The sequence below is a fragment of the Salinisphaera sp. S4-8 genome (genome assembly GCF_040361235.1).
In the GTDB taxonomy this organism is placed as follows: domain Bacteria; phylum Pseudomonadota; class Gammaproteobacteria; order Nevskiales; family Salinisphaeraceae; genus Salinisphaera.
The window spans coordinates 1-57,434 of the sequence record NZ_APNF01000008.1; the positions used below are offsets into that span (position 1 = coordinate 1).

At 63.6% G+C, this 57,434-nt stretch carries 52 protein-coding genes and 3 pseudogenes (1 of these 55 running past the window's edge); 39 read left to right on the plus strand and 16 right to left on the minus strand.

What is annotated here, in order from left to right; all coding sequences use genetic code 11:
* Positions 1-563: 563 nt before the first annotated feature.
* From S4A8_RS12875 to S4A8_RS12885, 3 genes are all read left to right on the plus strand, one after another.
* Positions 564-893, plus strand: a complete 330-nt coding sequence (locus S4A8_RS12875; protein ID WP_353220455.1) for a hypothetical protein — start codon at positions 564-566, stop codon at positions 891-893.
* Positions 894-1,102: 209 nt separating this feature from the next.
* Positions 1,103-1,519, plus strand: a complete 417-nt coding sequence (locus tag S4A8_RS12880; protein ID WP_353220456.1) for a hypothetical protein — start codon at positions 1,103-1,105, stop codon at positions 1,517-1,519.
* A 28-nt stretch (positions 1,520-1,547) separates the two neighbouring features.
* Entirely contained in the window at positions 1,548-1,973 is a 426-nt protein-coding gene (locus tag S4A8_RS12885) for a hypothetical protein (RefSeq protein WP_353220457.1), read from the plus strand.
* A 151-nt stretch (positions 1,974-2,124) separates the two neighbouring features.
* On the opposite strand, the pseudogene S4A8_RS12890 reads toward S4A8_RS12885, so the two are convergent.
* Positions 2,125-2,874 (minus strand): annotated as a pseudogene (locus S4A8_RS12890) (IS5 family transposase).
* A 490-nt stretch (positions 2,875-3,364) separates the two neighbouring features.
* Between S4A8_RS12890 and S4A8_RS12895 the strand changes: the two are divergent.
* From S4A8_RS12895 to S4A8_RS12915, 5 genes are all read left to right on the plus strand, one after another.
* Positions 3,365-3,880, plus strand: coding sequence for a GNAT family N-acetyltransferase (locus S4A8_RS12895; protein ID WP_353220458.1), 516 nt, complete (start codon positions 3,365-3,367; stop codon positions 3,878-3,880).
* Between the two features lie 66 nt (positions 3,881-3,946).
* Positions 3,947-4,264, plus strand: coding sequence for an isochorismate lyase (locus S4A8_RS12900; protein ID WP_353220459.1), 318 nt, complete (start codon positions 3,947-3,949; stop codon positions 4,262-4,264).
* 128 nt (positions 4,265-4,392) lie between these two features.
* On the plus strand, positions 4,393-4,791 hold the full coding sequence (locus S4A8_RS12905) for an NUDIX hydrolase (protein WP_353220460.1): 399 nt from the start codon (positions 4,393-4,395) through the stop codon (positions 4,789-4,791).
* A 119-nt stretch (positions 4,792-4,910) separates the two neighbouring features.
* Complete coding sequence (gene map, locus S4A8_RS12910) at positions 4,911-5,669, plus strand: type I methionyl aminopeptidase (RefSeq protein WP_353220461.1); 759 nt, start codon at positions 4,911-4,913, stop codon at positions 5,667-5,669.
* A 142-nt stretch (positions 5,670-5,811) separates the two neighbouring features.
* Positions 5,812-6,546, plus strand: a complete 735-nt coding sequence (locus S4A8_RS12915; RefSeq protein WP_353220462.1) for a hypothetical protein — start codon at positions 5,812-5,814, stop codon at positions 6,544-6,546.
* 29 nt (positions 6,547-6,575) lie between these two features.
* Here the strand turns inward: S4A8_RS12915 and S4A8_RS12920 are convergent, their stop codons facing one another.
* Both S4A8_RS12920 and S4A8_RS12925 read right to left on the minus strand, forming a co-directional pair.
* The gene (locus S4A8_RS12920) at positions 6,576-7,595 is read right to left on the minus strand and encodes a lipase secretion chaperone (protein ID WP_353220463.1); all 1,020 of its coding nucleotides are present in this window, start codon (positions 7,593-7,595) and stop codon (positions 6,576-6,578) included.
* Between the two features lie 38 nt (positions 7,596-7,633).
* A pseudogene (locus S4A8_RS12925) lies at positions 7,634-8,480 on the minus strand (esterase/lipase family protein); the annotation flags it as partial.
* 142 nt (positions 8,481-8,622) lie between these two features.
* Between S4A8_RS12925 and S4A8_RS12935 the strand changes: the two are divergent.
* The 3 genes and pseudogenes from S4A8_RS12935 to S4A8_RS12945 form a co-directional block, all read left to right on the plus strand.
* Positions 8,623-9,147, plus strand: a pseudogene (locus tag S4A8_RS12935) (Rossmann-fold NAD(P)-binding domain-containing protein); the annotation flags it as partial.
* Positions 9,148-9,248: 101 nt separating this feature from the next.
* Positions 9,249-10,178: a carbamate kinase gene (gene arcC, locus S4A8_RS12940; protein WP_353220465.1), complete on the plus strand. Its 930-nt coding sequence runs from the start codon at positions 9,249-9,251 to the stop codon at positions 10,176-10,178.
* Positions 10,179-10,182: 4 nt separating this feature from the next.
* Positions 10,183-10,620, plus strand: coding sequence for a F0F1 ATP synthase subunit epsilon (locus S4A8_RS12945; protein ID WP_353177692.1), 438 nt, complete (start codon positions 10,183-10,185; stop codon positions 10,618-10,620).
* Between the two features lie 94 nt (positions 10,621-10,714).
* Here S4A8_RS12945 and S4A8_RS12950 read toward each other — a convergent pair whose 3' ends face one another.
* Positions 10,715-11,428: a TVP38/TMEM64 family protein gene (locus tag S4A8_RS12950; protein WP_353220466.1), complete on the minus strand. Its 714-nt coding sequence runs from the start codon at positions 11,426-11,428 to the stop codon at positions 10,715-10,717.
* Positions 11,429-11,811: 383 nt separating this feature from the next.
* Here S4A8_RS12950 and S4A8_RS12955 point away from each other — a divergent pair, with 383 nt between their 5' ends.
* Both S4A8_RS12955 and S4A8_RS12960 read left to right on the plus strand, forming a co-directional pair.
* Positions 11,812-13,398 carry a methyl-accepting chemotaxis protein gene (locus S4A8_RS12955; RefSeq protein WP_353220467.1) on the plus strand — a complete coding sequence of 529 codons (1,587 nt, stop codon included), beginning with the start codon at positions 11,812-11,814 and terminating at the stop codon, positions 13,396-13,398.
* A 189-nt stretch (positions 13,399-13,587) separates the two neighbouring features.
* Positions 13,588-14,025 carry a hypothetical protein gene (locus S4A8_RS12960; RefSeq protein WP_353220468.1) on the plus strand — a complete coding sequence of 146 codons (438 nt, stop codon included), beginning with the start codon at positions 13,588-13,590 and terminating at the stop codon, positions 14,023-14,025.
* Positions 14,026-14,202: 177 nt separating this feature from the next.
* Here S4A8_RS12960 and ilvB read toward each other — a convergent pair whose 3' ends face one another.
* The gene (gene ilvB, locus S4A8_RS12965; protein WP_353220469.1) at positions 14,203-16,047 is read right to left on the minus strand and encodes a biosynthetic-type acetolactate synthase large subunit; all 1,845 of its coding nucleotides are present in this window, start codon (positions 16,045-16,047) and stop codon (positions 14,203-14,205) included.
* A 171-nt stretch (positions 16,048-16,218) separates the two neighbouring features.
* On the opposite strand from ilvB, the gene ilvN reads away from it, so the two are divergent.
* The 8 genes from ilvN (at position 16,219) to S4A8_RS13005 (ending at position 23,144) form a co-directional block, all read left to right on the plus strand.
* The gene (gene ilvN / locus S4A8_RS12970) at positions 16,219-16,743 is read left to right on the plus strand and encodes an acetolactate synthase small subunit (protein WP_353177700.1); all 525 of its coding nucleotides are present in this window, start codon (positions 16,219-16,221) and stop codon (positions 16,741-16,743) included.
* 66 nt (positions 16,744-16,809) lie between these two features.
* Positions 16,810-17,826: a ketol-acid reductoisomerase gene (gene ilvC, locus S4A8_RS12975; protein WP_353177969.1), complete on the plus strand. Its 1,017-nt coding sequence runs from the start codon at positions 16,810-16,812 to the stop codon at positions 17,824-17,826.
* A 47-nt stretch (positions 17,827-17,873) separates the two neighbouring features.
* A complete protein-coding gene (locus S4A8_RS12980; protein ID WP_353177702.1) occupies positions 17,874-18,530 on the plus strand; it encodes a phosphatidylserine decarboxylase in 657 nt (218 codons plus the stop codon).
* Between the two features lie 46 nt (positions 18,531-18,576).
* Positions 18,577-19,344, plus strand: a complete 768-nt coding sequence (locus tag S4A8_RS12985; protein WP_353177704.1) for a CDP-alcohol phosphatidyltransferase family protein — start codon at positions 18,577-18,579, stop codon at positions 19,342-19,344.
* A gap of 58 nt (positions 19,345-19,402) precedes the next feature.
* Entirely contained in the window at positions 19,403-20,284 is an 882-nt protein-coding gene (locus S4A8_RS12990; protein WP_353220470.1) for a uracil-DNA glycosylase family protein, read from the plus strand.
* Positions 20,281-20,748 (plus strand): ribosomal protein S18-alanine N-acetyltransferase, encoded by a 468-nt coding sequence (rimI, locus tag S4A8_RS12995; protein WP_353220471.1) that lies wholly within the window; start codon positions 20,281-20,283, stop codon positions 20,746-20,748. The genes S4A8_RS12990 and rimI overlap by 4 nt, the downstream gene beginning before the upstream one ends.
* Positions 20,749-20,758: 10 nt before the next feature.
* A complete protein-coding gene (locus S4A8_RS13000) occupies positions 20,759-22,024 on the plus strand; it encodes an MFS transporter (RefSeq protein ID WP_353220472.1) in 1,266 nt (421 codons plus the stop codon).
* A 226-nt stretch (positions 22,025-22,250) separates the two neighbouring features.
* Positions 22,251-23,144 carry a tetratricopeptide repeat protein gene (locus S4A8_RS13005; RefSeq protein WP_353220473.1) on the plus strand — a complete coding sequence of 298 codons (894 nt, stop codon included), beginning with the start codon at positions 22,251-22,253 and terminating at the stop codon, positions 23,142-23,144.
* A gap of 212 nt (positions 23,145-23,356) precedes the next feature.
* Here S4A8_RS13005 and S4A8_RS13010 read toward each other — a convergent pair whose 3' ends face one another.
* Positions 23,357-23,974, minus strand: a complete 618-nt coding sequence (locus tag S4A8_RS13010) for a TetR/AcrR family transcriptional regulator (protein WP_353177714.1) — start codon at positions 23,972-23,974, stop codon at positions 23,357-23,359.
* A gap of 211 nt (positions 23,975-24,185) precedes the next feature.
* Here S4A8_RS13010 and S4A8_RS13015 point away from each other — a divergent pair, with 211 nt between their 5' ends.
* The 5 genes from S4A8_RS13015 (at position 24,186) to S4A8_RS13035 (ending at position 31,353) form a co-directional block, all read left to right on the plus strand.
* Positions 24,186-25,475, plus strand: coding sequence for an efflux RND transporter periplasmic adaptor subunit (locus S4A8_RS13015; RefSeq protein ID WP_353220474.1), 1,290 nt, complete (start codon positions 24,186-24,188; stop codon positions 25,473-25,475).
* The gene (locus tag S4A8_RS13020) at positions 25,472-28,678 is read left to right on the plus strand and encodes an efflux RND transporter permease subunit (protein WP_353220475.1); all 3,207 of its coding nucleotides are present in this window, start codon (positions 25,472-25,474) and stop codon (positions 28,676-28,678) included. The genes S4A8_RS13015 and S4A8_RS13020 overlap by 4 nt, the downstream gene beginning before the upstream one ends.
* Positions 28,675-30,093 (plus strand): efflux transporter outer membrane subunit, encoded by a 1,419-nt coding sequence (locus tag S4A8_RS13025; RefSeq protein WP_353220476.1) that lies wholly within the window; start codon positions 28,675-28,677, stop codon positions 30,091-30,093. The genes S4A8_RS13020 and S4A8_RS13025 overlap by 4 nt, the downstream gene beginning before the upstream one ends.
* 48 nt (positions 30,094-30,141) lie before the next feature.
* A complete protein-coding gene (locus S4A8_RS13030; protein ID WP_353220477.1) occupies positions 30,142-30,822 on the plus strand; it encodes a ferritin family protein in 681 nt (226 codons plus the stop codon).
* A 138-nt stretch (positions 30,823-30,960) separates the two neighbouring features.
* Entirely contained in the window at positions 30,961-31,353 is a 393-nt protein-coding gene (locus S4A8_RS13035; protein ID WP_353220478.1) for a RidA family protein, read from the plus strand.
* A 64-nt stretch (positions 31,354-31,417) separates the two neighbouring features.
* On the opposite strand, the gene S4A8_RS13040 is transcribed toward S4A8_RS13035, so the two are convergent.
* The 8 genes from S4A8_RS13040 to S4A8_RS13075 form a co-directional block, all read right to left on the minus strand.
* Entirely contained in the window at positions 31,418-31,975 is a 558-nt protein-coding gene (locus tag S4A8_RS13040) for an NUDIX domain-containing protein (RefSeq protein ID WP_353220479.1), read from the minus strand.
* A complete protein-coding gene (locus S4A8_RS13045) occupies positions 31,972-33,999 on the minus strand; it encodes a transglutaminase TgpA family protein (protein ID WP_353220480.1) in 2,028 nt (675 codons plus the stop codon). The genes S4A8_RS13040 and S4A8_RS13045 overlap by 4 nt, the downstream gene beginning before the upstream one ends.
* On the minus strand, positions 33,996-34,952 hold the full coding sequence (locus S4A8_RS13050) for a DUF58 domain-containing protein (protein ID WP_353220481.1): 957 nt from the start codon (positions 34,950-34,952) through the stop codon (positions 33,996-33,998). Before S4A8_RS13050 ends, S4A8_RS13045 begins: the two co-directional genes overlap by 4 nt.
* Positions 34,953-35,005: 53 nt before the next feature.
* Entirely contained in the window at positions 35,006-35,905 is a 900-nt protein-coding gene (locus tag S4A8_RS13055) for an AAA family ATPase (RefSeq protein ID WP_353220554.1), read from the minus strand.
* Positions 35,906-36,408: 503 nt separating this feature from the next.
* On the minus strand, positions 36,409-36,912 hold the full coding sequence (locus tag S4A8_RS13060; protein WP_353220482.1) for an FxsA family protein: 504 nt from the start codon (positions 36,910-36,912) through the stop codon (positions 36,409-36,411).
* Between the two features lie 21 nt (positions 36,913-36,933).
* A complete protein-coding gene (locus tag S4A8_RS13065; protein ID WP_353220483.1) occupies positions 36,934-39,885 on the minus strand; it encodes a valine--tRNA ligase in 2,952 nt (983 codons plus the stop codon).
* A 56-nt stretch (positions 39,886-39,941) separates the two neighbouring features.
* Positions 39,942-40,376 (minus strand): DNA polymerase III subunit chi, encoded by a 435-nt coding sequence (locus tag S4A8_RS13070; protein ID WP_353220484.1) that lies wholly within the window; start codon positions 40,374-40,376, stop codon positions 39,942-39,944.
* A gap of 91 nt (positions 40,377-40,467) precedes the next feature.
* The gene (locus S4A8_RS13075; protein ID WP_353220485.1) at positions 40,468-41,979 is read right to left on the minus strand and encodes a leucyl aminopeptidase; all 1,512 of its coding nucleotides are present in this window, start codon (positions 41,977-41,979) and stop codon (positions 40,468-40,470) included.
* A 204-nt stretch (positions 41,980-42,183) separates the two neighbouring features.
* On the opposite strand from S4A8_RS13075, the gene lptF reads away from it, so the two are divergent.
* The gene (gene lptF / locus S4A8_RS13080; protein WP_353177736.1) at positions 42,184-43,287 is read left to right on the plus strand and encodes an LPS export ABC transporter permease LptF; all 1,104 of its coding nucleotides are present in this window, start codon (positions 42,184-42,186) and stop codon (positions 43,285-43,287) included.
* Positions 43,284-44,348, plus strand: a complete 1,065-nt coding sequence (gene lptG, locus S4A8_RS13085; protein WP_353220486.1) for an LPS export ABC transporter permease LptG — start codon at positions 43,284-43,286, stop codon at positions 44,346-44,348. Before lptF ends, lptG begins: the two co-directional genes overlap by 4 nt.
* A gap of 18 nt (positions 44,349-44,366) precedes the next feature.
* Here lptG and S4A8_RS13090 read toward each other — a convergent pair whose 3' ends face one another.
* Positions 44,367-44,792: an RDD family protein gene (locus S4A8_RS13090; RefSeq protein ID WP_353177739.1), complete on the minus strand. Its 426-nt coding sequence runs from the start codon at positions 44,790-44,792 to the stop codon at positions 44,367-44,369.
* Complete coding sequence (locus S4A8_RS13095; protein WP_353220487.1) at positions 44,792-46,285, minus strand: amidase; 1,494 nt, start codon at positions 46,283-46,285, stop codon at positions 44,792-44,794. The genes S4A8_RS13090 and S4A8_RS13095 overlap by 1 nt, the downstream gene beginning before the upstream one ends.
* 214 nt (positions 46,286-46,499) lie before the next feature.
* Here S4A8_RS13095 and pcnB point away from each other — a divergent pair, with 214 nt between their 5' ends.
* The 11 genes from pcnB to S4A8_RS13150 all read left to right on the plus strand — a co-directional run.
* Positions 46,500-47,759 (plus strand): polynucleotide adenylyltransferase PcnB, encoded by a 1,260-nt coding sequence (pcnB, locus tag S4A8_RS13100; protein WP_502950741.1) that lies wholly within the window; start codon positions 46,500-46,502, stop codon positions 47,757-47,759.
* A complete protein-coding gene (gene folK, locus S4A8_RS13105) occupies positions 47,746-48,270 on the plus strand; it encodes a 2-amino-4-hydroxy-6-hydroxymethyldihydropteridine diphosphokinase (protein WP_353177743.1) in 525 nt (174 codons plus the stop codon). Before pcnB ends, folK begins: the two co-directional genes overlap by 14 nt.
* Positions 48,267-48,908, plus strand: coding sequence for a deoxynucleoside kinase (locus S4A8_RS13110; RefSeq protein ID WP_353177744.1), 642 nt, complete (start codon positions 48,267-48,269; stop codon positions 48,906-48,908). Before folK ends, S4A8_RS13110 begins: the two co-directional genes overlap by 4 nt.
* Before the next feature lie 51 nt (positions 48,909-48,959).
* Positions 48,960-49,793, plus strand: coding sequence for a 3-methyl-2-oxobutanoate hydroxymethyltransferase (gene panB, locus S4A8_RS13115; protein ID WP_353177745.1), 834 nt, complete (start codon positions 48,960-48,962; stop codon positions 49,791-49,793).
* 17 nt (positions 49,794-49,810) lie between these two features.
* The gene (gene panC / locus S4A8_RS13120; protein ID WP_353177747.1) at positions 49,811-50,668 is read left to right on the plus strand and encodes a pantoate--beta-alanine ligase; all 858 of its coding nucleotides are present in this window, start codon (positions 49,811-49,813) and stop codon (positions 50,666-50,668) included.
* A gap of 81 nt (positions 50,669-50,749) precedes the next feature.
* Positions 50,750-51,130 carry an aspartate 1-decarboxylase gene (panD, locus tag S4A8_RS13125; protein ID WP_353177749.1) on the plus strand — a complete coding sequence of 127 codons (381 nt, stop codon included), beginning with the start codon at positions 50,750-50,752 and terminating at the stop codon, positions 51,128-51,130.
* Positions 51,131-51,166: 36 nt separating this feature from the next.
* Positions 51,167-52,795 carry a glucose-6-phosphate isomerase gene (gene pgi, locus S4A8_RS13130; protein WP_353220488.1) on the plus strand — a complete coding sequence of 543 codons (1,629 nt, stop codon included), beginning with the start codon at positions 51,167-51,169 and terminating at the stop codon, positions 52,793-52,795.
* 51 nt (positions 52,796-52,846) lie between these two features.
* Positions 52,847-54,352 carry an NAD(P)H-hydrate dehydratase gene (locus S4A8_RS13135; protein WP_353220489.1) on the plus strand — a complete coding sequence of 502 codons (1,506 nt, stop codon included), beginning with the start codon at positions 52,847-52,849 and terminating at the stop codon, positions 54,350-54,352.
* On the plus strand, positions 54,349-54,813 hold the full coding sequence (gene tsaE / locus S4A8_RS13140) for a tRNA (adenosine(37)-N6)-threonylcarbamoyltransferase complex ATPase subunit type 1 TsaE (protein ID WP_353220490.1): 465 nt from the start codon (positions 54,349-54,351) through the stop codon (positions 54,811-54,813). Before S4A8_RS13135 ends, tsaE begins: the two co-directional genes overlap by 4 nt.
* Positions 54,814-54,963: 150 nt before the next feature.
* Entirely contained in the window at positions 54,964-56,415 is a 1,452-nt protein-coding gene (locus S4A8_RS13145) for an N-acetylmuramoyl-L-alanine amidase (RefSeq protein WP_353220491.1), read from the plus strand.
* A 229-nt stretch (positions 56,416-56,644) separates the two neighbouring features.
* A protein-coding gene (locus tag S4A8_RS13150) for a TSUP family transporter (RefSeq protein ID WP_353177758.1) crosses the window boundary here: on the plus strand, positions 56,645-57,434 show its 5' portion. It continues 35 nt past the right edge of the window; 790 of the gene's 825 nt are visible here — the first part of the coding sequence; its start codon is at positions 56,645-56,647; its stop codon lies off the right edge, out of view.

The window sequence follows — 57,434 nt, forward strand, 5'->3', positions numbered from 1 at the left end:
TAATTTCAGCAGGTGGGTGCCGCCTCCTTCAATCGCTCATACACCAGAAATGAGCGTAGCTCCATTTATCGGCTACAAACCGCAGGCTTTGTTCAGTCGGCTTACTTGTCTTCGCTCACCAAACGGCGGTAGTTTTCGCGCGATGCAGTCACCCAACAAGTCGCTGCAGTTGACCGCCCAAATCGCTGGCGCGCTTTGGGTTCCCTCCACGCTTCGCGCTCCGGCGTCAACTGAGCTTAGGCGTTAAGCAACACTCGAGTTAAGGGTTGCATCGACGAATTTAGGGTAGAAGAAGCCGCAAAAGCATGATAACTACGAAGTGACAGCGAGCTGGCGCATAACGAAGTTCATGCGACATCACGCAGCCACTTCGGTTGCCTGACTTTCGAGGCTTTGTCTGCTTGTTTCGACGATAGCGACTTAGGAGTCGTTCAGTATCGTCTAACAGCCCGTTGAAGCGGACGTTACTTACTTCATGGACTTTTTTATGTGCGGCGACACTCAGGTAGTACCTGCCATTTGCGAGTCTGTGCCTGACGCCGCTTAACTGGGTGGCGTTAGGCATGAAAATCAATCAGCTTACGCGTGGCTTCGAGCGACGGGTCATGTACATCGAGAACAAAGATGGTTTGGTCGAAGGCGCTCAGGCTCGCATTGGGTGGGTGTCATTTTCCAAGTCAGGGCGCACTATTTATTACAAGGGCCGCGCACTGTCCTCCATTGGCGGGAGAGGCGTTCGGGGCAATTTCATGGATGCAGAGTCAGGCGAGGAGTTCTGGGTTTCAGGCATCAAGAAGAGCGGTTCTAATGCGCATCCTGCTGTCCCAACAGACGTGGTAGTCGACGATGACGCCCGGGAGGAATACTCCCGCCTCCGCGGAGGTTCGGCCTAACAGTTGCTTGTAGCCGTCCTCTCACTTGGTGGCGCTCGCAAGCGGCGGCTGAAGTAGGCGTTATGCTTTCATTTGATCAGCTTCGAGGCTTTGGGGTACTCCTTCTGAGCGTTCTACTGTTCGGGGGATGCGCAAACCCATTAAACAGGGTTACGAGTGAACGGTATGGTGATACCTGCGCAAGGGCGGAGTCCGCCGGGAACCTTGAGGTGGCGGAAGAAGCCTGCTACCGAGCGGTAGAGAATGTGCGATGGGGAAATCTAGGCCGCGAATTAGAGTCTCAACGGCTTTACAATCTCGGAAGAATAAAGAGGAAATTAGGTAAATTTCAAGAGTCTGAAGCAATACTGAAACGATCACTGCAGCTCGAAAGCTCCTTGTCCTCCGAGCTGAACAAGGAGATCGGCCGCAGATTGGTAGAACTCTCGATGGCATTAGGCGAACAGGGGAAGTGGATAGAAGGTGCCAGATATTTATCTCGCTCCTTGCCGGTAGCAGAACAGTACGACAGCGCAGAGAAACAAACGGTAATAGCAGTCTATTTAATCTTCTCGAAAGAAATCGAGACGCAAAACGCAGCGTTGGCGAAGACGCTCAGAGATAAAGTGAGGCTGCTAAAAAAATGAAACATAACAATGCTGTGGAGAGTAGAAAATGCTCCGCAGCTCGCGGCTGCTACATGTTTGCACCTCACGGCTAGCGTTGTACATCATGAGAAACTTAATCATCGCTCTCACCTGCCTCATGATGGTAGCTGGTTGCGTCACGCATAGAATCACCCTCACTCCAGAGGCCCGTGCATATGAGGGCACTCCGGACATCGAGGTGGAGCAGCAACTGGAACAAGTGCCGCATTGCGGTGCTCAGATGCTTACGGTAATCACCATGGGCGTATTCCCAAGTTGGTGTGAGCGGACATTCGTTATTTCCGGCAAAGACTCATGGACATCGCCAGCGGAAGCTCACGTCACGTTCGTGCAGGGGTGGGTTTCGCTAGTGCTAGCCCCGCTTCCAGCGTGGTCGTTTGAAGGCGCTGGCGTCGAAAACCAAATCAAGCAATCGATTCTGGAAGAAGATTAGTGTTATATAACAAATGCATGGAGTGTGAAGTTTTTCCGTTACGCGCTTCGCGCTCTACTCCAAAAACGCAGCTTATGCGCGTGTGGTCCGGGGGCAGTATATTAATTTGAGGCGCGGACTGACGAGCTTCGTGCTAGGGCGTGTTGCCGTTTCACATGGGTAGCCATAGGAGCACGCAGGCGATGGCGACCACGCCTTCGTAGTGTTTTTTCAGTTTATCGAAGCGGCAAGCCAGCGCTCGGTATTGTTTTAATCGAGCAAACGCGTTTTCGACGAGATGCCGATCACGATACGCGCCTCGGTCCAAATAATCGTTGCCCTGAACCGAGTTGCACTTTCTCGGAATCACGCATTGACTGTCTTGGGCCTCGATCTGCTCTCGGATGCGCAAGCTGTCCTATCCCTTATCTCCGACGAGCGCCTGTGCATCCGTCAATTGGGCAATCAGTACCGGCGCCACGACGCTGTCATGGACCTGACCGCCGGTGATTCTGAACTCGACCGGTAAGCCATAGGCATCGACCGCCAGATGCAGCTTGGGCGTCAGACCCGCTCGGCTTTTGCCAATGGCTTGCGGGTCCGGACCGATCGCCCCCGCGCTGTGTTGATGGGCTTTGGCATAGGGGCCGTCGATAAATGCCCATTCCAGACCAGGGTCGGTGATCAGCGCGTTGGCCATCCGCCACCACTTCCCGCTCTGCGACCAGGCGCGGAAGCGTTGGTAGACCGCGTTCCAAGCGCCAAAGCCCTCGGGCAGGTCGCGCCAAGGGCACCCTGTACGCATTCGGTAGAGCAGGCCGTCAACCGTCAGACGTAAATCCGATTTGTCGTAGATCGATTCGGCAAGCAAAATACGGTTGAGCTTGGACCAATGCTCAGCTGTGAGTATTTGTCGGGCCATCGCAGGCTCGTCGTTGTGTTGCTGGTAACACCACAATACGAGCCTGCCTTTCCTACAATCAATAACTTAGCGCGAAACGGCAACACGCCCTAGTCGCGTGTACATATACGGGTTTATATATTGTCCCCGGATCGCCGTGTTTTGCGGTGAATCGCTAAAAAACTATTGGTTATTCCTATTATTTATCCGATTACATTGCTTTTCGGAGGGGGCGGTTTCACGTGTCCATCGTTATTTGATCCGGTGACAGTATATTTAATTAGGGGCGGCACTCGGCAGGCGGGTTTAGAGCCTGTCTTTCCCTCGCGTCCCTTTATCGGGCTGTAGGAACGATTACGTAGCGCCCATATTGGCGATGCGTTGCGACGCCAGCGACAATTACCGCGATCCCTGTGCCTTTCGACCTGCCGCTCGTGGTCTCCTTGGTGGCTGTTGGTTACGGTGGGGGCCAGCGGAAGTTTATGGTCGATCCAATCTCGTGAGACGGGCTTTGAAAGAGATAAAAATAAGACACTCGGAAGCGGACGATATACCCAAGATCAAAGCGGTCTATGAAGACCGCCAACTGTTTGCAGAAACCTTGCAGTTGCCGTTTCCGTCTGTCGAAGTGTGGCGCGCGCGGCTTATCGGTCTGCCTCGCGGTACGCATAGCCTCGTTGCGTGTGTGGATGATGAGCTTGTTGGACACCTGCTGTTCGAAGCCAACCAGAGTTCGCGACGAAAACACGTGGGTTCGCTGGCCATGGGCGTGAAAGCGTCGCATCAGGGTCAGGGCGTTGGCAGCGAATTGCTTCGGGCCGCGATCGATCTCGCGCAGAATTGGCTCAACATACGGCGCATCGAATTGACGGTTTATGCGGAGAACGAGCCGGCGGTCGCGCTGTACAAGAAGCACGGCTTCGAGGTCGAAGGGCAAGCGCTGTTATATGCATTCCGTGACGGGCATTATGTGAGTGCTTTGTATATGGCGCGAGTCACCGATTACGTGCCGGGGTATGCGCGTTGAACGTGCCGGTTGCTGTGGCGCTTGGGTTGCGAACCGCGCTCTTACGACGCGTTGAGATAGAGACGTATGGATACAGAAAAGCCCAGACAGCCCGAGGAATGCAGCGATATGTCCGAGATACGGGCAGAGATCGATGCCCTCGACAAGCAGGTCGTGGCGCTGCTTGGTCGGCGTTACGAGTACGTCCAGGCGGCGGCCCGGTTCAAGAAAGACGAGGAAGCGGTGCGTGCGCCCGAGCGATTTAGACAAGTGCTCGAACAACGGCGCCAATGGGCGACGGAGGTCGGCTTGAATGCCGACGCGATCGAGAAGCTATATCGCGATCTGGTGCTGCATTTCATCGAGGAAGAGAAGCGAGCGTGGCACAGTGCGCGTGGCGCTTGATCATGCGCTTCGGGTCGCTATCCGATAAGCGGGGCGATTTTGCATGACGCAGGCTGGCGCAACTGACGACGACGGTCTTGCCGTGGGCGTACGTCGATCTTCAATATACGCATTGGGTTTGAGCGCGTATGAAACCGTTGCGGTGTGCCTGCTTGGTGGCAGAGCAGGATGGAAAGCTACTCCTGGTACGCGTTCGCCAGAACGCGCACTGGTATTTGCCGGGTGGCAAGATCGAAGACGATGAATCCCCGGAAGCGGCGCTTCACCGTGAGTTGCATGAGGAACTGGGGATAACGCTTACACTGGGCTCGCTGCGTTATCTCTACAGTGTTACCGGCCCGGCGTATGGGCAGGCTGGCGAGGTCGAGCTGATTTGTTTCGCGGCCGCCTTTCGTGACGCCCCGCGGTCTTGCAGTGAAATTAGCGCCGTCGATTGGCTGCCGGTCAGTAACTTCGACGAATTCGCGCCCGCGGTGCGGATTTTGTGCGAATCATTCCTCGGCGCCGCGGGGCGGTCTGTCGAATAGCGCTGGCGACGGGCCAGCGTGGCGTCGCATCTCAGGATTGAACGCAAACTCGTAAGTGAAGGGGCCGCGCCGCCATTCCCTAGGTATCATGCGCGTTTACCCAGCGCTCCAGGACGCCCATGACCATCGAAAACCAACGCGACCTCGACGGTATTCTCGCGATCGGCCGGATCGTGGCCGAGATTCGCGACGCCATGCTGGCGGCAGTGGAGCCGGGGATGACCACGGCGGAGCTGGATGCACTCGGCGGGCAGATGTTGTCGCGCTTGGGAGCGACCTCGGCGCCGATGAAGTGCTACGACTTTCCCGGCTTTACCTGCATCAGCGTGAATGAAGAGGCCGCCCACGGGGTGCCGGGCGCGCGGGTGATCGGTGAGGGCGATATCGTGAATGTGGATGTGTCCGCGGAGCGCGACGGTTATTTCGCGGATACCGGCGGCACGATGGTGGTGGCGCCGGTGGCCGATGGCAAGGCCACGCTATGCAAGGCCACGGAGTTGGCGCTGGCGCGTGCACTGGCCGAGGTCCGTACGGGGGCGGCGATCAACCAGGTCGGCAAGGCGATCGAGGGCGTAGCGAAAACGCACCGTCTGAAAATTATCAGGAATCTGGCCGGGCATGGGCTGGGCCGGTCGTTGCACGAGGAGCCCGAGGGCATTCTCGGCTTTTATGATCGTGGGGATCGGCGTTGTTTCGAATACGGCCAGGTGGTTGCCATCGAGCCGTTTCTGTCGACCCGCAGTAGCTATGTCTCGGAAACGGACGATGGCTGGACACTGGTAGGCGATCCGGCTAGCCGGTCGGCCCAGTTCGAGCATACGGTGATCGTGACCGATGGCGCGCCGATCGTGGCGACGCGTTCGCAGACAGCCGCCTGATCTTTCTCGCCAGCGGCGCACATCGGTTCGCATGGCTGCGGTGCGCCTCGTGCATCAAAATAGATGCTGCATACAGATAAGTCCCGCGGTATAGTTCGCGCCTTTCATTTTCTTGAGGCGAGCGCTCGTAACAATGACAGATATGCGTGACAGTCATGTGTCGGCCTGGTTCTGGGTCGGCGTGCCGGTGGTGGTGTATTTCGGCCATTACCTGTTGCGCGTGCTGGCACCAGACGCGTTTTTCGACCATTACATCCTCCACGAATCGGGCGCCACGGAGCAGGGCACCATACTCGTGCTCGCATTGGCGTTGATCATGGGGCTTGTGGTGTTGCGCGAAGTTTCGTCGCTGGGCGACAAGCGCTTGTGGCTGTTCTTTGGCCTGTTCTGTCTCGGCTGCCTGTATTTTGGCGGCGAGGAAGCCAGTTGGGGGCAGCACTGGATGGGCTGGAATGCGCCGGACCAGTGGGCATCGCTCAACAACCAGAACGAAACCAACCTGCACAACTCGAACGGGCTGGCCGGTTCCCTGCTCGATCAGCTGCCGCGTAATCTGCTGTCGCTCGCTGCGCTCATTGGTGGCGCGATCGTGCCGCTGGTGTGCCGTGCACGCGGCAGAACCTATACGCCGGACAGTTTTGCCTACTGGATCATGCCCGGCATCGCCTGCGTGCCGGCGGGTCTGATTGCTGCGCTGGCGTCGATTCCGCAAAAAATCTGTAAATCCATCGCCGGCGATGTGGTCTGGCCAATGGATATCAACGCCGGCGAGGTCAAGGAACTGATGATCGCGGTGTTCCTGTTCGTCTATATCGTGACCATCTGGTTGCGGCTTCGCCATCGCAACGATGAGATCCGGCGCTTGATCCCGAAATAGCGATCGGTGCGGGGCGCGGCCCGCATGAATTATCGCTGGGCGGGCTCGGCCTGGATATGTTCCAGCGATTGGATACGGCGTCTTTCCGCGTCGTTGAAGTGGGCTTGCCGAAGGGCTTCGATGGCGCGTTCGCGATCGTCAGGGGCCAGGCCGTCGTTGGCCAGAATACGCGCGCGCTCGGCACTGTAATCGGCCACGCGTTGCTGCCACTGCGCGCGTTGTGCGTCGATTTGTTCCAGTCGCTGGGCGGCCTGCGGGCCGAGTAGCGCCTCTCGTCGTTCACGAATTTCGGCGTCGCTGGCGCCTTGTTCACGCATCTGTGCGATTTCGGCATGGGCGCGTGCGGGTAGATTCGTGCGTTCGCGCGCGGTTTGAATATCGGCCGGCAGTGTTTGCTCCAGCATGGCGAGGCCCTGTTCGCGTTGGTTCTCGGTCAGGTTCGGGTTTTGTTCCAGCGCGCGCTTTTGCACCAGATAACGCGCCATGACGTCGTCGTCGGCAAAAAAGGCATCGGCAACTTCAAGGCCCAGGATTTCCTTTCGCAAGGCTTCGCGGCGGGCGAGCGTATCCGCTAACGCCTGCGCGTCGGCCTGGGGCGTCCGGCCCATGTCTGCCACGCGCTGGCGATAGGTCATGTAACGGTCGTAGACCGCGAGCACCTGTGCTTGTGCGGGAGCGGGCAGTCCGAGTACGACCAGATGGCCTGCCAGTCGGGTACGAATTTCGGGTAGGGATGCACGCCCGATGCCGGTCAGAAAATAATCGAATAGCCGACGCAGATCGCGGGTAACGACCAGATCGCCTTCGTTGTCGAGCGTTACGCCGCCATCGACTGTGGTGCCCACATGGGAAGGCAATACGTCGTCGACAGCTGCCGAAGCCGGGGTCGCCAGGGCCGCGCTGGCGGGCGTGGTCCGGGGATGGGTTACGGCGTTCCGGGTGGCCGCTGGCGGCTGGCTCGCCGCTAGTGCGGCTGCATCCCGCGGTGGGTGCGTCTGCGTGTCAGCGGACCACTGGGCGATTGCCCAGCAGCCCGCCAGCGTTGCCACTACGGCCAGGCCGATAGCGCGTAACGCACGCGCATTATTTACAGGCCGGCGTTTTTCAGCCGATTAGCCTGTTGCCGGTAGAGTGCCGGCACATCCTGGCCGATGCCTACCAGGCCCGCGACCTGATTGACCTCGTCCAGATGATTCTGGAAATAGTCGTCACGGATCACATCGCCCAGCTTGGACGAACACTGACCCACCAGCCCATCGTTGAGCTTGCCCTTGAACGCTACCGAGGTGCCGGCCAGCAGCGAATCGCTCGGATCCACCACGGTGGTGATTGGATAAATGCCGGTCCAGGAATAGTAGCGAATGCCATCGACCACCGGTTCGCCTTCACCGCAGTCCCGGGGCACGGCGGCCGGGAAGCGGCGATTGAAATCGGCCGAACCCTCGGTGCTCAACGAGTACAGCGCGGCACGCGAATCCTGCGGATAGCCGCCGTCCGATAGCAGGTCGATAAGCCGGGGCAGGGCATCGGCGGTCTGAGCGGCCACCGTGCCGGCAACGGGTTGATTACTTATCGGAACGATGAGATCGGCGACCGGGCTACCGCGGTTGACGCCGGCAATGCTGGTGACCGATGCGACAAGCTCCGGCGCCACGCCCGCGACGTAGCGTATGGTCGGCCCGCCGTGGCTATGACCGATCAGATACCTTTTCGGCCCCGCTGACGGCGAGGATTTCCTGAACCTGGGCGAGCAGCTGTTCGCCGCGCACTTCGGTGTAATTCGCCGCCGATACCTGCGCTACATAGACCTCGGCGCCACCTTCGCGCAGCGCTTCGGGGATGCCGGAGAAATAATCGACAGGACCGATGCTGTCGAAACCGAACAAGCCATGAACCAGCACGATGGGATACCGGGTTTCGGTATAGCCGCGTGCGTCGGCCCCCGTGTCATGGCCGAAGAACTACCGCCAGCCACTATGGGCCGGTGCGGCCAACGCAAAACGCAACAGAAGGCAGAGTACCAGTTGGCCCCGACCGAACAGAGAACGTTTCATTTAGCCCCTCCGTGGGCGCGCCGGCGATGCCCGCTACAACATGGGCAAGTCGCTGTTGATGATCGGCGCCAAGCTGGGCATGGACGTGCGTATCGCCGCGCCGAAAGCACTCTGGCCTGAGCAGGAACATGTCGACGCCTGCCAGAAATTCGCGGCCGAGTCCGGCGCGCGTATCACGCTGACTGAAGACGCTGGCGAAGCTGCGGCCGACGTGGACTTCATCCATACCGACGTCTGGGTATCCATGGGTGAGCCGATCGAGGCCTGGGCCGAGCGTATCGACATGCTCATGCCGTATCAGGTCAATCAGGCATTGATGGACAAGGCCAACAACCCGCGGGTGAAGTTCATGCATTGCCTGCCGGCGTTCCACAACGCCGATACCAAGCTGGGCAAGCAGATCATCGAGCAGTATCCGCAGCTGGCCCAGGGCATCGAGGTCACCGAAGAGGTGTTCGAGTCGCCGGCCTGTATTGCCTTTGATCAGGCCGAAAACCGTATGCACACCATCAAGGCGGTACTGGTATCCACACTGGGTGATATCTAGCCGGCACGCTTAACGTTTTTTCTTAAGCCTGCGGCCTGGCGTATGCCAGGCCGTTTGCGTTGTAGCCACCGGCCCTGTCGGCCGGCAAAAGGAGTTTAATCATGCGTATCGTCACCGCGCTCGGCGGCAACGCGCTGCTACGTCGCGGTCAGCCGTTGACCGCCGAAAATCAGCGCGCGAATGTGCGCGTGGCCTGTCAGCAGCTGGCCCGAATCATGCCCGACCACGAAGTCGTCATCGCCCACGGCAACGGTCCGCAGGTGGGCCTGCTGGCGCTGCAAAGCGCGTCCTATCAGGACGTCGAGCCGTATCCGCTGGATGTGCTCGGGGCCCAGACCGAGGGCATGATCGGCTACGTCATCGAACAGGAGCTGGGTAATCTGCTGCCGGCCGAAGCCGCGTTCGCGACCATCCTTACGCAGGTGGAAGTCGATGCCCATGATCCGGCGTTTGCAAAGCCGAGCAAGCCGATTGGCCCGGTGTATACGCGCGAGCAGGCCGAACGCATGGCCCAGGAGAAGGGCTGGGCGATCGCGCCCGACGGCAACATGTTCCGGCGCGTGGTGGCCAGCCCGCGTCCGCAGCGCGTCTTCGAGATACGGCCGATCAAATGGCTGCTGGAAAAAGGCAGCGTCGTCATCTGTGCCGGTGGCGGCGGTATTCCCACCGTGTACGACGACAACGGCCAACTGCGCGGCGTGGAGGCGGTGATCGACAAGGATTACTGTGCTGCGCTACTGGCCGAGCAGGTCGAGGCCGATTTGTTGGTCATCGCCACCGATGTGGACGGCGTGTACGTGAACTGGGGGCAACCCGACCAGAAGGTCGTCGCCGAGGCGGCGCCCGACGCGCTCGATGCGGACGCGTTCGCGGCCGGTTCGATGGGGCCGAAGGTGGGGGCGGCCTGTCGTTACGCTTCCCGTACCGGCGGTACCGCCGTCATCGGCTCGCTGGCGGATATCGAGGCCATCGTGGCCGGTCATGCGGGCACGCGGGTGAGCACGCAATACGACGGCGTGAGGTATCGCTAAAGTCATGGCGGCGTCCGAGTCCCAAAAACAGATTCAGATCGACATCGTCTGTCCGGTGCAGGGCCCGATCTTTTCGGGCACGGCCGATATGGTGGTCGTGCCCGCGGAGTGGGGCGATGTCGGCATCGCCCCTGGCCATGCGCCCCTGCTCGCGCGCATCGAGCCGGGCGTGGTGCGCCTGCTCAGTGCTGGCGAAGACACCCGGACCTATTTCGTATCCGGGGGATTTCTGGAAGTCCAGCCGCACGTTGCGACCATTCTTGCGGATACCATCGAACGCGCGGCCGACATCGATGAAGCCGCGGCCGAGAAAGCACGGGAAAGCGCGCGGGCAAGTCTGCGTGAGGCGCACGACCGGATCGATCGCGAACATGCGGAATACGAATTGGCCTTGGCGGCCGCGCGTATCAAGGCCCTCGAAACCGCGCGAAAAGGTTACTGATACAACCTGGCGCGGCGGGCAGGGTGCTCGGCTGAGCCGCGCCCGCGCCGATTCGCGTGCTGCGCGTGGCGTGCGCTGACCAGGCGTCACGGGTCTAGTCGTCGTGCTGTTGCTCGGCTTCGCGCAGCACACGGCGGCTGGTACGGGCCACGGTCCAGCCGATGAGTACGACAACGAGAACCGTCGCCACCAGGCCGCCACCATACAGCAGCCATTCGTTGCTGCCCCACTTGGCCGGGTTGGCTGCGCCCAGTAGCTGCTGACCGCTGGCGCCGAGCCAGATCAGGAAAAGCTTGATCGGCAGCATGCCCAGTACGGTTGCGACCATGAACGTCGTCCAGCGCAGCGTGCTGGCACCGAGTACATAGCTGGTGAGGTTGAAGGGCACCGCCGGTGACAGGCGAATGAGTACGGTGATCCAGAAGCCGCGGTGTTCGACGGCGGCCTCGATCTGCTGGGCAAGGCGGCTTGCCTCGACCTTGCGCGATACCCAGTCCCGCGCCAGCCAGCGCCCGCAGACGAAGCCGACGTTGGCGGCTACGAGGGCGCCGGCAACGACCGCCGCGCTGCCGATCCAGAAACCGAAGATGGCGCCGGCGATCAGTTCCACCAGGCCGGTGGGCGCAGCCAGCGCGCCGAGCGCCCCGTAAATGAGCGCGAAGAGCACCGGCCCGGCCCAGCCGAGCGATTCGAACTGACTACGCATATCGCGAAACAGCGCCCCGAGGTCGAACACCGTCGACGCGAGCACGAAAACGACGACCGCAACAGCGAGCAACGCGACGCGGAGTTTGGTGTTGTTCGACAAGATGAATCCCTGGGGGCCGGTTGGCGGGGCGGGCATGATCGCACGCGCATCCGTACGGCGGGGATAAAAGCTCGGTTTGGATGGCCCGCCCGTCAGTAGCGTTTTACGGCGCCTGCCATCCGAGGCGCATACGGCGACACGGCCTCGCGATGGCGGGCGCTCACGCATTACACGACGTTAATAGCGTGGCGGCTGCGTAACCGAACGGCAACAGTCGCTGAATGAAGCGAACAGATCATCAAAGGTGGCTAAAGAATGGCCGGGCGCCGCCGTTATAACAGCACAATTTATATTGCGCACAATTTAAACGCGCAAAATGGAATTCTATGGATACCGTCGCTTCTGTTCCTGCCCACGCGTCGCCTTCGACGGATAGGCCCCATGTGGCGGCGGCTAATCCCGCCGAAACCGAGCGCAAAACCCAACGGGAAATGCCGCTCAAGCACAAGATAGCCTGGGTCGCGGTGGCGTTGGCCGTCGTATTGTCCGGTGTGGTGGCCGGCGTCGGATGGGATCTACGCGGCCAGCTGTATGAATCGCGCCAGCAGGGGCTACGCGATACCGTGGATACAGCCTTTCATATCGTGCAGGGGCTCAAACGCGCGGCCGATGAGGGCCAGATGAGCATGGCCGAAGCGAAAAGCCGCGCCGCGGCGACATTGTCGCGTATGCACTTCGGCACGGACGGCAACAACTACGTCTTTGCAATGAACGCACAGGCCCAAGCGGTCGCGCACCCGCGGCTGGCCGCTGGTGAAGATCTGTCCGATATCAAGGACGAGAACGGCGTGTTCATGTATCGCCGCATGATCGAAACCGGCCGCGAGCAAGGCACGGGGTTTGTCTATTACGCAACGCAGCGGGTCGCGGGTGGGCCCGAACTGCCCAAGATGAGCTTCGTGGAGCAGTTCGAACCCTGGGACTGGACGATCGCGGCCGGCGTCTATGTGGACGATATCAACGCGGCCTTTGTTCGCGAGCTGCTCAAATACGGCCTGTTGCTCGGCGGCTTCGGCGTAGTGATCGTGCTCATGCTTGTCTATCTTGCCCGGGCGATCTATCGCGATCTCGGCGGCGAAACCTATGAGGCCCGCGCGCAGATCCAGAATGTTGCCCGTGGCGAGCTGGTCCCGGCCGCCACCCTTTCCGCGGCACGCGAACACAGCCTCATGGGTAATGTCGAAACCATGCGCCGGGATCTGGCGGCGTTGATCGCGGGTATCAGTTACGGCAGTGAGTCGATCGAAGGCGCGGCTCGCGAGATTGCGCAGGCGAATGCCGATCTGTCGGCACGGACCCAGCAGCAGGCCGCCTCGCTCGAGCAGAGCGCGGCCAGTCTCGAGCAGCTCACGGCGACCGTCGCCAACAACGCCGAAACCACGCGCCATGCCAGTGCGATCGCCACCGAAAGCGGTACCGCACTGGATAACAGCCGGCAGCTGGTCAGCGATGTGGTCGATGCGATGGATCATATCCGTCGCGATGCCGACGAAATCGCTCAGATCACCACGGTGATCGACGGTATTGCGTTTCAGACCAATCTGCTCGCGCTCAATGCATCGGTGGAAGCCGCGCGTGCCGGTGAGCATGGGCGTGGCTTTGCGGTGGTGGCCGAGGAGGTGCGCAAACTCGCGGCGCGTTCGGCCGAGGCCGCCAAGAACATCACCGGTCTGATCGAGCGCTCGGTCAAGCAGGCACGCGAAGGCGCGGAACGTGTCGAGCAGGCCCGCGCCTCCATGGCAACCCTGGGCGAGCATGTCGAGCGAACCCAGGGCTTGATGACCGATATTTCCAATGCCACCGGTGAACAGTCCGAGGGCATCGGCCAGGTCAATCAGGCGGTCGCCCAGATGGACGAAATGACCCAGCAGAACGCGGCCATGGTCGAACAGGCCGCCGCTGCCGCGCAGTCGCTGCGTGAGCAGGCCGAAGCGCTACGCCAGCGTACGCTGCGCTTTCGTCTCACTTGAGCGTCCGCGCCCTCGGCCCGGCATGCGTATTCCGCGCGTGCCGGGGGCGAGCCTCGGCCGGCCGCGGGCGGCCGAAAATTGCGTCGGTGGTGGCGCTCATGTGACGCGCGGCGGGCCCTGACTGTGTACCCTGCATGTCGGGCGCCCCAACCCGGGCGGCCCGACACGCCAAGCAACCATCGGCCCGCTATGTCCAACCTGTCCAAACTCGCCGCTGTCGTCGGCGGCCTCGTGCTCCTGTTCGCCCTGGGGCTGATCGGCTATGTCGTGGCCCCGTATTTTGTGGATGAATCGGCCGCGGATCGCAGCGCCTTTCTCGACAAGGTATCCGAGCAGATCAACGTCGATCTGCCCAGCCAGGTGGATAAAAGCACGCGCCTGGAAAGCACCAGCGTCGATGGCGATACGCTGGCGTTCAATTTCACTCTGATGCCGCCGCTTTCCGACAATGTCGATGCGGATAACTTCATCGCGCGCTACGGCGACGGTATCGAGCAGGTCATCTGCGACAAGGGCCGCCTGTACCGCATCCTGCAGCAGGGTTACGGCGTCGCCTATCGTTATAGTCAGGAAGACGGCACGAAGCTGGGCGATGTCCAGGTCGAGCGCGCGGATTGCGGGGTTTGACCCGCCAGCCGGGCGTTGCTGGGGCAGGGCGCGTACCGCAGCGCGCCACCCCGTGTGATCGCGCGTCCGACGCGTGTCCCTTGATTGCTCGCCGACCCTTTGGCCGGCATTGCGCATAAAAAAGGCGGGCCCTGGTGAGCCCGCCTTTTATCGTTGCGCGTTGGGCAAAGCCCGGCGCTAGAACATCTCCGAGGCGCCGATTTCGCGCTCACCGCCGGAGGGGTCGTAGCGGTTGTTGATGTGATCGCCGGTGATCATTTCCTTGTAGCTCTTGCCGGGGCCGACCATCGGATACACGCCGGCATCGGGGTCTACCACGACTTCCAGGAAGGCCGGGCCCTGGAATTCCAGGAACTCCTTGACCACGCGTTCCATGTCGGCCGGGTCGCTCAGGCGTACGGCGTATTCGTAGCCGTCGGCTTCGGCGGCCTTGATGAAGTCCTTCTTGTGCAGCGATTTGTCGGAAGCCGACAGGCGGCCCTTGAAGAACAGCTTCTGCCACTGTTTGACCATGCCATCGCCGTTGTTGTTGAGCACGACGACCTTCACCGGCAGGTTGTAGGTGGTCACCGTCTCCATCTCGCCGATGTTCATGCGAATGGAGGCATCGCCGTCGATATCGATGACCAGCTTGTCGCGCCGTGCGAAGGCGGCACCGATGGCCGCCGGCAGGCCAAAGCCCATCGTGCCCATCGAGCCCGAGGTCAGCCACAGCCGCGGCTCGCGGAAGTCGAAATACTGGGCGGCCCACATCTGATGCTGGCCCACGCCGGTGGCGATGACCGCGCGGCCGTCGGTGTTGCGGTTGATTTCCTCGATCACCGCGTACGGCTGAATCAACGCGGTATCGCGATCGTAATTCATGGCGAAATCGCGCTTGAGCGCGGCGACTTCTTCATGCCAGGTCGAATAATCGGCCGAAAAACCGTGTTCACGGCCATAGGCGAGCACCCGCGACAAGCTCGGCGCGAACAGGCCTACGTGATGCCAGTCCACGGCCTTGACCTTGTTGATCTCGGAGGCGTCGGCATCGAAATGCACCAGCGACTTGGCATTCGGCGCGAACTTGTCCGGCACGCCGGCCACGCGATCGTCAAAGCGTGCGCCCACGGCGATGAGCATGTCGCAGTCTTCGACCGCATAGTTGGCAAAGGCCGTGCCGTGCATGCCCAGCATATGTAGCGACAGGGCATCGGTGGTATCGAAGGCGCCGATACCCATGAGCGTGGTCACCACCGGAATACCGAATGCCTGGGCGAAGGCCGACAGCTCGCTGGCGGCATCGGCGTTGATCACGCCACCGCCGGCATAGATGAGCGGACGCTCGGCTTCGCTCAGCAGCTCGAAGAGCTTGGCGCATTTGTCGTCGGTGAGCTGGCTTTCGCGCAGCGCGCGCATGCGCTGACGATAGCCGGGTACGGCCAACAGCCCGCGCCCGCGGTAGGCGCCTTCCCAATTCTGTACGTCCTTGGGCACGTCGATGACCACCGGGCCGGGGCGTCCCGACCGTGCGATCTCGAAGGCCGTGCGCACGGTGGCTTCCAGCTTGTCCGGGTCGGTGACCATGAACACATGCTTGGCCGCACTGGAAAAGATGTTGGAGACCGGCGCTTCCTGGAAGGCATCGGTGCCGACGGCGGCACGGGCGACCTGGCCACAGATGAGCACGATCGGCACCGAATCGGCCATGCAGTCACGCACCGGCGTGACACAGTTGGTCGCGCCCGGCCCGGAGGTGACCATGGCCACGCCCACCTTGCCGGAGGCGCGCGCATAGCCGGCGGCCATGAAACCTGCGCCCTGTTCGTTGGCGGGCACGATCAGCGGCATGCGGTCGTGGTTTTCGGCGTTGTAGCGAAAGATGGCGTCATAGGTGGGCAGAATCGCGCCACCGGAATAGCCAAAAATCGTATCCACGCCTTCGTCGGCCAGTACCTGTACGATCATCTCCGCCCCGGAGAGCTGGGCTCCCGACAGCGGATGAGAATCGGTCGGCGTGGCGGCAGACTGGGCGTTGCGCATGAGTGCACCCTATGACGGCGTGGAAAACAGCCGATTATAGCGCACAAAAACGGCGCATCGGCGGGCGCTTTGCACAATCGGTGCGGGGCGCGGTTGCTTCGCTCGGGTATTGGGCGTATTTTGCGCCGTTTGCACGCGCGCGAAGACGCCTGAGCACAAGGCTGAGAAGGGATGAGACACGTCATATCGGTTCTGATGGCCAACGAAGCCGGCGCGCTGGTGCGCGTGGCGGGCATGTTCTCGCAGCGTGGCTATAACATCGAAAGCCTCAATGTTGCGCCGACCGAAGACAGCACCGTATCGCGCCTGACGCTGGCTACCTCCGGTACCGAGGACGTGGTCGAGCAGATCAACCGTCAGCTACTCAAGCTGGTCGATGTCATCGACGTGCTCGATATGACCGGCGATGCCCATCTCGAACTCGAGCTGGCGCTGATCAAGGTTCGTATCAAGGACAGCGGCACGTCGATCGAGGCGTTGGCCGATCCGTATGACGTGGCCGAGATCAGCCGCGACGGCGATCTGGCGACATTGCGTTATCTCGGCGACGGTGCCGGGCTGAACACCTTCGTGGCCACGCTCGAGCAGGCCGATGTGCTCGTCGAGCTCGCGCGCAGTGGCGCGGTCACCATGACGCCCGGTGCCGAAGGGCTGCACTATCAGGTGCCCACGTCGGAATCGGCCGAATATTTCTAACCCATTCAGAATATTGCGGCGCGTAGTTCGCTGTATTGTTTAAAAAGCAGGAGAAAGACCTTGAGCATGAATGCGTATTACGACAAGGACGGCGATCTGTCCCTGATTCAGAGCAAGAAAGTCGCCATTATTGGCTACGGCTCCCAGGGCCATGCCCATGCCAACAACCTCAAGGACTCCGGCGTCGATGTCGTAGTCGGCCTGCGCGAAGGCTCGTCCTCGGCCAAGAAGGCCGAGAATGCCGGCCTGAAGGTCGCCAGCATCGAAGACGCGACCGCGAGTGCGGACGTGGTCATGATCCTGACCCCGGACGAGCACCAGGTCGCGCTCTATAACGAGCAGATCGAGCCCAACATCAAGCAGGGCGCAGCCCTGGGTTTTGCCCACGGCTTCAACGTGCACTTCGAACTCATCGAGCCGCGCGCCGACCTGGACGTGATCATGATCGCGCCCAAGGGCCCCGGCCATCTCGTGCGTGCGACCTATGAAAAGGGCGGCGGCGTGCCGAGCCTGATCGCGGTGGCCCAGGATGCCTCCGGCCAGGCCAAGGACGTGGCCCTGGCCTATGCCGTGGCCAACGGCGGTGGCCGTGCCGGCGTGATCGAAACCAGTTTCCGCGCAGAAACCGAAACCGATCTGTTCGGCGAACAGGCCGTGCTGTGTGGCGGCACCATCGCCCTGATCCAGGCCGGTTTCGAAACGCTGGTCGAAGCGGGCTACGAGCCGGAAATGGCTTATTTCGAGTGCCTGCATGAAGTCAAGCTGATCGTGGATCTGATCTACGAGGGCGGTATCGCCAACATGCGTTACTCGATCTCCAACACCGCCGAGTACGGCGACATCACGCGCGGCCCGCGTCTGATCACCGAAGAAACCAAGGCCGAAATGCGCAAGATCCTGTCGGAAATCCAGACCGGCAAGTTCGCGCGCGAGTTCATCGGCGAGCATCAGGCCGGCAATCCGACCCTCAAGGCCAGCCGTCGCCTGGCCGCCGAGCACGAAATCGAACGCGTGGGCGATAAGCTGCGCGGCATGATGCCGTGGATCGCCAAGGACAAGATCGTCGACAAGTCGCGTAACTGATACCGACGATCTTTCTGATTCGGCCACACTGAAACGGGGTCCGGCGCATGCGGCGCAAGACGCTCTTTCATCTCGTGCCGGAAGGTTGGGCCGTTTTGGTCGGTCTGGCCACGGCGTTCTTCGTATTGAACGCCGTGGCCGGCTTCTGGGCGGCCTGTCCGATCCTGCTGCTGCTGGTGCTGGCCGGGCTGTACTTTCGCGATTCGCCGCGCAATGTACCGGCCGAGCCGCTGTCGATCGTTGCCCCGGTCGACGGCACGGTGATCCACCGCCGTGAATGCTACGACCCCTTTCTCGACCGCGAGGCCATCAAGCTTTCGTTGCGGGTCGGCCTGTTGGCCAATTACCTCATCCGCTCGCCGGTCGAGGGCACCGTCTTCGAACTTTCGGGCGAATCGGTCGAAAACCTCGACGGCTGTGCCTCGCATATCCGGACCGACGAGGGGGACGATGTCATCATCGTCATTCGCGAAGGGCGACTGTTCGGCCTGCGCCCCTGTCGCAGCAATTACGGCGAACGCGTCGGCCAGGGCCGCTGTTGCGGCATGCGCCGGTTTGCTCGGCGGGTCGATTTGTATCTGCCGGTGAATTCGCGCGTGGAAGTCGAACTGGGCGACAGTGTGCGTGGCGGGGCCTGCGTGCTTGCCAAGCTCGTGCACAAATCCAGCACGCGTCGCGATAACGGTGAACAAACGACCGACTGACGCGGTGCCTATAGGTCTATGCCACGCGGTGCTTTAGACTTGTCCCATGAGTGATACCGAATCCGGGCGGGAAATCCGCCGCAAGCGGGGCATCTATCTGCTGCCCAATCTGTTTACCACCGGCACGCTGTTCGCCGGTTTCTACTCGATCATCGCGGCCACCCAGGGCCGGTTCGTGGTGGCGGCCGTGGCCATTTTCGTGGCCATGCTCACCGATATGCTCGATGGGCGCGTGGCACGACTGACCCATACCGAGAGCGATTTCGGTATTCAGTACGACAGCCTGGCCGATCTGGTGTCCTTCGGGCTGGCGTCGGGTTTTCTGGCCTATGTCTACAGCTTGGAAAGTCTGGCCTATTACAGCGATGTGGCCGGCAAGCTGGGCTGGCTGGCGGCGTTCTTCTATACCGCAGCCGCTGCGTTGCGCCTGGCACGTTTCAATATCACCCGTGGCGGGGCGACCGAGAAGAAGATATTCCTGGGCCTGCCGAGTCCGGCTGCTGCCGGTCTGCTGGTTGGCTTCATCTGGGCCGGCGCGGATTTCGGCTTCGATGGCAGCCATCTGGTGCTGGTGGTGTTCGCGCTGACGCTCGCCGCCGGCGCGTTGATGGTGTCGAACGTGCGCTATGCCAGTTTCAAGGATCTAGATTTCGGCGAGCGCGTGCCGTTTCGCTATATTCTGATCATGCTGGTGGTGTTCGTGGCGATCGTGATCGATCCGGCACGTATCCTGTTTCTCGGTTTTCTGATCTATGCATTGTCCGGGCCGGTGCAGGCACTACGCCGACGCCGGCGTCGTCACACGCCGGGCTGAATACCGGCGCCTGTGCTCGCGGGCCCGAATACGGTAACGCTCATGGCGGCAGCGGATCATGACTCCCGACGCTCGTAAACGTCTGCTCGACGGCCTCGGTCTGGTCGATTGGCGTATGCGCCCCGATCGCCTGGCGGCTGCGCCCACCGCGCCGGCGGATCATGCCCCGGCCCTGCGCGAACCGGCGCCGCCTGCGACTGATCCGCAGCCTGATGTGGCGCCCGCGGCCTCGGCCGTCGGCGAACCCGCGGCGGCGACGGCCGCGCCAGACCACGATACGCAGACGGTTGCACCCAATCCGTCGGTCGACGCGCCGGCACCCGCAGCCGCGCAAGCGCCAGCCGAGCCAGCGCAGGGGGCGGCCGCGCCAGCGCAGGGGTCGGACGTATCGCGCATGGACTGGGACGAACTCGAAGCCTGGCTTGCCACCCGCGATCATCGCGGTGCGAGCCGACCGGTATTCGGCATCGGTGCGCGCGATGCGGATGTGCTGATTGTGGGCGAAGCGCCGGGCGCGAACGAGGATGCCCAGGGCGTGCCGTTTGTCGGGCGTGCCGGCAAGCTGCTCGATCGCATGCTGTTCGCAATCGGCTGCTCGCGCGATACCAATGTCTATATCACCAATATCTGCAAGTTCCGCCCACCCAACAACCGCGACCCCAACGCCGACGAAGTGGCCGCGGATTGGCCGGTGCTCGAACGCCAGATCGAGCTGATGGATCCGAAGCTGGTGGTCGCGGTCGGGCGCGTGGCGGCGCAGACGTTGCTCGACAGCACGCAAAGTCTTGGCAAGCTGCGGGGCACGCTGCATCGCTACCCGCGCCGCGAGCTGGATGTACTGGTGACTTATCACCCGGCGTTCTTGTTGCGCAGTCCGGGCCAGAAGGCCAAGGCCTGGGCCGATCTCAAGCAGATCGCACGGCGGATCGCCAGCGCATGAGCGTCGAGCCGCGCCAGCTCATCGAAGTGCGGGGCATGCGTGCCCGCGATGTGCCGGCGGTGCTGGAAATCGAACGGCTTTCCTACGGTTACCCCTGGAGCGAGCGCATCTTTCACGACTGCCTGCGGGTGGGTTATCGCGGCTGGGTGGCGACCGATCTGGATGCCCGTGTGCTTGGTTATACGTTTTTGTCGGTGGCGGTCGATGAGGCGCATGTGCTCAATCTGTGTGTCGCGCCCGAGGCGCGTGGCCATGGCGTGGCCGATCGCCTGCTCGATGCATTGATCACCCAGGCGCGGCACCACAATGCCGAGCGTGTGCTGCTGGAAGTACGCCCATCCAACAAGGCTGCTCGCCGTCTGTACAAACGGCGCGGTTTTCAACGCATTGCCACCCGGCCGGGCTATTATCCGGCGCCGGACGGGCGTGAAGACGCCTTGCTGCTCGAACTCACGCTGGTCTGACGGGAAAAATATGAGCCAATCGCACGATCGGCGTGCCCAGTTCGGCTGGGCTGTCTACGACTGGGCCAATTCGGCGTTCTCGACCACGGTCGTGGCCGGCTTTTTCCCCATCTTTTTCAAAAGCTACTGGAGTTCGGGCCACGCCATGGAAACCAGTACGCTACAGCTGGGCGTGGGCAGCGCGCTGGCCAGCCTCGTCGTGCTGTTTCTCGCGCCCCTGCTGGGGGCGATCGCCGATCGCAGCCGGCGCAAGAAACCCGGGTTGGCGCTGGCGACCGGGATTGCCGTCGCGGCGACGGCCGGCCTGTTCTTCGTGGGTGAAGGCCAATGGCTGGCAGCCCTGGCGCTGTTCGTGATTGCCTCGGCTGCATTCTTTCTGGCCATGGTCTTCTACGACGGCCTGATCGTGGATGTGGCCACGCCGACCGACTACGACCGTGTGTCCGCGCTGGGCTACGGGCTGGGTTATCTCGGCGGCGGTCTGCTGCTCGCGGTCAATGTGGCCATGACGCTGTGGCCGGAGGTTTTCGGCCTGGCCGACCGCGCGGCCGCGGTGCGCTGGTCGTTTCTGAGTGTGGCCGTGTGGTGGGCGCTGTTTTCGTTGCCGGTATTCGTCTGGGTGGATGAGGCCCGCGAGCACGACACGCCTGGCGCCGGCAAGGCCCTGCGCGAAGGTCTGTCCGAGCTCAAACAGACCGCGCGTCGCATTTTCAGCGAAAAGCCGGTGCTTACCTTCCTGGTGGCCTACTGGCTGTATATCGACGGTGTGCACACGATCATCCGCATGGCGGTGGATTTCGGGCTCAATCTGGGCTTTGGCCAGACCAGTCTGATCACTGCGCTGCTGCTGGTGCAGTTCATCGGTTTTCCTGCGGCGGTGGCCTTCGGCTGGCTGGCCTCGCGCTGGGATACGAAAAAGGCGATTTATCTCGGCCTGGCCGTGTATGCGGCGGTGACTGCCTGGGGCTATTTCCTGGCCCACGAATGGCAGTTCTATGTCATGGCCATGGTCATCGGACTGGTGCAGGGCGGGGTGCAATCGTTATCGCGCTCCTATTTCGCCCGTCTGGTGCCCGACGGTCGCGCGGGCGAGTATTTCGGTATCTACAACATGATGGGCAAGTTCGCGGCGGTCATCGGCCCGCTGCTGGTCGGGGTGACGGCCGCTGCCACCGGCAGCGCGCGGCTGTCGATTCTGTCGGTATTGGTACTGTTCGTCGCAGGCGGCTGGCTGCTCACCCGCGTGGATGCGCGCCAGGCGCCGAGCGCTGGTTGAGGCCCGTAACCGGCCCCGGCGTGATCGTCCGCGCTAGCGCCGAAAATAGCCGACCAAGGGGGCGGTTGTAGTCCTGAATTAATAATAGGCACATAGCGTATAGGCGGGCAGGCCAGGTCGGGACCGATAACTGCGCTATGCTCGGGGTAGGGGGAATTCACGGGAGACGTCGATGTCGCGCCGCCGGCTGATAGCCAGTGTCTTGTTAGTGGGCGCGCTGTGCTCCGTGCCATTGTTAAGCCTGGCCCAACCGCAACAAATACGCTTTGATGCGCTGCGTGCGCGTATCGACCACTGTCATTTCCGCCATAGCGACCAGACGTTGGACTATCAGAGTCAGGCGTTGATGCTGTCGTTGGCAATGCAGGATATGACGACGCTGAACGACGGCCAGCGTCTGGCGAATCTGACCCATGACTTGATGGTCGCCTACCAGCGTCTGGACCTGTATGTGGTGGCGTTGCCGATGTCCGAACTGCTCACGGTCATGGCGCCGGACAACAGCCATTATTGGCAAGACCATGCCTTTGGCCTGGCGCAGCTAGGCCGTATCGACGAATCGTTCGAAGCCTTGCGGCGTTCGCTCGCACTCGCCCCCGACGATCGCTTTTCCCTGATGATGCTGGGTGATCTCAAACTGCGTGTCGGTGAAGACGAACTGGCCTTGCCGGCCTATCAGCGCGCCTACGAAAAAAGCGCGACCGATGCCGATCGACTGTATGCGCTGTTGTCGCTCTACCCGCTCTGGCGCAGCGCGGATCGCGCGAGTGCCGACGACAAGCTCGCCGCGGCACTCGACGATATCGAATCGCACGTATGGCCGCGCGCCCTGGTCGAGGTGCTCGGCGGGCAACGCGCCAGCGCAGGGCTGGCCGACGAGCTGTTCGATAGCGAGCGGGTAAAAACCTGCGCGTTTAGCCGCAACAGGCTGTTCGAAACCTTTTATCACGCGGCCAATCTCGCCCTGGCCAACGAGGATTCCCAGACGGCACTCACCCTGTATGCGCAGGCGGCCGAGCTGGTGCCGGTCGGCGCCAATCGTGAATTGTTGCTGCTGGACAAGCGTCTGTACGACCTGGGCGCTGGCCCGCCGCCGGTGGCGATCGACGCCACCGAGTGATCCGTGTATTTGGCGCCTACCAGGAACCACCCGAACGCCGGCGCACTGCGACCGTAGCCACGCGTAATCGGCGGCGGCTTGCATGGGCTTGTCGCTGTCGTCGATGAGCCAGCAAGAATGTGCGGTTTGCAGCGATAGTGCGGTCGTATCGGTACGCGCAAGGCGAGTCGGGCCATCGGCGTGCACCGCCGATTGACGTCTGTCTGCGCGCGCTATATCTCGCTCGCGCTTTCGGGACTGGGAACGAATGCCTTGATCACGGCCTCGGCCGCGCTCACCACATTCTGGGCCGGGCCGCGGTGATCGAAGAACGTCAGCGGCGACAGATAGGCGCCTTCCCACAGCAGCATCAACGTATCGCCGAGCGCGTCCGGCGTGGGCGCGCCCAATTCGCGGGCCAGCTGGCGAAAACGCTGGCGCATTTCGGTTTTGTATTCCTCGATGATCGCCTTGGCCGGATGGTCGGTCTCGGATAGCTCGACGGCGACATTCGAAAGCGGACAACCGCGGGATGATTCGGCACAGGTTTCGATCAGATGCGCCTTGAACAAGGCGCGGGTCTGGGCCAACGGGTCGCCGCGATAGCTTTCGAGCGTGGCCTCCCAGTGGGCAATCCCTTGCTCGACTTCGTGGCGGACATATTCGGCGACCAGCTCGTCCTTTGAACCGAAGGCCCGGTAGAAGCTCATCTTGTTGGTGTTCGCGGCCGACACGATCGCGTCCACGCCGACCGCGCGTACCCCCTGTTTGTAGAACAGCTCACAGGCGGCCGCGAAGATTCGATCGCGTACGCGGGGCTTCTTTTTTTGAGAAATAACTTCTTCGTTCACAGCGGCTTATCACTCTGCGTGCACTTCGGCACACTATTTTTCTTGAAATGTTACTGACCGGTAACTAACATCAGGCTCAAGACGTTACCGGTCGGTAACATGTCGCAAGAATCGGCTTGTTGCCGAACGATGTCAAGCCGCCAGGGTGCGCTACACGATGGCCCGGCGCTACCGGTTTCGAGCCCGCTCGTCACCGTCCAAGGGAGTTTTCATGGGTAAGTGGAATATTCGGTCGCCCCGGGCGATCGCAATGGCGGTGACCGTGGCGGTTGGCGCCGGTATAGCGCTCATGTATGCGCTGTATCAACCCGGCGCAGCCCAGCCGCAGGCCGAAGCGCCGCCGCCGGCCGCGGTGACCGTGGCCCCGGTGGTGGTGAAACCGCTGCACGCCTGGCAGGAATTCACCGGTCGTTTGCAGGCAGTGGACAGCGTCGAAGTACGCCCGCGCGTGAACGGGTATATCGATCGCGTCGGGTTTGCGGACGGCGCCGTGGTTGCCAAGGGTGACCTGCTGTTTCAGATCGATCCGCGGCCGTATCAGGCCGAGGTCGATCGACTGGCCGCGCAAAAGCAGCGGGTCGCCTCGGATCTGGCCCTGGCACGGGCCGATTTTCAGCGTGCCCGGGAATTGCGCCAGGCCGAGGCGATCGCGAGCCAGGATTACGACCAGTTCAAGGCAGCCGAGAGTGCAGCCAAGGGTGAGCTGGGCGCGATCGAGGCCATGCTTCGTGCCGCGCAGCTGAACCTGGCGTTCACCCAGGTGCGTGCGCCCATTGCTGGGCGTGTATCGCGGGCCAACATCACCGCCGGCAATCTGGTGGATAGCACGGCCGTGCTCACGACCGTGGTATCGCAGGACCCGGTGTATGCCTATTTCGATGTCGACGAGCAGGCATTTCTTCGTTACACCCAGCTCATGGGCCACGGCGCCGCTACGGATGTAACGGGTGTCTTCATGGGGCTGGTCGATGAAAAAGGGTATCCGCATGCGGGTACGCTCGATTTTGTCGACAATCAGGTGAACCCGGATACCGGCACCATCCGTGCACGGGCCCGCTTTGCCAATGCCGACGGGCGCTATACGCCAGGGCTGTTCGCGCGCATGCGCCTGGTCGGCGGCGCGGCGGCCGATACCGTGCTTATCGACGATCGCGCGGTCGGCACCGATCTCGACAAGCGCTTCGTACTCAAGCTGACTGCCGATAACGAGGTGGTCTATCAGCGTGTGGAAATGGGCCCGGCCATTGGCGGGCTGCGGGTCGTGCGTTCCGGGCTCGAGCGCGGGGATGTGATTGTCGTCAACGGCTTGCAGCACGTCATGCCGGGCCAGCGTGTTGCCCCGCAACGGGTGTCGATGACCGCCGACAGCGATGCACTCGAACAGCTGGCCCAGGTCACGGCGCATGGCGAGGATCTGGCGCTGGTCTCGGAGGAGAGCTTGCCGGCGCTGTATATCGATCGCGCACGCGGTCTGGTGGCGCTGGCCGGGCGTAACCAATGAAATTCTCCCAATTCTTCATCGAACGCCCGATATTCGCGGGCGTACTGTCGACGATTATCCTGCTCGTCGGCCTGCTGGCGCTGCCGTTGCTGCCGATCAGCGAATACCCGGAAGTGGTGCCGCCGACGGTCGTGGTCAAGGCCAGTTATCCGGGCGCCAACCCCAAAGTCATTGGCGATACTGTGGCTGGCCCGCTGGAGCAGGCCATCAACGGTGTCGAGGGCATGCTCTATCAGTCGTCGCAGTCGACAGCGGATGGCGTGATGACGCTGACCATCACCTTCGCCCTGGGCACCGATCCGGACAAGGCACAGGTGCTGGTACAAAACCGGGTGGCCCAGGCCGTGCCGGAGTTGCCCGAAGAAGTTCAACGCCTGGGCGTGACCACCAACAAGGCCTCGCCCGATCTGACCATGGTGGTTCACCTGGTTTCGCCCGATGCACGCTATGACCGGCTGTATCTCGCCAACTATGCGCTGGTGCGGGTCAAGGACGAACTGGCGCGTCTGGATGGCGTGGGCGATGTCCAGGTATTCGGCGCGGGCGAATACGCGATGCGCGTCTGGCTGAATCCGGACAAGCTCGCCAGCCGGAACATGGCCGCGGGCGATGTGGTGGCCGCCATTCGCGATCAGAACATCCAGGTCGCGGCGGGCCAGCTGGGCGCGCCGCCTACGCGCAGCAGCGCGGATTTTCAGCTCCTGATCAATACCAAGGGCCGGCTGACCAGCGCCGAGGAGTTCGAGAACATCGTCGTCAAGACCGGTGAATCGGGCCAGATCACGTACCTCAAGGATGTCGCGCGCGTGCAGATGGGCGCGGATACCTATGCACTGCGCGCGCTGCTGGACAACGCCCCGGCGGCGGCCATTCCCATCTTCCAGCGCCCCGGCAGCAACGCGCTCGAGATTTCCGAGCAGGTGCGGGCCAAGATGGCCGAGCTCAAGAAGCGTTTTCCGCAGGGCCTGGATTATCAGATCGTCTACGACCCGACGGTGTTCGTACGCGAATCCATCCGTGATGTGGTGCATACGCTGTTCGAAGCGATCGTGCTCGTCGTGCTCGTGGTCATTCTGTTTCTGCAGACCTGGCGCGCGTCGGTCATCCCGCTGATCGCGGTGCCCGTATCGCTGATCGGCACCTTCGCCGTGATGTATCTGTTCGGCTTTTCGTTGAACGCGCTATCGCTGTTCGGGCTGGTGCTGGCGATCGGCATCGTGGTGGACGACGCGATCGTGGTCGTCGAGAACGTGCAGCGTAATATCGAGAACGGCCTCAAGCCGGTCGATGCCACGCGCCAGGCCATGCGCGAGGTCACCGGGCCGATCGTGGCCACGGCGCTCGTACTGTGTGCAGTGTTCGTGCCCACCGCGTTCATCAGCGGCCTGTCGGGCCAGTTCTACAAACAGTTTGCGCTCACCATCGCCATCAGCACGGTCATCTCGGCGTTCAATTCGCTGACCCTGAGCCCGGCGCTGTCGGCGGTGTTGCTCAAGGAGAAGGGCGCCGCGCCGGATGGGCTCACGCGCGTCATCAATGGTCTGTTCGGCTGGCTGTTCAGGCCCTTCAACCGATTCTTCGCGGCAGCGTCCCATGGTTATGTACGTGGGATCGGCCGGATCTTTCGCATGGGTGGCATCGCCGTGCTGATCTATGGCGGGCTGATTGCACTGACCTGGCTTGGCGTTACCCAGACGCCGACCGGCTTCGTGCCGCAACAGGACAAGCAGTATCTGGTGGCTTTCGCACAATTGCCGGATGCGGCCACCCTGGACCGCACCGCAGCGGTGATCCGTCGCATGGGCGATATCGTCGCCGAGCAGCCGGGCGCCGAGAGCGCGATCCAGTTCCCGGGGCTCAATATCAACGGCTTCACCAATAGCCCCAATACCGGCATCGTATTCGTGTCGCTCGACCCGTTCGAGGCGCGTACCAGTGACGCACTGAGCGCAAACGCCATCGCGGGTGCACTCAACCAGAAGTTCGCCGCCATTCAGGAGGCCTTCGTGGCCGTTTTCCCGCCGCCGCCTGTCAACGGTCTCGGCACGATCGGCGGTTTTCGCATGCAGATACAGGATCGCGGCGATCTGGGCTCCGAGGCCCTGTATGAGCAGACGCAGAAACTCGTTGCCGCCGGTAACGCCGACCCTGCGTTGGCCGGGCTGTTTACCGGTTTCCAGCAAAACGTGCCGCAGATCGATGCCGAGGTGAATCGCGACAAGGCCATCGCCCAGGGGGTGAACCTGCAGCAGCTGTTCGACACAATGCAGGTGTATCTAGGTTCGCTGTATGTAAACCAGTTCAATCGTTTCGGGCGGACCTACCAGGTGAATGTCCAGGCCGAGCCGGAGTTTCGTCTGGAGCCGGACGACATCCTGCACCTGAAAACCCGCAATGCCGATGGCCAGATGATCCCGCTGGGCGCGTTCGTCACGCTGAATGCGTCCTCCGGCCCGGATCGGATCATGCACTACAACGGCTATGCCACTGCCGAGATCAACGGCGGTCCGGCGCCGGGGTTCAGTACCGGGCAGGCGCAGGCCGCGATGGCGCGGGTAGCCCAGCAAACCCTGCCCAATGGCATGAGCTTCGAGTGGACCGATCTGACCTACCAGCAGATTCTGGCGGGCGATACCGGCATGCTCATTTTCCCGCTGGTGGTGGTGCTGGTATTTCTGGTGCTCGCCGCCCAGTACGAGAGCCTGGGCCTGCCGCTGGCGGTGATTCTGATCATGCCGATGGTGCTGTTCTCGGCGCTGCTCGGCGTGCAGATCTCGGGCGGCGACAACAACATCTTCACCCAGATTGGGCTGATCGTGCTCGTCGGTCTGGCGAGCAAGAACGCGATTCTGATCGTCGAATTCGCCCGCGATCGTGAGGCCGAAGGCGAGGGCCCGCTACGCGCGGTACTCGACGCCGCCCGGCTGCGGCTACGTCCGATCCTGATGACCTCGATGGCGTTCATCATGGGCGTGGTGCCGCTGGTTACCTCGACCGGCGCGGGTGCGGAAATGCGCCGTGCGATGGGCGTGGCCGTGTTCTCCGGGATGATCGGTGTGACCCTGTTCGGGCTGATGCTGACGCCACTGTTCTACCTGCTGGTCCGCAAGGCCACGCGTGCGCTGGTTGGCCTGCGTGCCGGGCGCCACACGACCGCGCCGGTTGCGGATCGCCTGGCCAGCCCGGGCGGAGAGCAGCCATGAAATACGCATTCGCTGTTCTGATGGCGCTGGTATCGGCTGGCTGTGCGGTGGGTCCGGACTATACGACGCCGGCGACGCCGCCGGCCCAGCTGCAATCGCTGCGTGAGGGTGGGTTTGTCGAACGCAGCCCGGAGGCTGCCTGGTGGCAGCAGTTCGACGATGCCGAACTCGATTCGCTCATCACGCGGGCCCTGGATGCCAATCTCGATCTGCAGGGCGCGCTGGCCCGGGTACGCGCGGCGCGGGCGGTATTCGCGGGCGAAAAATACGACTACGCGCCGCATGTGCCGCTCGATGCCCGCTATACGCGCAGCGATCGGCAGCAGCCGGGTCTGGGCGATCGCCCGGTTGATACCGAGCAGTACAGCCTGGGTTTCGATGCGCGCTGGGAGATCGATCTGTTCGGCCATGTACGACGCTCGGTCGAAGCCGCGCATGCCGATCTCGAAGCCGAATGGCAGGCGTTGCGATTCGTGCAGGTCACGGTCGCGGCCGAAGTGGCACGCAACTACTTCGAAATGCGCGGCGCCCAGCGCCGCATCGCGGTGGCGCGAGACAATCTCGACAACGCGCAACGCACGCTCGAGCAGACACGCATTCGTTACCGGATCGGCACGATCTCGCCGATCGACGTCTATCGCAGCCAGGCCCGCTACAAGGCCATCGAGGCGAGCATTCCGCCGTTGCAGGCCAGCGAGCAGCGTGCGGCATTGCGTCTGGCCGTGTTGCTGGGCCAGCGTCCGGGCACGCTCGATCGCGAATTGAAGCCCGCACGTATTGTCCCCTATGCCAAGGCGTTGCCGATCGGCGATACGCGCCGGCTGCTGCAGCGCCGGCCCGATGTGCTGGCGGCGGAGCGGCGGCTGGCCGCCGCGACGGCACGTGTGGGCGTGGCCAGCGCCGATCTGTTCCCGCGGGTGAGCGTGAACGGCTTCGTCGGCTTCATTTCCGGCAGCACCGCCGACCTGTTCGACTTTAGCGCCGATGGTGCGCGTGCCTGGTCGGTGACGCCGACGGTTAGCTGGGCCGCGTTCGACTTCGGCTCGTTACAGGCACGGCTCACGGCGCGCAAGGCCCAGGCCGATGGTGCGCTCGCCGATTATCAGAAGACCGTGCTCGTCGCCCTCGAAGAGACCGAAAACAGTCTGACCACCTATGCCAAGCAGCAGGCGCAGCTGTATCACCTGGTCGAACAGGCCGTGGCTGCCGGGCGTGCCGCCGAGCTGGCGGGCGTGCAATACCGGGCCGGCAGCCTGGATTTTCTCGACCTGCTCGATGCCCAGCGTGAGCAGCTGGCCGTGGAGGACGCGGTGGCCGTTGCCCAAACCGCGGTCAACGTCAGTGTTGCCGGCATCTACAAAGCGCTGGGCGGCGTGGGCCAGCCCGAACACACCGAGATGGTGGGTCTGAGATAAGCCGGGTATGCCGGCGCTGCGAATTTTTCAATCGACGTGGAGATTCTCATGAAAAACGAACGCGTTACCGTATTGGATCATGCGGGCGATCGCACGCCATCGGCCGACCCGGCGCGATTGGCCGGGTCGCCGATTGGCCGTCGTCTGCACGGCGATATGGCGCGTCTGTTCGGGCGTGCGCACGAGCCGGAGCCGGTTGTCGGGCGCGGCGACGACAATCAGGCGCGCACAGTAGCTCGCCGACGCCTGCGATCGAGCGCTTGTCGTATGCTCAATCAATCCATTGCCGATTGCCTGGATTTGCAAAGTCAGGCCCGTCAACTCGGCTGGTGGCTCCGCGGCGCCGACTATCGGGCGCAGCGCGTGCTCCTGGCCGACGCCGCGGCTCTGATCGAGCGGCAGGGCCAGCGTATCGCGGCGCTCGGTGGCACGGCCGAGGGTAGCGTTCGTCAGGTCGCGGCACGCTCGGGGCTTAACGACTACCCGGACCCGGACGCGGATTCGACAGCCCAGACCGATGCGCTGGTTCTGGCCTTCGGCCTGGTCAGCCAGGCGATGTGCGACGACGCCGTCGAACTGTCGGAACGGGGCGACGAGACGAGTGCCCGCTTGAGCCGGCGTATCGCGGCGCTGCTGGGCGCATACCATGCGCGGCTGCAGCCGTTGTTGGACACGCGCTCCGACATCGAGACGCGCGCGCCGAGCATCATGTGCGGTCAGCGCGGGTAAGCAATCGGCCATGTGATGACCGGCCTTGGGGCAGTCGCAATGCGTTCGCGTTGTTGCGACTGTCGCGCTTGCTTGACCTCAACTTGGATTGAGGTCTTAGTCTTTGTCGGCCAACTCACAGCAATGCCTTTGAAGCCGATGGACAAGCAATACAGCCCCTGGAACCGCGATCTGTTCGCCGATTGTGCGGTCTGCAATATCGGCACTGCCGATATGATTTTCATTTCCGGGATGGGCTCGGAAGATGTGGATAGCGGACAGATTCTGCATGCGGGCGATATCGAAGCCCAGGCGCGCTATGCCTACGATCGCATCGTGGCCATTCTCGATCACAACGACGCGGATCTGGACCATGTCGCCCGGGTGGTGGCTTATCTGACCGATATGCGCCACAAGGATATCTACGAACGGGTTCAGGGCGAGTATTTCGCCGGCCTGGACATGCCCGTGCATTCGCTGGTGGAGGTCAGTGCGCTGGCCTGGCCGGGCATGCTGGTCGAGGTGGAAGTCACCGCCGTACGCCCGCACTGAGACACCGCGTTGGCCCACCGCGGTGGGCCACGTGTGGCGATGCTGAGCGCGTGCAGGGGCGAACTCAGGGTTGGTCGGGCGGCGCGTTCATCCAGGCCTTGACCGCGGCCGGCAGTTCGCGCGGCTGGGGATCGTAGCCCTGACTGCGTAACCAGTCGCGCACGGCCAGGCCGGTGCCGCCCGGCCAGTATTCGGCCTTCGCCTTGTCGACATGGAAATAGTCGACCAGCTCCGGGTCCAGGGTGATTTCGCCTTCGCCGATCAGGTGATAGGCCAGTAGCAGCTGGTTTTTGCGGGCAAAGCCGTAGGCGCCGACAAAGCAGGTGACGCGTGTGTCGATGCCCAGTTCTTCGGCAACTTCGCGCACGATGCCTTCTGCCGGGGTTTCGCGCGGTTCCAGAAAGCCCGTGACCAGGCCATACATGCCTTCCGGCCATAGCGCATTACGTGCGAACACTAACTGGCCCTCGTGTTCGACGATACCCGCGACCACCGGCACCGGGTTGTCCCAGAACACATGGCCACAGTCGGCATCGGCACAGATCAGACGTTCGAAGTCGTTGACCTCGCGACGCGTCAGCGGACCGGCACAGACAGGACAGAAACGGCGGGGATCGTTCATAGGGCGTTTCTCGATGAGCGGGGTTCGGGCGCGCGTCGGCGGGGGCGAAAGGCGCGGGCAGCGGCGATGAAGGTATCGCGGTCTGCGGCCGCGCTGACCTGTTCGGGCGCGTAACGCAGCCGGGTGTATTGATCGGCCAGCGATTCGATATCGGCGGCCATATCGGGACGCAGCGCGGCGATACGACGGCCATAGGCACGGGCACCCTCGTCGCGCCGGCGCGGGTAGCCGATGCGGGCCAGGCGCGTGCACACGCCTCGCCAAGCGGCCACCACCGCGTCGGTATCCATGGTACGCCGGCCGCGCCAGGCAATGCCCCCCGACACCAGCGCGAGCAGGGCGACCACGCCCGTGGTCAGCGCCAGCAACGGGCGGCCCCAGCCGCCACCCAGGCCCAGCAGATCGAGCATGCGCTGCTGTAATTGCGGCCCGTAGGCTAGAAACCAGCGGTTCCAACCGGCGTTGATACCGTCCCAGAGCATCTGCACGCGATACCAGGCATCACCGCTGGCGCGCGCCATATAGGGCAGCGACCCACGATCGGCGATCGAAGCCGCCACGCCAGACTCGATGCGCTCGGGCGCGACCGCGGCGGTCGGATCGACACGGACCCAGCCGCGCCCGGCCAGCCACACTTCGGACCAGGCATGGGCATCGGAATTGCGCACCACCCAGTAGTCGCCGACGGTGGCCCGTTCGGCGCCCTGATAACCGGTGACCACGCGCGCTGGAATGCCGGCCGCGCGCATCAGAAACGTGAACGCACCCGCATAGTGTTCGCAAAAACCGGCACGGGTTTCGAACAGGAAGTCGTCGATGCTGGCCGCCTCGCTGGTGGCGGGTGGGCTCAAGGTGTAGCGATAGGGTTGTTGACGAAAACGGCGCAACGCGGCGTCGACGATCTCGGCCGGTTGTCGATACTGGGCATACCAGCGCCTGGCCAGTTCGCGTGCGCGCTCGTTACCCTCAACGGGCAACAACAGCGCGCGTCGGCGCATGCGCGCATCCAGTTTGCGATCGAGCTTGCCGCCGAGCAGCGATGTCGCCTGGTAGCGGATACGCTCGTTGACATCGTCTTCCACCCGCAGGGTGGCCCCGGCGGTCAGCCGGCTCGGCCGATCGGCCGCTACGGGCACATCCAGCGCGATCAGCCAGTCGTGGCGTGTGGGTTCGAGGGTGATATCCACCTGTTGCCGACGGCCGCTGCTGGCTTCGAGTCGGCCGCCGGTCAGGCGCCGGTCGGCATCGTTACGCGACCAGGTGCGGCCGTCGAAGTCCCAGAGTACCGGCCCGCGCCAGTAGCGCTGGGCCGGCGGCACCGCGCCACCGATAAAACGTGCCCGCAGGGTCACCCCGCCGTCCAGGGCGAGATTGGTGAGACTGCCTGGCGACATGCTTTCCGACAGTCCCGTACGCGCGCTGGCGCCGGCATCCGCGGGCAGGCCCCAGATCGGGCCCGGAATACGGGGAAACAATACGAACAGCAGCACGGCCACGGGTAACGCCTGGGCCAGAAGACGCGCGCTTTCGCCCAGCGTGGCGCGCGGCGCGCCGGCACTGGCGACATCCACGAAGGCCGCCACGATCACCCAGGTACCCACCACCAGATACACGGCCATGGCCAGGCTTTGCGAAAACAGGAACTGGGTCGCCAGCAGAAAACAGGTCAGGGTGAGAAACACCATCGCGTCGCGATGCGTGCGGATCTCGCAAAGCTTGAGCGCGAGCAGCAACACCAGCAGCGACACGCCGGCTTCCTGGCCGTTGACCCGGCCGAAACCGGCAAAGACGGCCGCGAATGCGGCCGCCGCGAGGGCGAAGCGTACCCAGCGCCCCGGCAGCGGCCAGCCGCGCAGGGCCGCCACGAACTGCCAGATCATGATCGGCACCGCCAGCCCGAGCACCCAGATGGGCAGATGCAGGGCGTGGGGGATCGCGATCAGGTTCAGACAAACCACCAGCCGCAGGCGCTGGCCGGCGTCGGGGGCATTGTCGAGCGCGCGTTTGCGGGCGGCCGCTGTCATGCGATCGCCAGTGCACGCAGGCAGGCCAGCCGATGGGCCGGTCCCTGATCGGGGCCGAGTTGCGCGTCGTTCACGCGTAGCGCATAGCTGTGCCCGCTACGATCGGCGACAACGACCCAGCGCGCGAGCTGCGACAGCCGTGTTTCGCGATCGGCGGCCCCGGTATGGCGTTCGTCGAGCCAGATGGTATCGCCGTGGCGGTCGGCATATTCGCGAATACGCAGATCGTCGCTGCGCGCGCTGGCTTTCCAGTCGATATGGCGCGGCGAATCGCCGGGCACATAGTCGCGGTGGCCGAGAAACTCCTCGCGGCCCAGCGTTCTCAGCCGGCGTCCTGCCTGTTCGTCCCGGGCGCCGGCAGGCAGGCGGTCGTGGCCGCTACAGCGCGGGTAGACCAGCACTTGCGTGTCGGGCTGTATCCAGCTCCAGGCCCGAAAAAGCCCCACGGGATACAGGCTTTCGACGCGTAGGCGCGGGCAGCGACAGCGCCCGCGTACGGTCGTGACGTGTTCGATACGCACGGTGTGGCTTTCGCCGGGGCCGATATCGAAACGGCTCGCGGCCGCCTGGCCGTCCGCGCTCACCCGCAGCGCGCGGCGCGTACGTGTACTCGCCTGATCGAGCGTTATCTCGAAGATCAGCGGGTCGCCGGCAAATACCGGCGCGGCGTGTACCGCGAGCACGCGCAGGCCCACGAGATTGGCATGGGCATGATGCATGGACACCAGTGCGATGGCTGCCAGCCAGAAGGTCAGCGCAAAGGCTAGGCTGTTGCTGTAATTGGTCGCGCCCAGCAGCATCACCAGCAGCAACAGGGCGAATATTGCGCCGTTGCGGGTGGGCAGAATATAGACCCGGCGGCGCGAAATGGTCAGCGGCAGGGCGCGCGGCGGATTGCGGCGCTCGATAAAACGCGCACGCAGGTCGCGGCCCGGTCGGCGAACACGCGCCATGATCAGCGATCGCCTGATCGCGTCAAAGACGAAAAGCTGCTGTGCGCCACGGGCTAAATGACGCCGACCTGTTCGCGCATCAGTGTCGAAGCCGGGGCCTCGCCCGCGTCGCGACGGGCGAGGCGGTGGTCGACCACCGCGGGCAATACCGCCTGGATGTCTTCCGGAATCACGTAATCGCGGCCATCCTGAAGCGCCCAGGCCTGGGCGGCACGGCGCAGCGCCAGGCCCGCGCGCGGCGACAGGCCCTGTTCGAATACGCCGCGGCGCCGACTGAAGGCAATCAGTTCGAGCAGATAATCGAGCACCGCATCGCGCGTATGCACCGTGCGCGCAGCCGCTTGCCAGCGCCCGAGCTGTTCGGCGTCGGCGCATGGCGCGAGCGGTTCGTGGTGATCGCGTTCGCCAGCGAGCAAACGCCGCTCCGCGCTCGCCGGTGGATAGCCGAGCGCGATACGCATGAGAAACCGGTCGAGCTGGCTGTCGGGCAGGGCAAAGGTGCCGCTGTGATCGAGCGGATTCTGGGTCGCGATCACGGTAAACGGTTGCGGCAAGGCGCGGGTCTGGCCCTCGATGGTGACCTGGCGCTCGGCCATGGCCTCGAGCAATGCGCTTTGTGTGCGCGGGCTGGCCCGGTTGATTTCGTCGGCCAGTACCAGCTGCGCGAATATCGGCCCGGGCTTGAAGGTGAAACTCGCCTGGCCACGATCATAGACCGATACGCCCAGAATATCGCTGGGCATGAGATCGCTGGTGAACTGAATACGGGCAAAACGCAGCCCGAGCGCATCGGCCAGGCCGTGGGCGAGGGTAGTCTTGCCCACGCCGGGCACGTCTTCGATCAGCAGATGGCCGTCGGCCAACAGGCAGGTCAAAGCCAGTCGAATCCGATCGTCCTTGCCGAATACCCGCGTTGCGACCGCGCTGCGCACGTCGGCAAGCCGGTGGGCGATATCGGCAGTCTGGCCCGGGGTGGGCGCAGTGGAAGCAGCGTCGGCTGGTACAGTCGGCGGCATGGGCGAACAGAGCTCGAAAAAGCGCAATGAAATTCAGACTACCGAATAAGCGCGCATCGCGACACGATTGCCAGGCGCCGCGGCGTGCTTCAATCGGTTACGCGCGCGCTCCCGGCTGCGATGCGGACAGTGGCCGGAAACTCAATCAAAAGACTGTCCGCGAATGAACGCGAACAGCGCAAATAGGGCGGAAGCTCAGTAGAGGCGCGGATATGCGTCGGGCGCCGCACTGCTTGCGCTGCTCAATGGCGGATGTTGGTCGACTCCGCAGCCTGTTCGCGCCCCGAAGCCGCTACGCCGAGAAAGTACCGCCGCATCTGCGCGAATCTGCGTCGATCTGCGGATAGTCTTGCCGCGCGAGAACCAAGCCTGGCCGCACCAGAGGCCAGCGCACAACCGACTGCCACGACTCGTGGGCCTGCGGGTTTCGCAGCGCCGGCTCAGTCGCGCCAGTCGTTTTCGTCGTTGTGGCTATCGGCGTTCTTGCGCTCGTAGTCGCCCTCGATCACCGAGTGCGGGTCACGCCGGGTCGACGAGGTGCCGGGGCCGCGACCGGCATAGCGCTCGTTTGTTGCGCCGGCGGGCGTCATCACGACCACGCGCGACAGCAGCCGGCGTGCGATCTGTTGCCGCAGACCCGGCACGAGCAGCACGAAACCCAGCGCATCGGAGATGAATCCGGGGGTGAGCAGCATGAAGCCGGCCAGTAGCAGGGCGGCGCCATCGAGCATGGGCAGGGCCGGGGTTTCGCCGCGCGCCTGCGATTCGCGAATACGGGCGAGCACGGTCAGGCCCTGGCGCCGGACCAGCTGGCTGCCGATCACGGCGGTCAGAATGACCAGCGCGATGGTCGGAAAAAAGCCGATCACACCGCCGATCTTGATGAGCAGAAACAGCTCGATGATCGGCAGGGCGATGAACAGGATCAGAAGTCGCAAAGCCATGGCATATCTCCGGTGGACGCGCTACAAGGCCGCGATGCGCGCGCGTTGTTCGGCGAGCTCGCTGGCCTCGCGTTCGACGCTGGCCTGTTGTTCGCGGGCCTTGGCCACGACATCGGCCGGCGCCTTGGCCACGAACGATTCGCTGGCCAGTCGACCGCGAATGCCGGCGAGGTCCTTCTCCAGCTTGGCAAGGCGTTTGTCCAGGCGGGCGAGTTCGGCTTCCTTGTCGATCAGACCGGCCAGCGGCACCCGAAGTTGCATTTCGCCAACCAGGGCGGTGGCGGAATCGGGCGCGTCTTCGACCGTGATTTCATCGATGGATTCGACGCGGGCAAGAAAATCGATCGCCGCGCGATGGTCGGACAGACGCTGGCGATCGCTGTCGCTGACATTGGCGACCATCACCGGCATGGGCTGGCTGGGGGCGATATCCATTTCGCCGCGAATCGTACGCAGGCCGGCGATCACATCGCGCAGCCAGTCGATTTCGGCCTCGGCGTCGTCGTTGATACGCGTAGTGTCGGCGCGCGGGAACGGCTGCACGGAAATGCTCTCGCCGTCGCTGGCGAGCGCTTCGCCGCGTGCCAGCGGGGCCACGCGCTGCCAGATTTCCTCGGTGATGAAGGGCATGAGCGGATGCGCCAGCCGCAGGGTGGCTTCCAGTGTGCGCAGCAGGGTGCGGCGCGTGCCGGCCTTGGCTGCCTCGCTGGATTCGCCCGACAGCACCGGCTTGATCAGCTCCAGATACCAGTCGCAGAAGTAGTGCCAGATGAAATCGTGGATCGCCTTGGCCGCGAGATCGAAACGATAGTTATCGAACTGCGTAGTGACCTCGCGCTCGACGCGCTGCAGGCGCGACATGATCCAGCGATCCGCCTGGGAGAGTTCCACCGCGTCGTCGTCCGCGGGCGTATAGCCTTCGGGAATCTGCATGAGGGTGAAACGCGCGGCGTTCCACAGCTTGTTGCAGAAGTTGCGATAGCCCTCGACGCGCCCCAGGTCGAAACGGATATCGCGACCGGGAGAGGCCAGGGCGGCAAAGGTAAAGCGCAACGCGTCGGTGCCATGGGCGGCGATGCCGTCCGGGAAGGCCTTGCGGGTGGCTTTTTCGATGGCCTTGGCTTTTTGCGGCTGCATCATGTTCGCGGTGCGCTTGGCCACCAGCGATTCCAGGTCGATGCCGTCGATCAGATCGATCGGGTCGAGCACGTTGCCCTTGGACTTGGACATCTTGGCGCCGTCCGAGTCGCGCACCAGCCCGTGCACATAGACCTCGCGAAACGGCACGTCATCCATGAATTCCAGGCCCATCATGATCATCCGGGCGACCCAGAAGAAGATGATGTCGAAGCCGGTAACCAGCACCGAGGTCGGGTAGAACGTCTCAAGTGCCCGGGTCTGTTCGGGCCAGCCGAGCGTGGAGAACGGCCACAGCCCCGCGGAGAACCAGGTATCGAGCACGTCTTCGTCCTGGGTAAGCGTGACCTCGGCGCCCAGTCCGTGTTTTTCCCGGACGTCGGCCTCGGACTTGCCGACATAGATCTTGCCGTCGGCGTCGTACCAGGCCGGAATACGATGGCCCCACCAGAGCTGGCGCGAGATACACCAGTCCTGAATGTTGCGCATCCATTCGTAATAGGTCTTGTCCCAGTTGCCGGGCACGAACTTGATACGCCCGGTTTCGACCGCCTCGATCGCCGGCTTGGCCAGCGTCTTGGCGTCCACGAACCACTGGTTGGTGAGCATCGGCTCGATCACGTCGCCGGAGCGATCGCCGTACGGCTGCATGATCGGCTTGTCTTCGACCGTGATAATCAGGCCTTCGCGGTCGATGGCCTCGACGATCCGCCGGCGGGCTTCGTAGCGATCCAGCCCGCGGTATTCGTCGGGCACGAGGTTGATCGCATCCACATCGACCGCGTTCGGTGTGGTGCCGCTGGCCACGATCTCCGCCGCGCGTGCGGCGGCCTGTTCGTAGGCTTCGCCGTCGACGCGCAGCGCGGCCTTGCTGTCCATGAGCCGGTACATGGGAATGGCGTTGCGCTTGGCGACTTCATAGTCGTTGAAGTCGTGTGCGCCGGTAATCTTGACCGCGCCGGAGCCGAAATCCGGGTCCGGGTATTCATCGGTGATGATCGGAATCAGGCGCCGCTGGGCCTCCGGACCCACCGGGATTTCGCAGCGCAGGCCCACGATGGGGGCATAGCGTGAATCGTCCGGGTGTACGGCGATCGCGCCGTCGCCGAGCATGGTTTCCGGGCGGGTGGTGGCAATCGAAATATAGTCGCGGGTTTCGCGAAAGGTTTCGTTACCGTCTTCGTCGGTTTCTACATACTCGTAGGTGGCACCGTTTTCCAGCGGATACTTGAAGTGCCACATATGGCCGGCGACTTCGGCGTTCTCCACTTCCAGATCGGAGACGGCGGTATCCAGCACCGGGTCCCAGTTCACCAGCCGCTGGCCGCGATAGATCAGGCCCTTGTCGTAGAGGGCGACGAAGGTATCGCGCACCGCCTCGGACAGGCCCTCGTCCATGGTGAAGCGTTCGCGCGACCAGTCGACGGAGGTGCCGAGCCGGCGCATCTGGCGGGTGATATGACCGCCGGATTCGGCTTTCCAGTCCCAGATGCGATCAGTAAAAGCTTCGCGGCCCAGCCCATGGCGGGATTCGCCCTGAGCTTCCACCTTGCGCTCGACGAGCATCTGGGTAGCGATGCCGGCATGGTCGGTGCCCGGCTGCCAGAGCGTCGGGTCGCCGAGCATGCGGTGATAGCGGGTCAGCGCATCCATGAGCGTGTGCTGGAAGGCATGGCCCATATGCAGGCTGCCGGTGACATTGGGCGGCGGCAGCATGATGCAGTAGGGCTCGCCCGGCGCGTCGTAATCGGGCGCGAAATAGCCGCGCTCTTCCCAGACGGGGTACCAGCGCGCCTCAATGGTATGGGGGTCGAAGGTCTTGTCCAGCTCTGCCATCCCAAAAGCCTTTAGCCCGCTATCCGGGCCTGTCGTTCGTTGGTTGAAAAAAAGCGCTAGCTTGCCGCGATCTTGTGCGTGGTCAGGGCGTAGCCGCGATCCTTGTAGAAACGATACCGCGCGCGCGCGTGATCGACATCCGCGGGGGCGACGATTTCGTTGTGGCGGGCAAAACGCGAAAAGAAACCGCCGACATCGCCGCCGAGATTGACCAGCATGTCATCGAAACCCGGCGGCGGTTCACCGCTGCCGATGACCACGGGGGTGAGTTCGTCGTCGCTTTCAAGCGTGGCCGTCGTGGCATGCGGCACGAAACTGCCCTGACGAAACACCCAGAGCAGGGCGTCGAGCGCCTGGGCCGCCTCGTCGTCGGCCACATGCAGATACACGCGGTGGCCGTTTTCGTGGGCCTTCTCGGTCAGGCGACAGGCAAAACGCGCACTCGCGTCATCGGCTTCGTCTTCCAGAATATAGAAGAAGACTTCGGTCACGAACAAACCCCGGCGTCGCTGGTAGGGCCGGCGCGCTCAGCGCCGGCTGTTTTCGTGCTCGGAAAACAGCCGGCCGCTCGCCGGGCGCCGATCAGGCGCTGCCCGCATTCGCGCGCTCGATCAGATACTGAACCAGCAGGCCCACCGGGCGGCCGGTCGCGCCTTTCTCCTTGCCGGAGTTCCAGGCTACGCCCGCGATATCCAGATGCGCCCAGCGCAGCTTGCGCGCGAAGCGATGCAGGAAACTCGCCGCCGTGATGGAGCCGGCTTCCTTGCCGCCCACATTCGCCATGTCGGCAAAGTTGGAGTCCAGCTGCGACTGATAGTCTTCCCAGAGCGGCATCGGCCAGGCGCGATCGCCGACCAGGTCGCCGGCATCACGCAGGCTGCGGCGCAGCGGGCTGTTGTTGGACCACAGGCCGGCGGCATGCGAACCCAGGGCGACCACGCAGGCGCCGGTGAGCGTGGCCATGTCGACCACGGCATCGGGCTGGTAGTTGCGCTCGACATAGGTCAGCGCATCGGCCAGCGCCAGGCGGCCTTCGGCGTCGGTGTTGAGCACTTCGATGGTCTGGCCGGACATGCTGGTGAGGATGTCACCGGGCTTGTAAGCGTTGCCATCGGGCAGGTTTTCGGTCGCCGGGATTACGCCCACGACGTTGATCGGCAGGCCCAGTTCGGCAGCCGCCTGAACCGCGCCGAATACGCTGGCCGCGCCGCCCATGTCGTATTTCATCTCGTCCATGCCGGCACCCGGCTTGATGCTGATGCCGCCGGCATCAAACGTCACGCCCTTGCCCACGAGCACGATCGGCTTGGCGTTCTTCGGCCCGGCCATGTATTCCATGACGATCAGCTTGGCAGGCTGGCGCGAACCGCGGGATACGCCCAGCAGCGCGCCCATGCCCAGCGATTCCATGTCGGCTTCTTCAAGCACGTTGGTCTTGATGCTCTTCTGCGCATCGGCCAGGGCGACCGCCTGTTCGGCGAGATAGCTCGGCGTGCAGATGTTGCCCGGCATGTTGCCGAGATCCTTGGCGAACTTCACGCCATTGGCCGTGGCCACGCCTTCGTCCACGCCGCGTTCGGCCGCCGGCAGATCCGAGCGCCGTGGCACCTGGAAGACGATACGCGAGAGCTTGCGGCTGTGTTTTTCGTAGCCGGGCCCACGACAGGCTTCGAAACGATAGAAGCCGTCCTCGAAGGTCAGCAGCGCCTGCTTGACCTGCCAAGCGAAATCGTCACGACCGCGCACGTTGAGCTCGGTCAGATAGATGGCGGCATCGACGCCGCCCATCGCATCCAGTTCCTTGGCGGCGGCCTGACAGGCCTTGCGATAGGAACGCACGTTGAAGTCGCGTTCCTTGCCGCATCCCACCAGCAGGATACGATCGCAGAACAGATCGTCGAGACCATGCAAAAGCGTGGTCTGGCCGAGTTTGCCGTCCATGTCGCCGCGGCGCATGACGGATGCGATCAAGCCGCCGCTGGCCTCGTCGAGCGCCTCGGCTTGCGTTGAAGGCTTGCGGCGATCGAAGATACCGACCACCACGCAGCCAACACGCTGTTTTTCCGGGCTGCCACTTTTGACGAGATATTCCATGGACTACTCCTGCAAGGCTGTAAGTTCAGACTGCGCAAAGCGTCTGCGGTTCATGCCCGTTCAATGGTTGTGTACGGCATACGCTTTGGCGCTCGGTAATCGGGTGGCCGCGCAGTTTACAGAAAGCGGCGAAAAAATCACCCCCGCCGGGACGACTACCGCTAATACTAAACTATTGCGTCAGCCAAACCGTTCGTGCCTGTGATGCCCGGTATAATATTTCGTTATTTGTTCGCCGAGGTCAGCCGCACCTGGCTGGTCGTTGCCGGCGTATTGGTATTTCTTACCCTCGGCCTGGGGTTCGCGCGCTTCATCGCCGACGCCGCGGCAGGCGAGCTACCGGTGAACACGGTTCTTGAACTGGCGCTGTTCAAGCTGGTCGAAAATCTCGAAATCGTTCTGCCTGTCTCGGTACTGCTCGGCGTGCTGCTAACGCTCGGGCGCTTGTGCCGCGATAACGAAATGGCGGCATTGTTCGCCGGTGGTGCCGGGCTGCGCGTGCTGTATGCACCATTTTTGGTCGGCGCGGCGTTGGTGGCGGTGTTTGCCGGTGTAATGTCCATTGTTGCCGCACCCCATGCCGAACGCGCCCTGGCGCGCGTTGGGGCCGAAGGCGCGACCACGGTGCTTCAGACCCTGGAGCCCGGCCGCTTTCGGACTTTTCTCGATGGCGATGCCGTGTTCTACGCCGAAAAACGCGATGGCGATGACAATCTGCGCGACGTGTTCATTCGCGTACTACGCAAGTCCGAGCAGGGCCCGCCGAGTCAGACCATTGTCACCGCCGATCGCGCACGCCAGCAAATCGACGATGATACCGGCGCGGTCACACTGATTCTCGACGACGGCTGGCGCTATGAAGGCAACCCCGGCGCGGCCGACTATCGGGTAATCCAGTTCTCCGAACACGGCGTGCAGCTGGCCCCGCCCACCGGCAAGCAAAGCGACGATGTCGATACACGCGCCACGATAGCGCTCATGCAAAGCGACGACCCCAAAGCCGTGGCCGAGTGGCAGCAGCGCCTGTCGGTACCGTTGTCCATACTCATTCTCACCCTCATCGCGCTGCCGCTGGGCCGGGTGCCGCCGCGCGCGGGCCGCTACGGGCGCGTGATTGCCGGTGTGCTGGTTTATGTCATCTATATCAACGCGGTGCATCTGGCGGCCGTGGCTGTCGAGGACGCCACGCTGCCGGCGGCGCTCGGCCTGTGGTGGGTGCATGCGCTCGCTCTGGCGGCCGCGCTGGTGATGATCGCGCGTGAGAACGGCCTGTTCGCGCGGCGCCGGGGCCTGGAGACAAACCCATGAAGCTGATCGATCGCTATATCAGCCGCACGATTCTCGTGGCCACCGCCGTGGTGGCGCTGGTGGTGGCCGCGCTGGTTGCGCTGTCGGTTTTCATCGGCGAGGCCGACAATATCGGTGACGGCAATTTCGGCATTTTGCAGGCCGTGATCTATACCCTGCTCAAGATGCCGAGCGATATCTATCTGGTTATGCCAGTGGTGGCGCTGCTGGGTGCGCTGCTTGCGCTGGGCGCGTTGGCGGCGGGCAGTGAATTGATCGTGGTGCGCGCTTCGGGCATGTCCATGCGCAGGTTGGCGGTGTCGGTATCGATCGCCGGGATCGTGCTGGCCTTGTTGTCGCTGGCGGTGGGTGAATACGGCGGACCGGCCGGGGTGCGCGCGGCCGATGCATTACGCGAACAGGCACGCCATGGCCGCATCGCGGACTCGATTGAAGACGGCCTGTGGCTGCGCCAGGACAATATCGTGGTCCGTATCGACGGCACCTTGCCCGGCGGCGGCATCGACGGCATCGACGTGTTTCGCATGGACAGTGACGGCCGCCTGCAGGAGGCGCTCACAGCGCCGCATGCGACCTTGCGCGATGGCCAGCTCGTGCTCGATACGCCGAAATTCACCACGATCAACGAAGATTCCACCGAGACCGGCACGCCGAAGACGCTGGCGATCCCCATCGATATCGATGCCGACGTGCTCAAGCTGGCGGTGACCGAGCCCAGCGAGCTATCCAGCCCCGGGTTGTGGCGCTATATCGACTATCTCGACCGCAACGATATCAATGCCGAGGACTATCGGCTGGCGTTGTGGCGCAATATCGTCAACCCGATCACGGTCTGGGTGCTGGTGGTGTTCGCGCTGCCGTTCGCCTTCGGCTCGCTACGCAGTGCCAGTGCCGGCCAGCGCCTGTTCGTGGGCGGGCTGATCGGCCTGGTGTTCTTTCTGGTCAACGAGATCGTGGCGGCGACCGGCCCGGTTTATGGCGTGCCGCCCTGGCTGGCCGCGAGCCTGCCGACCGCGTTGCTGGCGATCGGCACGTTCGTGTGGATGCGGCGTCTGGATTAGAACCTGTGCCGGCGGCGTTCAGTCCGGCTTGGGCTGAACGATGAGCTCGGTGCGGCTGACGATATCCTGCAGGCTGCGACGCTGCGCATCGACCAGACACCAGAGCATGCCCACGATCGAAAGCCACGACACCCAAGCGGCGATATAACGCAGAATCGCCTGATGCCAGGCCACCGGGCCGCCGTCGTGGTTGCGCAGCTGCATGCGCCAGGCCTTCATGCCCAGTGTCTGGCCGCCGTGCATCCAGAACCACGAGAAGAACAGATAGGGCACGAACAGGAAATACAGCCGTACCCAGGGGTTGGTTCCGTCCACGGCATGGCCGTGATTGAACGGCAGCAGGGCGAGCCCGGCCAGCAGCAACAGGCCGACCAGAAGGAACAGATCGTAAACGCCAGCGGCGATACGCCGGATCAGCCCGGCAGGATAGGCCGATAGCGCCATTACCGCCCTCCGACAGCCGGCAGGCGATCGAACCAGGGTGCGGCGGTTTCCAGCTGGGCCGCCAGACGCAGCAGCAGCGCTTCGCTACCGGGTTCGCCCACGAACTGGCTGCCCAGCGGCAGGCCCTGCGGCGTCATGTGTAATGGCACCGACATGGCCGGCACGCCGGTGAGATTGGCCAGCTGTGTGAACGGCACATGCTTGAGGTTCTCACGCGCGATCTGTTCGACAATGCCCGAGCGAATCAAGGCGCGGGCGCTGGGCAGGCGCAGCAGCGGGCGGAGCGCGATCTGCTGCCACTTGGGCGTGGCTGCTTCACCGATACGCGCCGGCGGGTTGGCGAGCGTCGGGGTAAGCAGCAGGTCGTATTCGGCATGAAATTCGGCCAGCGCATGGCGATAACCGCGCCAGCGCTCGAACGCATCCATATACTCGGTGGCCGAAAATGCACGCCCAACATGGGCCATGGCACGGGTGTCCAGCTCGAATTCGTTGGCCGCCGCGCCCGTACGCGCACGCACGTCATCCATCTGGCGGGCCATCTGCACGAACCACATGGATAGAAAATCGCGCCCGAGCTGCAGGCCGTCGATGGCGGGAGCGGCCCGTTCGACCGTGTGGCCGAGCGATTCCAGCAGTTCGGTGGTGGTTTCGAGCGCGGCCAGTGCTTCTGTATGCAGTGGTATATCCAGCGGCGAGCTATCGAGCACACCGATTCGAAGCGGTGCGGGCGGGGTTTCGATCGCGGTCAAATAACCGGCCTCCGGCTCATGCAGGCGCACGATCGCGCCTTTTTCGTAGCCGGCGATGGCATCGAGCATGGCCGCGCTGTCGCGTACCGAGCGGGTGAGTACATGATCGACCGCTGCGCCGTGCATCAAATCGCTGCGCTCGGGCCCACCGGGTACGCGCGCCCGCCCGGGCTTGAGGCCGAACAGGCCACAACAGGCTGCAGGGATACGAATCGAGCCGCCGCCGTCGTTGGCCCCCGCCATGGGCACCACGCCGGCCGCCACCGCTGCGGCCGAGCCGCCCGACGAGCCGCCGGGTGTGTGGTCGCTATGCCAGGGGTTGCGGGTAATACCGAATGCCTCGGGTTCGGTTACGCCCTTGGCACCGAACTCGGGGGTATTGGTCTTGCCGAAGATATTCACGCCGCTGGCGATGAAACGCCGCGTGATCTCGGCATGTTCGGCGGGTTTGAAACCGGCGCGCTTGAGCGCGGCATTGCCGTAGCCACTGGCCACGCCCGCATAGTCCTGGAACAGATCCTTGATCAAAAACGGTACACCCGCGAATGGCCCGTCCACCGGCGCCTGCGCGCGCTCGTCGGCGATCGTGTCCATGCGATGGATCACCGCGTTTAACGCGGGATTGATCTCGGCCAGGCGTGCGCGGGCGAGCGCGAGCAGATCGGCCGGCGAGACCTGGCGCTCGGCGACCAGGCGGGCCAGGCCCAGGCCATCATGTTGAACATATTCGCTGTATTTCATGGCGGTTCGAGCCCATTGACAAGCGGCAACAGCCGCCGAGCTTAGCAGCCCGCAAAGCAGGCGGGCGCGCAACCGTTGTAAACTAGGCAGCCAAGCACTATTGATGTCTCGCGCGCACGACACATCATCCGGCCCTTGGGCCAAACCAATTCCAGTCTTTTAACGGGGCGATATCATCAACGAGTTACGCGTTATCGAAGCGCACGAGCACGGCATCGCGCGTGAACAGATCAGTCGAGCGGCGCTCGACACGCTCGAAGGCTTGCACGCGGCGGGTTTTCGGGCCTGTCTGGTCGGGGGCGCCGTACGCGACCTGCTGCTGGGCGTACCGCCCAAGGACTTCGACGTGGCCACCGACGCCGAGCCCGAACAGGTAGTGGAAGTGTTCGGTCGCAAGGCACGGTTGATCGGCCGGCGTTTTCGTATCGCCCATGTGCGCTTCGGCCGCGAAATCGTCGAAGTGTCGACGTTTCGGGCCGATCCCGGCGCGTCCGATCCCGATGCCGATACCCGCGAGCTCGACGACGCCGGACGGGTGCTACGCGACAACGTATTCGGTTCGATCGCCGAAGATGCCCGCCGGCGCGATTTCGCCATCAACGGTCTCTATTACGATATCGCCGACGATTGCGTACACGACTATGTCGGCGGCATGGACGATGTCGCGGCCTGCCGGCTACGCTTGATCGGCGACCCGGCCGTGCGCTATCGCGAAGACCCGGTGCGCATGATTCGGGCAGTGCGTATTGCCGCCAAACTGGGCCTGACCATCGACGAACCCGCGCGCCCGCCGCGCGAGCTGGTGGGTCTGCTGGCCGATGTGCCGGCTGCACGCATGTTCGACGAAGTGCTCAAGCTGCTCATGAACCCGGCCGGCGCGCGCGTGTTTCGCATGCTGCGCGAATACGGGCTGTTCGCGCCCATGTTCGCTCAGACCGCGGCGGTGCTGGATTCGCCTTCGGGCGCGGCCAGCGAAGCCCTCATCGAGCAGGCGATTACCAATACTGCCGCGCGTATCGAAGCCGGCAAGTCGGTTACGCCCGCCTTTTTGTTCGCGGCGCTGCTGTGGCCGGCAGTACGCGAGCATGCGGCCATGCTCGAACGCGACGGCATGGCGCCTGCGCCGGCATTGGCCAGCGCCCAGAGCGAGGTCGTGGGCCAACAGATTCAGCGGGTATCGATTCCCAAGCGCTTTTCTATTCCCATGCGCGAAATCTGGCATCTGCAGCCGCGTTTTCACCGCCGGCGCGGCAAGCAGCCATCGCGGCTGATCGCGCATCCGCGTTTTCGTGCTGCCTACGATTTTCTATTGCTGCGCGCGGCGGTCGGCGAAGTCGAACAGGAACTGGCCGATTGGTGGACGCTGGCTCAGAACGACCCGTCCACGCCGGCTCCGGGCTCCGGTGGGGCGGCGCCGAGCAAGCCGCGCAAACGCCGCCGTGGCGGGCGTCGCCGTCGTAGTGAAACCGCTTGAGACGAGCCGCGATACGCCACGTGTGAGCGTGGCCTGGATCGGGCTGGGTAGCAATCTGCAATCGCCGGCCGATCAGCTGACCCGTGCGCTCGATACGCTCGGCCGTACGCCGCAGGTACACATTCTGGCGGTGTCGTCGTTCTATCGCACGCTGCCGGTGGGCGGGCCACCCGGCCAGCCCATGTTCTGTAATGCCTGCGCGGCCCTTGCGACGACAGTCAGCGCGCGCGCGTTGCTCGATCGGATGCATGCCATCGAGGCCGAACATGGCCGTGTGCGTGACGTGCGCTGGGGCGCGCGTACGCTCGATCTGGATCTGCTGGCCTACGACGATATGCGCTGTCACGATCCCGCCCTGCAACTGCCGCATCCGCGGGCTTTCGAGCGTGGCTTCGTGCTCGTGCCGCTGGCCGAGATCGCGCCCGCGCTGGTGCTTGAAGGCTACGGGCGGGTGGTCGATCGGGTGGCCGGCGTCGATCGCCAGGGTGTCGAACGCTGGGACTGCGCATGAAGGCCGGTGCCTATATCGCCATCGAAGGGCCGATCGGCGTCGGCAAGAGCACGCTTGCCGCCCGTCTGGCCGCCACGCTGGGCGCGCGCGAACTGCGCGAGGCCCCGGAAGACAATCCTTTCCTGGCGGCCTTCTACGACAATCCGGCGGCCAACGCACTGGCCGCCCAGCTGTCGTTTCTGCTCCAGCGGGCGCGCCAGATCGATACGCTGCGTCAGGTTGATCTGTTCGAGCGTGGCTGTATTGCCGATTTCATGTTCGACAAGGATCCGCTGTTTGCGCGCCTGACGCTCTCGGGCGCGGAACTTGCGCTCTACGAGGAGATTTATGCGCGCCTGGCCTGGGCCGCGCCCACGCCGGACTGCGTGGTCTATCTGGATGCGCCGGTCGCGGTGCTCACCCGGCGTATTGCCAAGCGCGACCGCCCGGCCGAGCGCGGACTCACCGAAGATTATCTGTATCGCGTGGTGGCGGCCTATCGCGACTTTTTTGCCCAATACGGGGCGACCCGCCTGATTCGTGTCGATGCCGCCGCGCTCGACCTGGTGGCCAGCGACGGCGACTATCGCGCGCTGGTGGATGCGCTGACCGGCGATCAGCGCCATGTGGTGCTCGATCAGGCCGCGTCCAGCGGCTGATCGGCGCGGGACTCGACGCATGTCAACCCGTCTTTGGTATAGTCCCGCGCCATGAAGACCAGTCCTTATCCGCATCTGCAACAGCGTGACGCCAAACCCGTCACGGTTTCCGATTTGGCGCGCATGAAGGCCGAGGGCGAGAAGATCGCCTGCCTGACCGCCTACGACGCCAGCTTCGCCGCGCTCGAGGATCGCGCCGGTGTGGATGTCGTACTGGTGGGCGACTCGCTGGGCATGGTGGTACAGGGCAATTCCACCACCGTGCCGGTGACCGTTGACGATATGGTCTATCACAGCCGGATCACTGCGGCCGGGCTGTCGCGCGCCTTTCTGATGACCGATCTGCCGTTTCTGTCCTATGGCACCAAGCACGATGCGCTGGAAACCTCGCGCCGGCTGATGGGCGAGGGCATGGCCCAGATGGTCAAGTTCGAAGGCGGCGAGATTCAGGCCGATACCATCGAGCATCTGTCGATGCGCGGCGTGCCGGTGTGTGCGCATATCGGCCTGCAGCCGCAGCTGGTGCACAAGATGGGCGGCTTCAAGGTGCAGGGCCGCGGTGATGCGGCCGAAACCATGATCCGCGATGCCAAGCTGCTCGAAGAGTCGGGCGCGGACGTGATTCTGCTGGAATGCGTGCCCTCGGCGCTGGGTGCCGAGATCACCGCCAACGCCAGCGTGCCGGTCATCGGCATCGGCGCCGGGCCGGATACCGACGGCCAGATTCTGGTCATCTACGACATCCTTGGGTTGTCGCCGGGCCGCAAACCGCGCTTCGTGAAGAATTACATGGATAGCGCCGATACCCTCGATGCCGCGGTCACCGACTATGTGGCCGAGGTCAAGAACGGCCGCTATCCCGGCCCCGAGCACGCATTTTCCTAACCACGGGCAGTCCCGCGATGCAGCGACTCCACACGGCGCATGCGCTTCGTGAATGGCGCAGCCGGGCCGGCGGCAAAGTCGGCCTGGTGCCGACCATGGGCAACCTTCATGCCGGCCATCTGGCGCTGGTGGCTGCCGCCCGTGCGGCCTGCGAGCACGTGGTGGTGAGTATCTTCGTCAACCCGCTGCAATTTGGCCCGAACGAGGATCTCGACAGCTACCCGCGCACGCTCGAAGCCGATATCCTCGCGCTCGAAGACGCCGGCGCCGATGCCGTGTTCGCGCCGAGTGTGGATCAGATGTATCCGCACGGCGGTACCACGGCGACCACGGTGCGCGTGCAGGGCATTACCGATATGCTCTGTGGCAGCCGACGGCCGGGGCATTTCGAGGGCGTGGCTACGGTGGTGACCAAACTGCTCAATCTCGTTTGCCCGCATCGTGCTTTCTTCGGCGAGAAGGATTTTCAGCAGCTCGCGGTCATTCGGCGCCTGGTCGAGGATCTGTGCATGAACGTCGACATCGTCGGTGTGCCCACCGTGCGCGAAGCCGATGGCTTGGCACTGTCGTCGCGTAATCAGTATCTCGAGGCCGACGAACGGGCCCGTGCGCCGGCATTGGCGGCGGCGCTCGAGGATTGCAAACAGCGCCTGCTGGCCGGCGATCGCGATTTCGCCGCGCTCGAGGCGCGCGCACGCGCGCTATTGGCTGACGCCGGGCTGGAAGCCGACTATTTCGAGATCCGCTCGCCTGAACTCATTGCACCGCGTGCCGATATGAATGCATTCCGTGTGCTCGCCGCGGCCTTTCTTGGTCGTGCCCGGCTGATCGACAACATCGCCGTCGAGACGGTCGCGGCGGACGTGGCCCAGTAGTCGAACGCGGCGTTTTTCGTTAGGCTTTGGTCCTATTCCCTAGTCTTATTCCCTTCGTTTTTACGATTACAGGAAACTGTCATGCAAGTGACGCTTCTCAAGGCAAAACTTCATCGGGCCTGCACCACGCACGCCGAGCTCGATTATGAAGGCTCCTGCGCGATTGATTCCGATCTGCTGGATGCGGCGGGCATTTTCCCGTATGAACAGATCGAGATTTACAACGTCACCAACGGCGAGCGTTTCTCGACCTATGCCATCAGCGCGGAGTCCGGTTCGCGGGTGATCTCGGTCAACGGCGCGGCGGCCCACAAGGCAAGCCCCGGTGATCGACTGATCATTTGTGCCTATGCACGTATGCCCGAAGGCGAAGCCCATGCGCACAAGCCGCGTCTGATCTATCTCGACGAGCACAACCAGGTCACGCATACGCGCAACGCCATCCCGGTGCAGGCGGCCTAGCCAGGCGCCGTACCGTTCTCACGGTCGGCGATCGGCATGAGTGATCTACGCGACAAGCCGGCCTGGCGCGAACTGGGTGAACTGGCCGCGCGGCTCGAACACGCGCGCGTGGACACGATGTTCGACAACGACGCCCAACGCGCCGCGCGCTTTACCCGTGAAGCCGCCGGGCTGACCCTCGACTTCTCCAAGCAGCGTCTCGATGCGCGCGTGGTCGCCGCGCTCGAAGAACTGGCGGAAAGCCGCGGTTTTTACGAAATGCGCGACGGCCTGTTCGCCGGCGCGCCCATCAACACCAGCGAAGCACGCGCAGCCTGGCATGTTGCGTTGCGCCAGCCGGCCGATGCGCCCCTGTGCGAAGACGTGCATCGCGTACGTGCCGATATGGCGGATTTCGTCGATGCGGTGCGTTCCGGCCAGTGGACCGGCTATTCCGGCGCACCGATTCGCGATGTGGTCAATATCGGCATCGGCGGCTCGGATCTCGGCCCGCGGCTGGTTTACGAAGCCCTGGCGGACCAGGGCCCGCGCGTGCGCTGTCATTTCGTGGCCAATGTCGATCCGGCCGATCTCGACGATACGCTTGCGCATCTGGACGCCGCACAGACGCTGTTCGTGGTGACGTCGAAATCGTTCACCACCGCCGAAACCCTGGCCAACGCCGGCGTCGCGCGCCAGTGGCTGCTCGACCAGGGCGCTGGCGAGGCCGATATCGCCCGTCATTTCGTGGCCGTATCGACCAACGCCGAGGCGGTTCAGGCATTCGGCATTGAGCGCATGTTCGGTTTCTGGGACTGGGTTGGCGGACGGTTTTCGTTGTGGTCTGCAGTCGGCCTGTCGATCGCGCTGGGCCTGGGTAACGAGGTCTTCGAGTCGTTGCTGGCCGGCGCCCATGCGATGGATACGCATTTCAAGCAGGCGCCGCTCGGCGAAAACCTGCCGGCCGCGCTCGCGCTGGTCGGCATATGGAATATCAATTTCCTGGGCCTGCCCAGCCATGTGGTAGTGCCCTATGCACAACGGCTTGCCGAGCTGCCGGCCTATCTGCAGCAGCTGGAAATGGAAAGCAACGGCAAGAGCGTGACCCGCGATGGTCATAGCGCCGGGGTGGATACGGTGCCGGCGATCTGGGGCAGCGTGGGCACCAATGCCCAGCATGCCTACTTCCAGATGCTCCATCAGGGGGTATTGGCCGCCGATGTGGATTTCGTGCTGCCGCTATCCGACGCCCAGGCAGGCGTCGACGAGCGCGAGCGCCAGCGCGTGGCCAATTGCCTGGCCCAGGCCGAAGCCTTGATGTGTGGTCGCGATAGCCAGGCCCTGGCCGCGGAACTGGCGGATGAGGGTCTGGAAGGCGAAGCGCTGCAACAGCGCCTCGCGGCCCGCCGCTTCGACGGCAATCGCCCCAGTTCGACCATCCTCATGGCGCGCGTGGATGCTCATCATCTGGGCGCGCTGCTAGCCGCCTACGAGCACAAGGTGTTCGTGCAGGGCGTGATCTGGGATATCAACAGCTTCGATCAATGGGGCGTGGAATTGGGCAAGACCATGGCCGGCCAGCTGCAGGGCGAGCTCGAAGACCGCGTGGCAGCCGTCGCCCACGACGGTTCGACTGCGGCGCTCATGGCCCGTGTACGCCAGGCCTGGGGGCAGGGCGAGGACTAGAAGCTGCCGCACGTATCGTCGCCCGGTCGCCGATAACGCTAGAATGAAACCATGACCGAATCCAGTGAATACCTGCCCGAAGTCGTCTACGGTGCAGACCAGGTCGGCGCGCTCGACCGCCGTTTTATCGAGACATTCGAGGTCGAGGGCTTCGAACTGATGCAGCGCGCCGCGCGCGCGGCCTATGAGGAGCTCGCCCATATCTGGGCGATGCCGGGCACCTTGTGTGTGTTCTGCGGGCCCGGCAACAACGGCGGCGATGGGCTGCTGGTGGCCGATATCGCCCGTGACGGCGGCTGGGACGTGCGCGTGATCAGCCTCGTGGACACACAGAAGTACAGTGGCGACGCCGCCCGGGCGCTGTCGCGTTTCATAGATAATGGTGGGACTGTCGAGGCGTTCGCCAATCAGCCGATCGAGGCCGACGTGGTGGTCGACGCGTTGCTCGGCACCGGCCTGAACCGGGATGTCGAAGGCGATTTCGCGGCCGCGATCGAGCGTATCAACGAAGCCGGTGATGCCGGCATCGGCGTGTTCGCGATCGATATCGCCTCCGGTATCGATGCCAGTACCGGCCATGTGTGGTCGCATGCCGTGCGTGCCGATGCCACGGCGACCTTCATCGGCCTGAAGCTGGGCATGCTCACCGGCGAAGGCCCGGCGCATTGTGGCGATATCGCGTTCAACGCCCTCGACGCACCCGATGAGCTGTATGTCGATCAGCCCTATATCGCCCGGCGCCTGACCCATCGGCGTCTGCGCAAGGCGCTGCGGCCACGATCACGCAATCAGCACAAGGGCGACAACGGCCACGTGCTGTGTGTGGGCGGCAACCGGGGCATGGGCGGCTCCATACGCATGAGCGCAGAAGCCGCGCTGCGATCGGGGGCCGGGCTGGTGAGTGCGGTCTGTCACCCCGATCATGCCGGGGCCATGAGTCAGGCCCGCCCGGAGTTGATGTGTCTCGGCGTGGGCGATGACGAATCGATCGCCACGCTGATCGACGCCTGCGACATCATCGCCATTGGGCCCGGGTTGGGCAGCGATGGCTGGGCCGAGAGTCTTTGGAGCCAGGTCATCGCCAGCGACAAGCCGCTCGTGGTCGACGCCGACGCCCTGAACCGGCTTGCCCGTGAACCGTTTGAGCGCGACAACTGGATACTCACCCCGCATCCCGGCGAAGCAGGTCGACTGCTCGACTGGCCCACGGCCGATGTGCTCGATGACCGCGTGAAAGCGGTCCAGACGATGCACGGGCGCTACGGCGGCGCGGTGGTGCTCAAGGGCGCCGGCAGCCTGATCGCCACGCACGAAGAACTGTGGCTGTGTACCGATGGTAATCCGGGTATGGCGGTCGGCGGTATGGGCGATCTGCTCACCGGTGTGATTGCCGCGTTTGCCGCGCAAGGCCTCACGCTCGCCGATGCCGCCAGCCTCGGCGTGTATGTGCATGCGCGCGCCGGCGACCGGGCTGCGGCCGAGGCCGGCCAGCGCGGCCTGCTACCTACCGATCTGTTCGCGGCCATTCGCGGGTTCGTCAATCCCGGGCAGGCGTGATCCACCTCGCCGATGCCGCCGCCACCGATGCCCTGGGCCACCGGCTGGCCGCGGCGCTGCGGGTGTTCGATCGCGGTATCGTGATATCCCTGCGCGGCGAACTCGGCGCGGGCAAGACAGCGCTTGCACGCGCGATCCTGCGCGGGCTGGGCCATGAAGGGCGGGTGGTATCGCCCAGCTATACGCTGGTCGAGCCGTATACGCTGGGCGCGCGCACGCTTTTCCATCTCGACCTCTACCGGCTGGGCGATCCGGAAGAACTCGAGTTTCTGGGCATTCGCGAAATAGACACCGGTCGCGACTGGGTATTCATCGAATGGGCCGAGCGTGGCGCCGGTTTTCTGCCGCCGCTGGATCTGGAAATCCGGCTTGCATATGCCGGTTCCGCGCGACAGGTGGAGTTTTGCGCGCTCACGCCGATAGGAGAGCAGCTAGTGGCCGCGCTCGATTTTGCGAGATAGGCACGTGCTTTCAAGTGGATATGAAGGTAACGGCCCCTATTGGCTGTTTTGATTGATAAAAAATAGTTGCGCACAGAAAAGCACGGCGCTAGTCTCGCAATCGGGGAATATTACTCACGATGTTCTAGGCAGCGAACTATGCGCGCGAGCATGCAATGGCTTGTTTTCGGGCTTCTGATAAGCCTGACGACACTGGCCGTGGCGAAACAGGCCACGCTGCAGGATGTCCGTCTGTGGGCGTCGTCGGACAAGACGCGCGTGGTTTTCGACCTCGCCGGTCCCACCAACCCGGATCTGTTCATGATCGACAACCCGCTGCGGCTGGTGGTCGATCTGCCCAATGCGCAGGCGCTTAACCGCGTTACCGGCGATATCGACGGCAGCGGCCTGGTCAAGCGGGTGCGCACCGGCGTGCGTCACGGCACCGATTTGCGCGTGGTACTCGATCTCGGCGGGCAGGTGACACCCAAGAGTTTCATGCTGGACCCGGATGCCGACCACGGCTATCGACTGGTGGTCGATCTCAAGCCCAAGAACGGTGGTCCGGCACCCACTATCACAGCCGATGCCGGCTCGGACGCAGCCGGCGCCAGCCACAGCGACGACGATGCCGTCGGTCATGGCACCGCCGCCGCCAATGCCAATGCGCTGGCCCAGGTATCCGAGGCGCCCAGCCGACAGGCCGCGCCGACGCGCGTGGCCAGAACGCCGGAACGTCCGTCGCGCGATATCGTGATCGTCATCGATGCCGGCCATGGCGGTAAGGACCCGGGCGCCCACGGCCGTGGCGGCACCAACGAAAAGGATGTCGTGCTGCAGATCGCGCGGCGCCTCAAGACCATGGTCGACGACCAGCCGAACATGCGCGGTGTACTGACCCGCGACGGCGACTATTACATCGGCCTGCGCGAACGTATGGTCCGGGCGCGCAAGGCGAAGGCGGATCTGTTCATCTCGATTCATGCCGATGCCGCGCCGCGGGGCGCGCGTGCTACCGGCGCATCGGTCTATGCGCTGTCACACCATGGCGCGACCAGTGAACATGCGCGTTGGTTGGCGCGCCGCGAAAACGCTTCGGACCTGGTCGGCGGCGTCAGCCTCAAGGACAAGGACGACAGCCTCGCCTCATTCATGCTCGATCTGTCGCAAAGTGCGAGTATCGAGGCGAGCATGGACGCCGGCGGACGGGTGCTCAGCGAATTGGACGCGCTCGGGCCATTGCACAAGGCCAAGGTGCAACAGGCCGGGTTCATGGTGCTCAAGTCGCCGGATATCCCGTCGTTTCTGGTCGAAACCGCGTTCATCTCCACGCCCGACGAAGAGCGCAAGCTCAAAAGCGCTGCCTATCAACGTCAGCTGGCAAGCGCCATGCTGCGCGGTATCAAGGGCTATTTCGCCAGCTATCGGCCGGCGACCTTCATCGCCAAGAACCAGGTGCATACCGTGCGATCGGGTGAAACGCTCTCGGAGATCGCCCAGGATTACGGTGTGAGCGTGGCGTCCCTGCGCAGTGCCAATGGCCTCAACGGCAATACCATCCGCGTGGGTGCCGAGCTTCAGATCCCGGCGCCGGGTAACCAGCAGGTCGCCGAGCTGCGTTAAGGCGCTGTATGGGCGCGCCTGATAGGGCGCTCTGGATCGCGTGGCCTGAGTCGCCGGATTCGGGAGAATCGCCTGGGGCGCGTGTGCGCACGATCTACGTCGTCTAGCGTAGGCCGGGCCGTGGTGGCGGACTCGTATGAAACCTCAACACGCCCTAGACTGGGCGGATACCGCGCGCAATGGTCGCGCTGGATCAACGCCGCGCCGGGCGTGGCAAAGAGAGGCAGCAGTGGTTCTTCTCCTGGGGGTCGCGGCCGGGCTCGCCTACGGGCTGACCGCGTTCGCGGGCGCATTCCTGGCCGTACCCTTGCTTGTACTGTTTGCGGGCGTGACTTTTCATATGGCACTGCCGATCGCCCTGTTTGCGCTGGGTATCTGTGCCGCGATCGCAGCCGGTGATGCCGTGCGTGCGCGCCAATGCGATATTTTCGCAAGTGTCTGGTTGATGGGCGGTTCGTTGCCCGTGGCGCTGGCGCTGGGCGCGCTGGCGCATTCGTTGTCGGACTCGGTGCTGGCAACGCTGTTCGTGGTGGCCGCGATCATATTCGGGCCTTTGCTTCTCCTGACCGTGCGTGCCTTTGCCGCGCATGTCGCGCTGCCGCCCGCGGCCCTGCTGCATGCGCCGCGGCGCAGTCTTACCGATGCCAGCACGCACATCGCGCGTAGCCCGGGCGATAATGTCGGCCTGTTGTTCGCGGGTATGGGCTGCGGCGTCTTGACAGCGTTGGTGTCGGCGCCCGGTTCCTGGATCGGCTGGCGCGTACTCCAGCAGCGCTGGCCCGGCCAGCCGCATCTGGCAGTCGGCACGCTGGCCCTGGTGACAGCGGTCGTGGCGACCCTGACTGCCGGCTGGCAGTTTCTGTTCGTCGCCGACGTGCCCGGCTATACGGCCGGCCTGTATGTGCTGGGTACAGTCGCCGGTATGGGCATCGCGCGCCGGGTGCAGCAGCGTCTGCCGTTCGCGGCGACCCATCGCGTGCTGGGTGTTCTGACCGTGGTTGCAGCGCTGGCGCTGTGGG

Excerpts from the sequence above, each read along its gene's own strand:
- S4A8_RS12905 (WP_353220460.1), top strand. The coding sequence starts at position 4,393 with ATGAAACCGTTGCGGTGTGCCTGCTTGGTGGCAGAGCAGGATGGAAAG.
- S4A8_RS13015 (WP_353220474.1), top strand. The coding sequence starts at position 24,186 with ATGGGTAAGTGGAATATTCGGTCGCCCCGGGCGATCGCAATGGCGGTG.
- S4A8_RS13060 (WP_353220482.1), bottom strand. The coding sequence starts at position 36,912 with ATGGCTTTGCGACTTCTGATCCTGTTCATCGCCCTGCCGATCATCGAG.
- S4A8_RS13035 (WP_353220478.1), top strand. The coding sequence starts at position 30,961 with ATGGACAAGCAATACAGCCCCTGGAACCGCGATCTGTTCGCCGATTGT.
- S4A8_RS13020 (WP_353220475.1), top strand. The coding sequence starts at position 25,472 with ATGAAATTCTCCCAATTCTTCATCGAACGCCCGATATTCGCGGGCGTA.
- S4A8_RS12960 (WP_353220468.1), top strand. The coding sequence starts at position 13,588 with ATGTCCAACCTGTCCAAACTCGCCGCTGTCGTCGGCGGCCTCGTGCTC.
- lptG (WP_353220486.1), top strand. The coding sequence starts at position 43,284 with ATGAAGCTGATCGATCGCTATATCAGCCGCACGATTCTCGTGGCCACC.
- S4A8_RS13030 (WP_353220477.1), top strand. The coding sequence starts at position 30,142 with ATGAAAAACGAACGCGTTACCGTATTGGATCATGCGGGCGATCGCACG.
- S4A8_RS12980 (WP_353177702.1), top strand. The coding sequence starts at position 17,874 with ATGCGGCGCAAGACGCTCTTTCATCTCGTGCCGGAAGGTTGGGCCGTT.
- S4A8_RS13090 (WP_353177739.1), bottom strand. The coding sequence starts at position 44,792 with ATGGCGCTATCGGCCTATCCTGCCGGGCTGATCCGGCGTATCGCCGCT.
- S4A8_RS13110 (WP_353177744.1), top strand. The coding sequence starts at position 48,267 with ATGAAGGCCGGTGCCTATATCGCCATCGAAGGGCCGATCGGCGTCGGC.
- panD (WP_353177749.1), top strand. The coding sequence starts at position 50,750 with ATGCAAGTGACGCTTCTCAAGGCAAAACTTCATCGGGCCTGCACCACG.
- S4A8_RS13000 (WP_353220472.1), top strand. The coding sequence starts at position 20,759 with ATGAGCCAATCGCACGATCGGCGTGCCCAGTTCGGCTGGGCTGTCTAC.
- S4A8_RS13040 (WP_353220479.1), bottom strand. The coding sequence starts at position 31,975 with ATGAACGATCCCCGCCGTTTCTGTCCTGTCTGTGCCGGTCCGCTGACG.
- rimI (WP_353220471.1), top strand. The coding sequence starts at position 20,281 with ATGAGCGTCGAGCCGCGCCAGCTCATCGAAGTGCGGGGCATGCGTGCC.
- S4A8_RS13050 (WP_353220481.1), bottom strand. The coding sequence starts at position 34,952 with ATGGCGCGTGTTCGCCGACCGGGCCGCGACCTGCGTGCGCGTTTTATC.
- panB (WP_353177745.1), top strand. The coding sequence starts at position 48,960 with ATGAAGACCAGTCCTTATCCGCATCTGCAACAGCGTGACGCCAAACCC.
- S4A8_RS12915 (WP_353220462.1), top strand. The coding sequence starts at position 5,812 with ATGCGTGACAGTCATGTGTCGGCCTGGTTCTGGGTCGGCGTGCCGGTG.
- S4A8_RS13025 (WP_353220476.1), top strand. The coding sequence starts at position 28,675 with ATGAAATACGCATTCGCTGTTCTGATGGCGCTGGTATCGGCTGGCTGT.
- map (WP_353220461.1), top strand. The coding sequence starts at position 4,911 with ATGACCATCGAAAACCAACGCGACCTCGACGGTATTCTCGCGATCGGC.
- S4A8_RS13095 (WP_353220487.1), bottom strand. The coding sequence starts at position 46,285 with ATGAAATACAGCGAATATGTTCAACATGATGGCCTGGGCCTGGCCCGC.
- panC (WP_353177747.1), top strand. The coding sequence starts at position 49,811 with ATGCAGCGACTCCACACGGCGCATGCGCTTCGTGAATGGCGCAGCCGG.
- S4A8_RS12985 (WP_353177704.1), top strand. The coding sequence starts at position 18,577 with ATGAGTGATACCGAATCCGGGCGGGAAATCCGCCGCAAGCGGGGCATC.
- ilvN (WP_353177700.1), top strand. The coding sequence starts at position 16,219 with ATGAGACACGTCATATCGGTTCTGATGGCCAACGAAGCCGGCGCGCTG.
- S4A8_RS12990 (WP_353220470.1), top strand. The coding sequence starts at position 19,403 with ATGACTCCCGACGCTCGTAAACGTCTGCTCGACGGCCTCGGTCTGGTC.
- S4A8_RS12875 (WP_353220455.1), top strand. The coding sequence starts at position 564 with ATGAAAATCAATCAGCTTACGCGTGGCTTCGAGCGACGGGTCATGTAC.
- S4A8_RS13145 (WP_353220491.1), top strand. The coding sequence starts at position 54,964 with ATGCAATGGCTTGTTTTCGGGCTTCTGATAAGCCTGACGACACTGGCC.
- S4A8_RS12900 (WP_353220459.1), top strand. The coding sequence starts at position 3,947 with ATGGATACAGAAAAGCCCAGACAGCCCGAGGAATGCAGCGATATGTCC.
- arcC (WP_353220465.1), top strand. The coding sequence starts at position 9,249 with ATGCGTATCGTCACCGCGCTCGGCGGCAACGCGCTGCTACGTCGCGGT.
- ilvB (WP_353220469.1), bottom strand. The coding sequence starts at position 16,047 with ATGCGCAACGCCCAGTCTGCCGCCACGCCGACCGATTCTCATCCGCTG.
- ilvC (WP_353177969.1), top strand. The coding sequence starts at position 16,810 with ATGAATGCGTATTACGACAAGGACGGCGATCTGTCCCTGATTCAGAGC.
- S4A8_RS13065 (WP_353220483.1), bottom strand. The coding sequence starts at position 39,885 with ATGGCAGAGCTGGACAAGACCTTCGACCCCCATACCATTGAGGCGCGC.
- lptF (WP_353177736.1), top strand. The coding sequence starts at position 42,184 with ATGCCCGGTATAATATTTCGTTATTTGTTCGCCGAGGTCAGCCGCACC.
- S4A8_RS13045 (WP_353220480.1), bottom strand. The coding sequence starts at position 33,999 with ATGACAGCGGCCGCCCGCAAACGCGCGCTCGACAATGCCCCCGACGCC.
- S4A8_RS13075 (WP_353220485.1), bottom strand. The coding sequence starts at position 41,979 with ATGGAATATCTCGTCAAAAGTGGCAGCCCGGAAAAACAGCGTGTTGGC.
- S4A8_RS12885 (WP_353220457.1), top strand. The coding sequence starts at position 1,548 with ATGCTCCGCAGCTCGCGGCTGCTACATGTTTGCACCTCACGGCTAGCG.
- S4A8_RS12945 (WP_353177692.1), top strand. The coding sequence starts at position 10,183 with ATGGCGGCGTCCGAGTCCCAAAAACAGATTCAGATCGACATCGTCTGT.
- S4A8_RS13135 (WP_353220489.1), top strand. The coding sequence starts at position 52,847 with ATGACCGAATCCAGTGAATACCTGCCCGAAGTCGTCTACGGTGCAGAC.
- pgi (WP_353220488.1), top strand. The coding sequence starts at position 51,167 with ATGAGTGATCTACGCGACAAGCCGGCCTGGCGCGAACTGGGTGAACTG.